At 65.9% G+C, this 56,302-nt stretch carries 52 protein-coding genes and 1 tRNA gene (2 of these 53 running past the window's edge); 32 read left to right on the top strand and 21 right to left on the bottom strand.

Annotated elements, in window-relative coordinates; translation table 11 throughout:
• The 7 genes from CFOUR_RS09545 to CFOUR_RS09515 all read left to right on the top strand — a co-directional run.
• On the top strand, positions 1 to 378 hold the 3' portion of the coding sequence (locus tag CFOUR_RS09545; protein ID WP_085957264.1) for a 6PGD fold domain-containing protein. The gene continues 324 nt to the left of window position 1, outside the view; 378 of the gene's 702 nt are visible here — the last part of the coding sequence; its start codon lies off the left edge, out of view; it ends in the stop codon at positions 376 to 378.
• On the top strand, positions 379 to 1,170 hold the full coding sequence (locus tag CFOUR_RS09540; RefSeq protein WP_290179308.1) for a pantoate--beta-alanine ligase: 792 nt from the start codon (positions 379 to 381) through the stop codon (positions 1,168 to 1,170). It begins immediately after the preceding gene.
• Positions 1,171 to 1,190: 20 nt separating this feature from the next.
• Positions 1,191 to 2,441, top strand: coding sequence for a hypothetical protein (locus CFOUR_RS09535; RefSeq protein WP_085957265.1), 1,251 nt, complete (start codon positions 1,191 to 1,193; stop codon positions 2,439 to 2,441).
• 16 nt (positions 2,442 to 2,457) lie between these two features.
• Positions 2,458 to 3,969 (top strand): lysine--tRNA ligase, encoded by a 1,512-nt coding sequence (lysS, locus tag CFOUR_RS09530; RefSeq protein WP_230471774.1) that lies wholly within the window; start codon positions 2,458 to 2,460, stop codon positions 3,967 to 3,969.
• Between the two features lie 92 nt (positions 3,970 to 4,061).
• The gene (locus CFOUR_RS09525; RefSeq protein WP_085957267.1) at positions 4,062 to 6,119 is read left to right on the top strand and encodes a glucose PTS transporter subunit IIA; all 2,058 of its coding nucleotides are present in this window, start codon (positions 4,062 to 4,064) and stop codon (positions 6,117 to 6,119) included.
• Entirely contained in the window at positions 6,112 to 7,803 is a 1,692-nt protein-coding gene (gene ptsP, locus CFOUR_RS09520; protein WP_085957268.1) for a phosphoenolpyruvate--protein phosphotransferase, read from the top strand. Before CFOUR_RS09525 ends, ptsP begins: the two co-directional genes overlap by 8 nt.
• A 328-nt stretch (positions 7,804 to 8,131) precedes the next feature.
• Positions 8,132 to 10,879 carry an ATP-dependent Clp protease ATP-binding subunit gene (locus tag CFOUR_RS09515; RefSeq protein ID WP_290179303.1) on the top strand — a complete coding sequence of 916 codons (2,748 nt, stop codon included), beginning with the start codon at positions 8,132 to 8,134 and terminating at the stop codon, positions 10,877 to 10,879.
• On the opposite strand, the gene CFOUR_RS09510 is transcribed toward CFOUR_RS09515, so the two are convergent.
• A complete protein-coding gene (locus CFOUR_RS09510) occupies positions 10,813 to 12,288 on the bottom strand; it encodes an alpha/beta fold hydrolase (RefSeq protein ID WP_085957269.1) in 1,476 nt (491 codons plus the stop codon). The two genes, CFOUR_RS09515 and CFOUR_RS09510, sit on opposite strands and share 67 nt — an antisense overlap.
• A 24-nt stretch (positions 12,289 to 12,312) precedes the next feature.
• Between CFOUR_RS09510 and CFOUR_RS09505 the strand changes: the two genes are divergently transcribed.
• Entirely contained in the window at positions 12,313 to 12,483 is a 171-nt protein-coding gene (locus CFOUR_RS09505; RefSeq protein ID WP_074432070.1) for a DUF4236 domain-containing protein, read from the top strand.
• Here CFOUR_RS09505 and CFOUR_RS09500 read toward each other — a convergent pair.
• Positions 12,462 to 13,319 (bottom strand): HhH-GPD family protein, encoded by an 858-nt coding sequence (locus tag CFOUR_RS09500; RefSeq protein ID WP_290179300.1) that lies wholly within the window; start codon positions 13,317 to 13,319, stop codon positions 12,462 to 12,464. The genes CFOUR_RS09505 and CFOUR_RS09500 overlap by 22 nt on opposite strands.
• A gap of 22 nt (positions 13,320 to 13,341) precedes the next feature.
• On the opposite strand from CFOUR_RS09500, the gene CFOUR_RS09495 reads away from it, so the two are divergent.
• Both CFOUR_RS09495 and CFOUR_RS09490 read left to right on the top strand, forming a co-directional pair.
• A complete protein-coding gene (locus CFOUR_RS09495; RefSeq protein WP_101706371.1) occupies positions 13,342 to 13,962 on the top strand; it encodes a carbonic anhydrase in 621 nt (206 codons plus the stop codon).
• Positions 13,963 to 13,971: 9 nt separating this feature from the next.
• Positions 13,972 to 14,694, top strand: coding sequence for a hypothetical protein (locus tag CFOUR_RS09490; protein WP_085957272.1), 723 nt, complete (start codon positions 13,972 to 13,974; stop codon positions 14,692 to 14,694).
• On the opposite strand, the gene CFOUR_RS09485 is transcribed toward CFOUR_RS09490, so the two are convergent.
• From CFOUR_RS09485 to CFOUR_RS09475, 3 genes are all read right to left on the bottom strand, one after another.
• The gene (locus CFOUR_RS09485) at positions 14,687 to 15,970 is read right to left on the bottom strand and encodes a hypothetical protein (RefSeq protein ID WP_143338985.1); all 1,284 of its coding nucleotides are present in this window, start codon (positions 15,968 to 15,970) and stop codon (positions 14,687 to 14,689) included. The two genes, CFOUR_RS09490 and CFOUR_RS09485, sit on opposite strands and share 8 nt — an antisense overlap.
• 59 nt (positions 15,971 to 16,029) lie before the next feature.
• Positions 16,030 to 17,382: a DNA repair protein RadA gene (gene radA / locus CFOUR_RS09480; protein WP_085957274.1), complete on the bottom strand. Its 1,353-nt coding sequence runs from the start codon at positions 17,380 to 17,382 to the stop codon at positions 16,030 to 16,032.
• Positions 17,383 to 17,468: 86 nt separating this feature from the next.
• Positions 17,469 to 18,047, bottom strand: coding sequence for a hypothetical protein (locus CFOUR_RS09475; protein WP_085958390.1), 579 nt, complete (start codon positions 18,045 to 18,047; stop codon positions 17,469 to 17,471).
• Positions 18,048 to 18,213: 166 nt separating this feature from the next.
• Here CFOUR_RS09475 and CFOUR_RS09470 point away from each other — a divergent pair, with 166 nt between their 5' ends.
• From CFOUR_RS09470 to rlmB, 8 genes are all read left to right on the top strand, one after another.
• Entirely contained in the window at positions 18,214 to 18,804 is a 591-nt protein-coding gene (locus CFOUR_RS09470; protein WP_085957275.1) for a CarD family transcriptional regulator, read from the top strand.
• 1 nt (position 18,805) lies between these two features.
• Entirely contained in the window at positions 18,806 to 19,483 is a 678-nt protein-coding gene (ispD, locus tag CFOUR_RS09465; RefSeq protein ID WP_085957276.1) for a 2-C-methyl-D-erythritol 4-phosphate cytidylyltransferase, read from the top strand.
• Between the two features lie 15 nt (positions 19,484 to 19,498).
• Positions 19,499 to 19,978: a 2-C-methyl-D-erythritol 2,4-cyclodiphosphate synthase gene (gene ispF / locus CFOUR_RS09460; protein ID WP_085957277.1), complete on the top strand. Its 480-nt coding sequence runs from the start codon at positions 19,499 to 19,501 to the stop codon at positions 19,976 to 19,978.
• A 90-nt stretch (positions 19,979 to 20,068) separates the two neighbouring features.
• Entirely contained in the window at positions 20,069 to 21,322 is a 1,254-nt protein-coding gene (locus tag CFOUR_RS09455) for a hypothetical protein (protein WP_085957278.1), read from the top strand.
• 30 nt (positions 21,323 to 21,352) lie between these two features.
• Positions 21,353 to 21,913: a hypothetical protein gene (locus tag CFOUR_RS09450; RefSeq protein ID WP_085957279.1), complete on the top strand. Its 561-nt coding sequence runs from the start codon at positions 21,353 to 21,355 to the stop codon at positions 21,911 to 21,913.
• Positions 21,914 to 22,471 (top strand): hypothetical protein, encoded by a 558-nt coding sequence (locus CFOUR_RS09445; RefSeq protein WP_085957280.1) that lies wholly within the window; start codon positions 21,914 to 21,916, stop codon positions 22,469 to 22,471. It begins immediately after the preceding gene.
• A gap of 11 nt (positions 22,472 to 22,482) precedes the next feature.
• On the top strand, positions 22,483 to 23,808 hold the full coding sequence (cysS, locus tag CFOUR_RS09440; protein WP_085957281.1) for a cysteine--tRNA ligase: 1,326 nt from the start codon (positions 22,483 to 22,485) through the stop codon (positions 23,806 to 23,808).
• 3 nt (positions 23,809 to 23,811) lie between these two features.
• The gene (gene rlmB / locus CFOUR_RS09435) at positions 23,812 to 24,741 is read left to right on the top strand and encodes a 23S rRNA (guanosine(2251)-2'-O)-methyltransferase RlmB (RefSeq protein WP_085957282.1); all 930 of its coding nucleotides are present in this window, start codon (positions 23,812 to 23,814) and stop codon (positions 24,739 to 24,741) included.
• Here the strand turns inward: rlmB and CFOUR_RS09430 are convergent.
• Genes CFOUR_RS09430 through thrE form a run of 6 tightly spaced genes read right to left on the bottom strand, consistent with a single transcriptional unit; the run spans position 24,707 to position 29,700 of the window.
• A complete protein-coding gene (locus CFOUR_RS09430; RefSeq protein WP_085957283.1) occupies positions 24,707 to 25,486 on the bottom strand; it encodes a CE1 family esterase in 780 nt (259 codons plus the stop codon). The two genes, rlmB and CFOUR_RS09430, sit on opposite strands and share 35 nt — an antisense overlap.
• Positions 25,468 to 26,163 (bottom strand): trehalose-phosphatase, encoded by a 696-nt coding sequence (locus CFOUR_RS09425; RefSeq protein ID WP_085957284.1) that lies wholly within the window; start codon positions 26,161 to 26,163, stop codon positions 25,468 to 25,470. The genes CFOUR_RS09430 and CFOUR_RS09425 overlap by 19 nt, the downstream gene beginning before the upstream one ends.
• On the bottom strand, positions 26,160 to 26,555 hold the full coding sequence (locus CFOUR_RS09420) for an META domain-containing protein (RefSeq protein ID WP_179154802.1): 396 nt from the start codon (positions 26,553 to 26,555) through the stop codon (positions 26,160 to 26,162). Before CFOUR_RS09420 ends, CFOUR_RS09425 begins: the two co-directional genes overlap by 4 nt.
• Positions 26,552 to 27,829: an alpha,alpha-trehalose-phosphate synthase (UDP-forming) gene (locus CFOUR_RS09415; RefSeq protein WP_085957286.1), complete on the bottom strand. Its 1,278-nt coding sequence runs from the start codon at positions 27,827 to 27,829 to the stop codon at positions 26,552 to 26,554. The genes CFOUR_RS09420 and CFOUR_RS09415 overlap by 4 nt, the downstream gene beginning before the upstream one ends.
• On the bottom strand, positions 27,830 to 28,192 hold the full coding sequence (locus CFOUR_RS09410) for a hypothetical protein (RefSeq protein ID WP_085957287.1): 363 nt from the start codon (positions 28,190 to 28,192) through the stop codon (positions 27,830 to 27,832).
• Between the two features lie 53 nt (positions 28,193 to 28,245).
• The gene (gene thrE, locus CFOUR_RS09405) at positions 28,246 to 29,700 is read right to left on the bottom strand and encodes a threonine/serine exporter ThrE (protein WP_085957288.1); all 1,455 of its coding nucleotides are present in this window, start codon (positions 29,698 to 29,700) and stop codon (positions 28,246 to 28,248) included.
• Positions 29,701 to 29,766: 66 nt separating this feature from the next.
• Between thrE and CFOUR_RS09400 the strand changes: the two genes are divergently transcribed.
• The 3 genes from CFOUR_RS09400 (at position 29,767) to CFOUR_RS09390 (ending at position 32,072) form a co-directional block, all read left to right on the top strand.
• A tRNA-Thr gene (locus CFOUR_RS09400) sits at positions 29,767 to 29,842 on the top strand.
• 136 nt (positions 29,843 to 29,978) lie between these two features.
• Positions 29,979 to 30,686: a response regulator transcription factor gene (locus CFOUR_RS09395; RefSeq protein ID WP_085957289.1), complete on the top strand. Its 708-nt coding sequence runs from the start codon at positions 29,979 to 29,981 to the stop codon at positions 30,684 to 30,686.
• Positions 30,687 to 30,695: 9 nt separating this feature from the next.
• The gene (locus tag CFOUR_RS09390) at positions 30,696 to 32,072 is read left to right on the top strand and encodes a sensor histidine kinase (protein WP_085957290.1); all 1,377 of its coding nucleotides are present in this window, start codon (positions 30,696 to 30,698) and stop codon (positions 32,070 to 32,072) included.
• On the opposite strand, the gene CFOUR_RS09385 is transcribed toward CFOUR_RS09390, so the two are convergent.
• Entirely contained in the window at positions 32,050 to 32,484 is a 435-nt protein-coding gene (locus CFOUR_RS09385; protein WP_101706372.1) for an HIT family protein, read from the bottom strand. The genes CFOUR_RS09390 and CFOUR_RS09385 overlap by 23 nt on opposite strands.
• A gap of 31 nt (positions 32,485 to 32,515) precedes the next feature.
• On the opposite strand from CFOUR_RS09385, the gene purD reads away from it, so the two are divergent.
• Together purD and purB are read left to right on the top strand one after the other, a co-directional pair.
• A complete protein-coding gene (gene purD / locus CFOUR_RS09380; RefSeq protein WP_085957292.1) occupies positions 32,516 to 33,763 on the top strand; it encodes a phosphoribosylamine--glycine ligase in 1,248 nt (415 codons plus the stop codon).
• Entirely contained in the window at positions 33,763 to 35,196 is a 1,434-nt protein-coding gene (purB, locus tag CFOUR_RS09375) for an adenylosuccinate lyase (RefSeq protein WP_085958391.1), read from the top strand. The genes purD and purB overlap by 1 nt, the downstream gene beginning before the upstream one ends.
• Here purB and CFOUR_RS09370 read toward each other — a convergent pair whose 3' ends face one another.
• Complete coding sequence (locus CFOUR_RS09370; protein WP_143338986.1) at positions 35,197 to 35,724, bottom strand: hypothetical protein; 528 nt, start codon at positions 35,722 to 35,724, stop codon at positions 35,197 to 35,199.
• Positions 35,725 to 35,743: 19 nt separating this feature from the next.
• On the opposite strand from CFOUR_RS09370, the gene CFOUR_RS09365 reads away from it, so the two are divergent.
• Together CFOUR_RS09365 and CFOUR_RS09360 are read left to right on the top strand one after the other, a co-directional pair.
• Positions 35,744 to 36,640 (top strand): phosphoribosylaminoimidazolesuccinocarboxamide synthase, encoded by an 897-nt coding sequence (locus CFOUR_RS09365; RefSeq protein WP_085957294.1) that lies wholly within the window; start codon positions 35,744 to 35,746, stop codon positions 36,638 to 36,640.
• The gene (locus CFOUR_RS09360) at positions 36,637 to 38,724 is read left to right on the top strand and encodes a S9 family peptidase (RefSeq protein ID WP_085957295.1); all 2,088 of its coding nucleotides are present in this window, start codon (positions 36,637 to 36,639) and stop codon (positions 38,722 to 38,724) included. Before CFOUR_RS09365 ends, CFOUR_RS09360 begins: the two co-directional genes overlap by 4 nt.
• On the opposite strand, the gene CFOUR_RS09355 is transcribed toward CFOUR_RS09360, so the two are convergent.
• On the bottom strand, positions 38,721 to 40,196 hold the full coding sequence (locus tag CFOUR_RS09355; protein ID WP_230471775.1) for a DUF222 domain-containing protein: 1,476 nt from the start codon (positions 40,194 to 40,196) through the stop codon (positions 38,721 to 38,723). The genes CFOUR_RS09360 and CFOUR_RS09355 overlap by 4 nt on opposite strands.
• Positions 40,197 to 40,336: 140 nt before the next feature.
• Here CFOUR_RS09355 and CFOUR_RS09350 point away from each other — a divergent pair, with 140 nt between their 5' ends.
• Positions 40,337 to 41,011: a DUF2334 domain-containing protein gene (locus CFOUR_RS09350; protein WP_085957296.1), complete on the top strand. Its 675-nt coding sequence runs from the start codon at positions 40,337 to 40,339 to the stop codon at positions 41,009 to 41,011.
• On the opposite strand, the gene CFOUR_RS09345 is transcribed toward CFOUR_RS09350, so the two are convergent.
• From CFOUR_RS09345 to CFOUR_RS09330, 4 genes are all read right to left on the bottom strand, one after another.
• On the bottom strand, positions 41,008 to 41,814 hold the full coding sequence (locus CFOUR_RS09345) for a metal ABC transporter permease (protein WP_179154803.1): 807 nt from the start codon (positions 41,812 to 41,814) through the stop codon (positions 41,008 to 41,010). The two genes, CFOUR_RS09350 and CFOUR_RS09345, sit on opposite strands and share 4 nt — an antisense overlap.
• 8 nt (positions 41,815 to 41,822) lie before the next feature.
• A complete protein-coding gene (locus CFOUR_RS09340; protein ID WP_085957298.1) occupies positions 41,823 to 42,494 on the bottom strand; it encodes a metal ABC transporter ATP-binding protein in 672 nt (223 codons plus the stop codon).
• A gap of 11 nt (positions 42,495 to 42,505) precedes the next feature.
• The gene (locus CFOUR_RS09335) at positions 42,506 to 43,495 is read right to left on the bottom strand and encodes a metal ABC transporter solute-binding protein, Zn/Mn family (RefSeq protein WP_085957299.1); all 990 of its coding nucleotides are present in this window, start codon (positions 43,493 to 43,495) and stop codon (positions 42,506 to 42,508) included.
• Positions 43,496 to 43,581: 86 nt separating this feature from the next.
• Positions 43,582 to 47,646: an ExeM/NucH family extracellular endonuclease gene (locus CFOUR_RS09330; RefSeq protein ID WP_085957300.1), complete on the bottom strand. Its 4,065-nt coding sequence runs from the start codon at positions 47,644 to 47,646 to the stop codon at positions 43,582 to 43,584.
• A 261-nt stretch (positions 47,647 to 47,907) separates the two neighbouring features.
• On the opposite strand from CFOUR_RS09330, the gene purS reads away from it, so the two are divergent.
• Genes purS through purL form a run of 3 tightly spaced genes read left to right on the top strand, consistent with a single transcriptional unit; the run spans position 47,908 to position 51,093 of the window.
• A complete protein-coding gene (gene purS, locus CFOUR_RS09325) occupies positions 47,908 to 48,138 on the top strand; it encodes a phosphoribosylformylglycinamidine synthase subunit PurS (RefSeq protein WP_085957301.1) in 231 nt (76 codons plus the stop codon).
• Positions 48,135 to 48,809 (top strand): phosphoribosylformylglycinamidine synthase subunit PurQ, encoded by a 675-nt coding sequence (gene purQ / locus CFOUR_RS09320; RefSeq protein WP_085957302.1) that lies wholly within the window; start codon positions 48,135 to 48,137, stop codon positions 48,807 to 48,809. The genes purS and purQ overlap by 4 nt, the downstream gene beginning before the upstream one ends.
• Positions 48,810 to 48,816: 7 nt before the next feature.
• Complete coding sequence (purL, locus tag CFOUR_RS09315) at positions 48,817 to 51,093, top strand: phosphoribosylformylglycinamidine synthase subunit PurL (RefSeq protein ID WP_290179264.1); 2,277 nt, start codon at positions 48,817 to 48,819, stop codon at positions 51,091 to 51,093.
• A gap of 84 nt (positions 51,094 to 51,177) precedes the next feature.
• Here the strand turns inward: purL and CFOUR_RS09310 are convergent, their stop codons facing one another.
• Positions 51,178 to 52,185 carry an acyl-CoA thioesterase gene (locus tag CFOUR_RS09310; protein WP_085957304.1) on the bottom strand — a complete coding sequence of 336 codons (1,008 nt, stop codon included), beginning with the start codon at positions 52,183 to 52,185 and terminating at the stop codon, positions 51,178 to 51,180.
• Positions 52,186 to 52,209: 24 nt separating this feature from the next.
• Here CFOUR_RS09310 and CFOUR_RS09305 point away from each other — a divergent pair, with 24 nt between their 5' ends.
• Genes CFOUR_RS09305 through purM form a run of 3 tightly spaced genes read left to right on the top strand, consistent with a single transcriptional unit; the run spans position 52,210 to position 55,215 of the window.
• A complete protein-coding gene (locus CFOUR_RS09305; RefSeq protein WP_085957305.1) occupies positions 52,210 to 52,590 on the top strand; it encodes a sterol carrier family protein in 381 nt (126 codons plus the stop codon).
• Positions 52,591 to 52,614: 24 nt separating this feature from the next.
• Positions 52,615 to 54,123 carry an amidophosphoribosyltransferase gene (gene purF / locus CFOUR_RS09300; RefSeq protein WP_290179261.1) on the top strand — a complete coding sequence of 503 codons (1,509 nt, stop codon included), beginning with the start codon at positions 52,615 to 52,617 and terminating at the stop codon, positions 54,121 to 54,123.
• Complete coding sequence (gene purM, locus CFOUR_RS09295; protein WP_290179259.1) at positions 54,124 to 55,215, top strand: phosphoribosylformylglycinamidine cyclo-ligase; 1,092 nt, start codon at positions 54,124 to 54,126, stop codon at positions 55,213 to 55,215.
• Positions 55,216 to 55,326: 111 nt separating this feature from the next.
• On the opposite strand, the gene CFOUR_RS09290 is transcribed toward purM, so the two are convergent.
• Positions 55,327 to 55,527 (bottom strand): DUF3073 domain-containing protein, encoded by a 201-nt coding sequence (locus CFOUR_RS09290; protein ID WP_085957307.1) that lies wholly within the window; start codon positions 55,525 to 55,527, stop codon positions 55,327 to 55,329.
• A 131-nt stretch (positions 55,528 to 55,658) separates the two neighbouring features.
• Positions 55,659 to 56,302: the 3' portion of a CAF17-like 4Fe-4S cluster assembly/insertion protein YgfZ gene (ygfZ, locus tag CFOUR_RS09285; RefSeq protein ID WP_085957308.1), read on the bottom strand. It continues 409 nt past the right edge of the window; 644 of the gene's 1,053 nt are visible here — the last part of the coding sequence; the start codon falls outside the window, past its right edge; its stop codon occupies positions 55,659 to 55,661.

Raw genomic sequence — 56,302 nt, 5'->3', positions numbered from 1 at the left:
GCCGACGAACTGGGCGAGACCGTGGTGGGATTACTCATCGCGGAGATCGGCGGGGTGAGCATGCGCATCAACGACACGGCCCGCCCCGCGATCGCGGCGGCGCAGGAGCTGCGGTCGCTGGAGACAGTGTTGAGAGACGACGCGCTGGGGCTGCTTACCCAGGCCGTCCCCGGTTTCGACGCGGTGGCGCAGCAATTCCTCGCCGCCGGGTCGGGCACCCGCGGGACGCGCACCACGCAGCAGCTGGACGCGCTCGTCGGCGCGCTGCCCGACCCCGGCGTGCGGCGGCTGTTTGTCGACGTCGTGCGCAGGCGCAGCGAAATCGAGCAGGACACCGACACAGAGCTGTGGGTGATCCAGAAATACGAGGGAGGATAAATGGCGTTCGAACCAGGCCAAGCGGTAGTGGTGACCGACGAGAAGTTGCTGGCCACCTACGGCAGGGCGTTTCGCAAGATCGGCAAGTCCGTGGTCGTGGTGCCGCTGGGAACGGACGTCCACGGCGGTCACGTGGAACTCATCCGCGCCGCGAAGTCGCTGCTGGGCTCGTATGTGGTGGTCACTTTCTCCGGCGAAGAGGTGCCCGAGGTCTTTGCCAGGGAGAAGGTGGACGTGGTCTTCCACGGGCAGTTGAACACCTCGGTGCGCGTGGATGCCGGGGTTGCGCCGCTGGAGGATGCGGAGGAGACGCAAAGCGCCGTCGCCAAGCATCTCGCCGCGATCAACGCCGCACACGCCACGGACGTGGTGCTGGGGGAGAAGGACTTCGAAGTGCTCGTGGCCACCCAGTACGCGGTGGCGGGGCTGCGCATGGAGTGCAAGCTGCACAGCGTGCCCACGGTGCGCACCCCCGACGGGCTGGCGCTGTCGAACAGGAACGCCCGCGTCGATGAAGACAAGCGCGAGGTTGCGCTGGCGTTGTCCGCCGCGCTGACGGCGGGCGCGCACGCTGCCGAGCACGGCAAGGCGAAGGTGCTTCAGACCGCGCGCGGCGTGCTGGAGGCTGCGGGTGTGCACCCTGCCTACCTGGAACTGCGCGACCTGGCTATGCGCGAGGCGCCGGAGGAAGGCGACGCGCGTCTGCTGGGCGCGGTGGATTTAGGTGAGGTGCGCTTGATCGACAACGTGGGCCTTCCCCTTGGGGTCGGCTTCAAGCACGTGGAGGCATGACACCCGGTAGACTCACGCGCATGTCCAACGCCAACATCGCCGGATTGCTCGCAGACCGTTTCGGGTTCACCTTTACCCCGGAGCAGGTTGAACAGACCGGGAGCACCGAGACGTCCAAGCTCTACACCGCTATCGACGACACGGGCCACGGTGTGGAATTGGAACTGTTTGATGCTCCGGTGGATGCTGCAATTGGCGACGAGGTAAATACGTTGAACTCCCGCCTCGCACTGGCGGCGCACCCCGGTGCGTTCCAGCCGCGCAGCGTGGGCACTACCGACGAGGGCAAGCTGTTTGTCCTCCGTGAGGCGCCCACCGGCACTCCGCTGTCCGAGCTGATTGCAAAGAAGGGCGCGACGTTTAGCAAGCAGGAGGTGCGCGACCTGCTCGCCCCCGTGGCGGAAGCGGTCGACGACTACGACTTGAAGGGCCTGTCTGGCTTCGTCTCCCGCTCGATCACACCGGAGCGCCTGCTGGTGCAGCCGCAGTGGTCTTCCACCCCGGTCAAGCTGACCCTCGTCGGCCCGAGCACGGATCCGGCGAAGAGCGACGAGGTGGCCGCGCAGAACAACGTGGAGAAGTTCGCTGCCGTGGTGGCGCTGATGACGGGCGAGCAGCCCCGCGCCGGGGCCCGCACCTGTGCAGGTGTGCTCGAGACCGCGCCGGCGGAGCACGTGGCCGCAGAGCGCCCGGACCAGTCGGTCGCTCCCCGTCCGCAGGACGGCTACCGCAAGCCGCCGGAGCCTTACGCCTACGGCACTGACGGCGTTTACTCCCGCCCGGCGGCGCCGAAGAAGAAGAGCCCGTGGCCGTGGGTGATTGCCATCCTGGCGCTTCTGCTGATCGCGCTGGCCGCACTGTGGTACTGGAGCACCCACCACGGCGAGGATTGGGTTGGTGCGGAGCAGCAGATCGCGGAGACCTACCCGAAGGTGGTCTCGGAGCGCTCCGGCCAGCAGGGGTGGAAGGAGTTGACCTGCGAGCCGGGCTCGCTGGATCTGGACCAGACCGGCAAGATCCGCTGCTCCAACGGGGACCTGGGCGTCTCGGCGGTGCAGTACGCGTCCCAGTCCGACCGCGACGATGCGGTGCCGGACCCGAGCGAGGCCGTGATCCTGGGCTCCGGTGAGTGCACGATCCACTCCTACGAGCTGCCGGACGCGACCCCGCCGGCGTTTGTGATGGTGCCGCAGGACAAGCCGGAATACCTGTTCATCGTCAACGGCTATGACGCGGAGAACCAGCGACTGGACCTTCCCGTGTGCGAATAAGCTACGATTATTCGCCGTGACTACGCAGGACTTTTCAGAGCAGCAGCAAATCCGCCGGGAGAAGAGGCAAAGGCTTATCGACGAAGGGCGGGACGCCTACCCCGTCGAAGTCGATCGCACGACGTCTCTGAAAGACCTGCGTGCCAAGTACGACGGCACGCTGGAAGCGGGCGAGGAAACCCAGGATGAGGTTGCCGTCGCCGGCCGCATTATGTTCCAGCGCAACACCGGCAAGCTGTGCTTTGCCACCCTGCAGGAGGGCGACGGCACCCAGCTGCAGGTGATGCTCTCGCTCGCAGAGGTCGGCGAAGAGGCCTTGGCGCAGTGGAAGGCGGATACGGACCTCGGCGACATCGTCTCCGTGCGCGGCCGCGTGATCGCGTCGAAGCGCGGCGAGCTGTCCGTGATGGCCAAGTCCTGGCACATGGCCTCCAAGGCGCTCAACCCGCTGCCGGTCGCGTTCGCGGACATGAACGAAGAACAGCGGGTGCGCCGCCGCTACACCGACCTGATCATGCGCGAGGACGCGCGCACCAACGCCTTGACCCGCATCAAGGTCATCGCCGCGGTGCGCAAGTACCTCACGGGCCAAGACTTCGTCGAGATTGAGACTCCGATGCTGCAGACGCTGCACGGCGGCGCCGCGGCACGTCCGTTTGTCACCCGCTCCAACGCGCTGGACATCGACCTGTACCTGCGTATCGCGCCCGAGCTCTACCTCAAGCGCGCCGTCGTCGGCGGCATCGAGCGCGTCTTCGAGATCAACAGGAACTTCCGCAATGAGGGCGTGGATTCTTCCCACTCCCCGGAGTTCACCATGCTGGAGACCTACCAGGCGTGGGGCACGTACAAAGACGGCGCGGCCACCATGAAGGGGCTTGTGCAGTTCTGCGCCGAAGAAGTCTTCGGTTCCCAGAAGGTCACGCTGGCGGACGGCACGGAGTACGACTTCGGCGGCGAGTGGAAGATCCTGGAGATGTACCCGAGCCTGAACGAGGCGCTGCAGCGCAAGTTCCCGGGCCAGCCAGAGGTCACCGTCGACACCGACGTGGACACGCTCAAGGGCATCGCGGAGGCCATCGGCCTGAAGGTGCCGGAAAATGCCGGTTGGCTGCACGGCAAGCTGGTGGAGGAGATTTGGGAGGAGCTGTGCTCCGACCAGCTCTACGAGCCGACCTTCGTGGTCAACTTCCCGGTGGAGACCTCGCCTCTGACCCGCGATCACCGCGACAAGCCTGGCGTGACCGAGAAGTGGGACCTGTACGTGCGCGGCTTCGAGCTGGCCACGGGCTACTCCGAGCTGGTTGATCCGGTGATCCAGCGCGAGCGCTTCGAGGACCAGGCCCGCCTGGCTGCCCACGGCGACGACGAGGCCATGGCGCTCGACGAGGACTTCCTCGCCGCCATGGAGCAGGGGATGCCCCCGACAGCGGGTACCGGCATGGGCGTGGACCGCTTGCTCATGGCCCTGACTGGCCTGGGCATTCGCGAAACTGTGCTGTTCCCGATGGTAAAGCCGGAGGCGTAGGGCACATCTGACTGCCTACCGGTTGGAGCTGGTGGTTATAACCAACTAATGTTTGGTGCGACCCAACCATTGTGGTTGAAAGGAGCACCAGCATGGCAACCACCAAGGCGAGCCTGCAAGACCAGGCCGCCGACATCCTCGCCGGCATCGGCGGGGCAGACAACATCGCGTCGATGACGCACTGCGCGACGCGTCTTCGTTTCGAGCTAAACGACACCTCCCTGGCGGACAAGGACCGCTTGGAAGCAAACCCCAAGGTCATGGGGGCCGTCCCGCAGGGCGGCAGCCATTACCAGGTCATCGTCGGTGGCGACGTGGCCAGCGTGTACAACGCGATGAACCGCCTGCCGGAACTAGCGAATCGCGACGTGTCCAACGAGGACCTCAAAGCCCAGCAGCGCGACAAAGCCAAGGGCAAGGTCCCGTGGCTGGACGCGTTCTTCGAGTACCTCTCCGATTCTTTCCGCCCGATCCTGGGCGTGCTGCTCGGCGCGTCGCTGATCATCGCGTTCGCCGCGGTGCTTGACGCATTCCACCTTGTGAACTTCCACGCGGAAGTGAAGAGCCCGGGCTGGCAGTTCGTGGATGCAATGTGGAACTCCGTGTTCTTCTTCCTGCCGGTGGCGGTGGCCTATAACGCGGGCAAGAAGCTGGACATCGACCCGTGGGTGCCGGCCGCGATCATGCTGGCGCTGTTCACCCCGAACTTCATGGAACTGGCCGACCACCCCGAAGCACGTGTGGTGGAGCTCTTCGGCGAGCCGACCGATGTTGTCGACGTCTTCGGCCTGCCCATGATCCATAACGGCTACGACGGCAACGTCTTCGTGCCGCTGATCATGGCCGCTGTTGCCGCGCTGCTGTACAAGGGCCTGCAGAAGATCATCCCCTCCGCCGTGCACATGGTCTTCGTGCCGTTCCTCACCATGCTGATCATGATCCCGGTGACCGCCTTCCTCATCGGCCCGTTCGGCTACCTGCTCGGCGCCTGGATCGGCACCGGCCTGGCGTGGATGAATGGCAATGCCCCGTTCATCTTCGCCCTGCTGATTCCGATGCTCTACCCGTTCCTCGTGCCGCTGGGGCTGCACTGGCCGCTCAACGCCCTGATGCTGGTCAACATTGACACCCTCGGATACGACTTCATCCAGGGCCCGATGGGCGCATGGAACTTCGCCTGCTTCGGCGCTACCGCCGCGGTGCTCGCGCTGTCCATCCGCGACCACGACCCGCTGATGCGCCAAACCTCCGGCTCTGCGCTCGCTGCCGGCCTGCTCGGCGGAATCTCTGAGCCGTCGCTCTACGGCATCCACCTGCGCTACAAGAAGATCTACCCGCGCATGCTCGTGGGCTGCTTCACCGGCGGCCTGACCATCGCGATCCTGGGTACCCCGTTCGGTGGCGTGAAGACGGGCGCGTTCGTGTTCACCTCCATCCCGACCATGTTCGTGTTCGACCCGAGGTGGGTGTACATGCTGGCCATCACGGTGGCGTTCTTCACCTCCTTCATCATCATCTTCATCACGGACTACCGCACCCCGGAGGAGAAGGCCGACGCGCTCGCCCGCGCCGCTGCCGCACGCAATGCCGACGAAGCTGAGGAGGCCGAGCTGGTTGAGGACGAAGTCACGGCCACGGATGACCCGGCGAAGCTGCCGTCGGAAAGCAATGCGGATGCCGCCGTGCTCGCACCCGTTGCCGGCGAGGTTGTTGCGATGGAAGCGCTTTCCGATGCCGCTTTCGCCTCCGGCGCCCTCGGCCAGGCAGTCGGCGTCACCCCCGAAAACACCACGCTCACCGTGGTTGCACCCGCGGCCGGCAAGGTGATTTCCGTGGCGAAGACGGGCCACGCCTACGGCATCAAGACCGACAACGGTGTGGAGCTGCTGGTGCACATCGGCATCGACACCGTCAAGCTCGGCGGCGAGGGATTTACCCCGCTGGTGGAGAAGAAACAGATGGTCAAGGCGGGCGACCCGCTGGCGGAGGTTGACTTCGCCGCAATCGCCGGTCACGGCGTGGACACGACGGTTATCACTACAGTGGTGAACTCGAAGAAGCTCGGCGGCGTCAATGACGTTGCAGACGGCACGGTCGTCGCTGGCGATCCGATTCTCGAGGTCACAACTGAGGTGAACACGAATGTCTAACCGCACCGTCCTGCACGGCATCGGCGTATCGGCCGGTACCGCATCCGGCCCCGTCGCTGTGGTCACGCCCGCAGTGGGTATCGACGAGCACGAGCCGGCCTCCGTCGACCCGGAGGCCGACGGCGAGCGGATTCGCTCTGTGCTTAACGACGTTGCAGCTTCGCTTTCCGCACGCGCCGAGCACGCCAACTCGGACTCGGCGAAAGCCGTGCTGGAAGCGACGGCCGCTTTGGCCACCGACAAGGGCCTGATCCGCGGCGTGGACAAGGAGCTGAAGAAGGGCACCGGCGCCACCAAGGCGATCCACGACGCGGTGGAGGTTTACGCCAACAAGCTGCGCAAGCTGGGCGGCTATATGGCCGAGCGCGTGACCGACCTCTACGACATCCGCGACCGCGCCACCGCGCGTCTGCGCGGCCTGCCGGAGCCGGGTGTGCCGGACTTGACCGAGCCGTCGATCCTGATCGCGCACGATTTGGCCCCGGCGGAGACCGCGACGCTGGACAAGCAGCTCGTGCGCGGCATCGTCACCGAGGCCGGCGGCGCGACCTCGCACACCGCGATCCTGGCCGCGCAGCTGGGTATCCCGTGCGCCGTGCAGGTCAAGGGCATCGCGGATGCGATTGTCGACGCACCTTCGGTCGCCCTCGACGGCGGCGTCGGCGAGGTCATCGTTACGCCGAACGAGTCGGACGTGGAGGAGCTCGAGGAGCGCTCGCGCCGCCGCGCGGCAGCGCTGGCCGGTTCCTCCGGCGAGGGTGCGACCCGCGACGGCCACAAGGTGAAGCTACTGGCCAACACGGGTACCGCCGACGATGCGCAAAGTGCCGCCGGCTACGACTTGGAAGGCTCCGGCCTGTTCCGCTCCGAGTTCCTCTTCTTGGACCGCGACTCCGCGCCGAGCGTGGCAGAGCAGACCGAGACCTACACGTCGGTGCTGCGCGCCTTCGGCAGCCGTCGCGTGGTGGTGCGCACCCTGGATGCGGGTGCTGACAAACCGTTGTCCTTCGCCAACCTCGGCGAGGAGGAAAACCCCGCCCTGGGCCGCCGCGGCCTGCGTCTGTCCCAGGCGCGGGAGGACCTGCTGGACGATCAGTTGGCCGCCCTCGCCGCGGCGGCAGGCAACGTGCCGGAGTCCGAGCTGTGGGTGATGGCCCCCATGGTCGCCACCGTGGAAGAGGCGAAGTGGTTCGCCGAGCGCGCCCGCGCAGCCGGACTGAGCAAGGTCGGCGTGATGGTGGAGACCCCGGCGGCGGCCATCCGCTCCGCGCACGTGCTCGAAGAAGTGGACTTCGCTTCCATCGGCACTAACGACCTGTCCCAGTACACGATGGCCGCAGACCGCATGCAGGGTGAACTGGCCGAGCTGCTCTCCCCGTGGCAGCCGGCGGTGCTGGCCATGATCCGCGAAACCTGCCGGGGCGGCGAAGCCACCGGCAAGCCCATCGGCGTATGCGGCGAGGCCGGCGGTGACCCGCTCATGGCGCTCGTGCTCGTGGGGCTGGGCGTGAAGTCGCTGTCCATGGCGCCGGGCAAGGTCAACGCGGTGCGCGCCGCGCTGCGCCTGCACGACTTCGACACCTGCCGCCAGATGGCCAACTTCGCTGTCGACGCGCGCACCGCCGCGGGCGCCCGCGAGGCCGTGCTGGCAATCGCCGATCCGGTGCTGAAGGACCTGCTCTGATCCACGGAATCGACGTCGACAAGCAGGGGCGCTGCGCCCACTGGCGCTCTGCACGCGACGTCGTGGCCAACACGTGTGGCGCGTGCGGGCACATGATGACCTACGCCGAGTACGGCGCGTCGTGCCCCGCGTGCCGCCACCCGTTCAACCCGGGGGTGCAAGCTGCACGAAAACACCTATTTCAGGCCCGTTCGCTAAGGGTGAACACCGGGCACTACCTGCGCTTATCGCCGTTTTCCTGGGAAGTGGACCCAAAACCAGGGAAGTGATGTCGGACCCCGGCGTTATGGTGGTGGACAACTGATTTAGGAAAGAAGGGGTCAGCCACATGTTCGAGCGGTTTACCGACCGGGCCCGTCGCGTCATCGTCCTTGCACAGGAGGAGGCGCGCGAGCTCAACCACAATTACATGGGCACCGAGCACATCCTGCTCGGCCTGATCAAGGAGGGCGAGGGCGTCGCAGCGAAGGCGCTCGAGTCCATGGGCATCAACCTCGACGACGTGCGCCGCGAGGTCATCGACATTATCGGCCACGGCACCCAGCCGGTGACCGGGCACATCCCGTTCACCCCGCGCGCGAAGAAGGTGCTGGAGCTATCCCTGCGCGAGGGACTGCAGATGGGCCACAAGTACATCGGCACCGAATTTCTGCTGCTGGGCCTCATCCGTGAGGGCGACGGCGTGGCAGCCCAGGTGCTGATCAAGCTGGGTGCGGACCTGCCGCGCGTGCGCCAGCAGGTGATCCAGCTTTTGTCCGGCTACGAGGGTGGCGAAGGCCAGAACCCGGAGTCCCCGCAGCAGGGCCAGCCGGGCTTCGCCGGCGCTGGCGCAGGCCCGCGCAGCGGCGGCGGCCCGCAGGGCGGCGAGCGCTCCAACTCCCTTGTGCTGGACCAGTTCGGCCGCAACCTCACCGCGGCCGCGAAGGAAGGCAAGCTCGACCCGGTTGTCGGCCGCGACCAGGAGATCGAGCGCGTCATGCAGGTGCTGTCGCGCCGCACCAAGAACAACCCGGTGCTCATCGGTGAGCCCGGCGTGGGCAAGACCGCCGTGGTGGAGGGCCTCGCCCTGGACATCGCCAACGGCAAGGTCCCCGAGACCCTGAAGGACAAGCAGGTCTACTCGCTCGACCTGGGTTCGCTGGTGGCCGGCTCGCGCTACCGCGGCGACTTCGAGGAGCGCCTGAAGAAGGTGCTCAAGGAGATTAACCAGCGCGGCGACATCATCCTGTTCATCGACGAGATTCACACTCTCGTCGGCGCAGGTGCCGCAGAGGGCGCAATTGACGCCGCTTCGTTGCTGAAGCCGAAGCTGGCCCGCGGCGAGCTCCAGACCATTGGCGCGACCACGCTGGACGAGTACCGCAAGCACATTGAGAAGGACGCCGCTCTGGAGCGCCGTTTCCAGCCGGTGCAGGTGGACGAGCCGTCTGTGGAGGACACCGTCCAGATTCTCAAGGGTCTGCGCGACCGTTACGAGGCGCACCACCGCGTGTCCTACACCGACGACGCGCTTAAGGCGGCAGCCACCTTGTCGGACCGCTACATCAACGACCGCTTCCTGCCGGATAAGGCCGTCGACCTGCTCGATGAGGCCGGCGCCCGCATGCGCATCAAGCGCATGACCGCCCCGGAGGACCTGCGCGAGGTGGACGACCGTATCGCTGAGGTGCGCAAGGAAAAGGAAGCGGCGATCGACGCCCAGGACTTTGAAAAGGCCGCCGGCCTGCGCGACACCGAGCGCAAGCTGGGGGAGGAGCGCTCGGCCAAGGAGCAGAAGTGGCGCTCCGACGACCTGGAGGACATCGCCGAGGTCGGCGAGGACCAGATCGCGGACGTGCTAGCCCACTGGACCGGCATCCCGGTGTTCAAGCTCACCGAGTCCGAGTCGTCTCGCCTGCTCAACATGGAAGACGAGCTGCACAAGCGCATCATCGGCCAGGACGAGGCAGTCAAGGCGGTCTCCCGCTCCATCCGCCGCACCCGTGCCGGCCTGAAGGATCCGAACCGCCCGTCCGGCTCCTTCATCTTCGCCGGCCCGTCCGGTGTGGGTAAAACTGAGCTGTCGAAGGCGCTGGCGGAGTTCCTCTTCGGCGACGACGACTCGCTGATCCAGGTGGACATGGGCGAGTTCCACGACCGCTTCACCGCCTCGCGCCTGTTCGGTGCCCCTCCGGGATACGTCGGCTACGAGGAGGGCGGCCAGCTCACCGAGAAGGTGCGCCGCAAGCCGTTTAGCGTCGTGCTCTTCGACGAGATTGAGAAGGCGCACAAGGAGATCTACAACACCCTGCTCCAGGTGCTGGAGGAAGGCCACGTCACCGACGGCCAGGGCCGCAACGTGGACTTCAAGAACACGGTGCTGATCTTCACCTCAAACCTGGGCACCTCCGACATCTCCAAGCCGGTGGGCCTGGGCTTCACCGGCGACAGCGCAGTGGATGCGGATGCGCAGTACGAGCGCATGAAGGGCAAGGTCAACGACGAGCTGAAGAAGCACTTCCGCCCGGAGTTCTTGAACCGCATTGACGACATCGTGGTGTTCAAGCAGCTCAGCCAGGACGAGATTGTCCAGATGGTCGACCTGCTGATCGGCCGCGTGGACAAGAACCTGGCCGCGCAGGACATGGGCATCGAGCTGACCGAGAACGCGAAGAACCTGCTTGCGGTCCGCGGCTTCGACCCGGTGCTGGGCGCGCGCCCGCTGCGTCGCACCATCCAGCGCGAGATCGAGGATGTCCTGTCCGAGAAGATCCTGTTCGGCGAGATCGGTGCTGGCGAGATCATCACCGTGGACGTCGAGGGCTGGGACGGCGACGCCGAGTCCGCCCGCAAGGACCGCGGCAAGGCCGCGCCGGACGCGACGTTCACCTTCACCCCGCGCCCGCGCCCGCTGCCGGCAGAAGCGTTCGACGTGGAGCCGGAGGAAGAGGTCCGCGACATCGAGCCGGAGCGCACCCAGCCGGAGTCGGAGGCGTCAGAGTTCCCGGATGAGCGCGACAACGCCGACGATCAGAAGGGCAGCGATGGCAAGGACGGCAAGGAAGGCGACGAGGGTAACGGCCCCGAGCCGGTGTAAAACCACCAGCCGAGCGCGCCAAGCGCGCCGAGGACAGCGGCAACGATCGCGGTGATTTCCACGGCGTTGAGCCCCTCCTCCACCTCGTAATCGGGGTGGTCGGAGGGGCATACCTGTGTCATGGGCTTGCCCTCGAAGCGGTCGGTCAACCAATCCACCACGTTGTTGGTCTGCAGAATCAGCGGCAGCGCGTGGCCCGAGCCTGGGGCGCGCGGTGTGAGCTCGAGGCGCCCGGATGACAGCGGTTGCGTCGGTGATCCCGGGACCGCCACGCGGCGGTACTCCACGTCGGCTCCCAGGGCGCAGTAATCTTCTGCGAGCTGGGTCGCCTGCGGCTCCGGGACGAGGTCGTCGTCTGGGTTCGTCAGCACCATAATCGGCGCGTCCGGCTTCACCTTGCCCAACTTGTTGCGTTCGAGGTACTTGCCAATCCGGTCGTCTTCCTCCGCGATTTCGGCGAAGGATTTGCCGTCGATAAAGAGGTCGTCGAAGGACTTTTGCGGGGCTGCGGAAGCATCCACTACGCAGGAGGTTTTCAATCCGTCGAGCCAGATCTTGCCGTCGTCGGTCAGGTGCTCGTCGAGCGCGTCGCTAAATTCCGGGTAGGACTCGGCGTAGCTGGCGGCGGCGAAGCCGGCCACGGCGGTCAGCATCGGGCCGGAGCCCTGCTGCAAAACAGCCAGCGGGTCCGCCGGGGGAGCACCGGCGAAGGTGCCCACCACGTTGAGCTCCGGGGCGTAATCGCCCGCCAACTCAGCCGCCGCTGCGGCCGCGCCCCCACCCTGGGAGTAGCCCCAGAACGCGACCTTCTCGCCTGGCTTGGCCACGGCGCGGGCGGCGTCGATGACGGCGTGGCCCTGCTCCACCCGGTTGAGGTAGGAGTGCACACCGTCGGTGCCTAGTCCGATGTAGTCGGTGACTACGACGCGGTAGCCGGCGTCCTGAAGCATCTGCACCATCGGCGCCTCGTAATTGACGTTGACTGTGCCGTCGGTGCCGATGGAGGACAGCATCGAGGACCCGGCAGATGGTGCACACTGGTCGCCCAACCCGCGCGTGCCCGGGGCGAGTACCACCAGTCCTTTGGAAAACGGGCGCTCGTACAGTGCGCCGGTGACGGGCACCTTCTCACCGCTTTCGTTGAGCGAGGTGTAGCGGATGCGTTTGCCCTCGGAGCCTCCGACTCGCTTCTTCGCGTCAAGCTCACCCGCGACGGGGCCCGCTTGCCCGTTGAGCGCGTGCGACGACATCTCCGGCAGGGACGACAGCGAGGACGCATCGCCGACAACCTCCGCGGTGGAGGAGCCGACAGAAGACAACGACGAGAGCGATTCCGCACTGAGATCCTCGGCCTGGGCGTAGGGGGCCAGAAGGATAGGTGCAGCGATAAGACACCAGCGTTTGCGCATGAGCAGCAGTGTAAGCTGCCCGCCATGGGAATTCAGTACCGCAAACGCCAGAAGATCAGCGACGGCAGCTGGCTCAACTACTCAAAGTCGGGCGTGTCTGCGTCGAAGAAGATCGGGCCGGTGACGTTCAACTCCCGCGGCGGCGTCTACGTCAAGCTGCCAGGTGGCCTGCACTACCGCGGCAGGTGGAAGTAACCCCGTTCGTTCTGGACCGCGAGGCCGTCGTCAAGCAGCGAAAATAGCGCGCGGGAAAGTTGCGCGGGGTCGTGCCAAAGATCATCGATGAGCTTTTGCTCCACGGGGCTGTCCGACTCGCGCAGCAGGCGCATGATCTTGCCGCGCACCTGGCGGTCGGTGCCAGCGAATTTCTGCGAGCGCTTCTTTACGGGGGATTCCGGTTTGCCCGCCGCAAGCCACGCGCATTCGGAGCTGAGGGGGCACACCTCGCAGCGGGGCGCTTTCGCGGTGCACACCAGCGCGCCGAGCTCCATCAGCCCGACAGAAAACTCGGGGCCGTTGTGCTCCGGTAGCAGCGCCGCAACCTGATCGATCTCTTTCTTGCCGGGCGCCCCAAACGCCTCGCCGCGCTCTACGCGAGCCACCACGCGCCGCACGTTCGTGTCCACCACCGGCACGTTCTTGCCGTACGCGAAGCACGCCACAGCCCGCGCGGTGTAGTCGCCGATGCCAGGCAGAGCGAGTAGCTTATCGACGTCCTCCGGCACCACCCCGCCATATTCGCGCACAATCACCTGCGCGCATTCCTTCAGCCTAAGCGCCCGCCGCGGATAGCCGAGGTTGCCCCACGCACGCAGGACCTCGTCCGAGCCGGCCTGCGCAAACGCTTCCGGGGTGGGCCAGCGCTCAACCCACTTCTGCCAGATGGGCGCGACGCGCTCCACCTGGGTCTGGTGGCTCATTACCTCGCTGAGCAGCACTGCCCACGCGGATACCGAAGGCGAACGCCACGGCAGGTCGCGGGCGTTGGCGCGGTACCAATTGATGATCCGGTCCGGGCGAATTTTGGTCACAATGCGTGCAACAATAGTGGCTATGACTGAAGTAACAGAACTCCAAGCCGCCACCTCCCCTCGCGAGGTGTGGGAGCTGCTCAAAGAGGGCAACGAGCGTTTCGCCACCGGCAACACCGCGGACCCGCGCCGCGACCCCGTCACCCGCCAGCAGCTCACCTCCGGGCAGAACCCCGCCGTCGCCGTGGTGGGCTGCTCCGACTCCCGTGTCCCCGTGGAGCTGTTGTTCGACGCCGGCTTCGGCGACATCTTTGTCATCCGCACCGCCGGCGGCTGCGTGGACTCTGCAGTGTCCGCGTCCGTGGAATTCGCCGTGGACGGGCTCGGCGTGGACCTCGTGCTCTTCTTAGCGCATGAGAAGTGCGGAGCCGTGGGCGCGGCCGTGGAAGCGCTGGAGTCAGGCCACGTCCCGGCCGGTCTGACCCGAGTGTTCGTGGAAAAGATTTCCCCGGCCTTCGCTGAGGCCAGAACCCGTGGTGAGCAGGTGGAGCACGCGCACGCCCGCAACGGTGCGGAGCACCTGGCGGCGCGCATCCCGTCCGTGATGGCCGGGCTTGAGGCGAAGACGGTCGGCGTTGTCGGTGCGCGATACCGACTCTCCGACGGCCGTGTCGAGACCCTTTACGAAAACTTCGGTGATTAAGTTATAGGCATGTCGAACCAGCGCCCGCTTCCTCCAGAGATCTATATGCGCCGTCGTGTGGCGGCCCTCGTCATCCTGTTGGTCGTAGTGGCGCTGCTGGTGTGGGGGCTGTCCGCCTTCGCGCGCAGCGGCAAGACCGACGAGCCCGCAGAGGCGCCTGAGACCACTGCTGAGGCGCCGTCGACCACTCTGGCCACCGAGCCGACGGTGCAGCTTTCCGGCGAGAGCGAGACCACTGCTCCGATGAGCAGCACCGCCGCCACTTCCGCTGCGCCGGCAACCGAGCAGACCGCCGCCGCGCCGGCAACCGAGCAGACCGCCGCAGCGCCGGCGAAGAAGGGCTCGTGCGAGCTGTCGGATCTGCGCATCCAAGCGTCGAGCAACCAGCCTTCCTACGCCAAGGGCGTCCAGCCGGTGTTCTACATGGAGGTGGAAAACCCCACCGACACCGACTGCGTGATCAACCTGGACGACAATCTGCTGCGCTTCGAGGTCTACGACATGGCCACCAACGACCGGATCTGGTCCGACACCGACTGCTACCCGCCGGTGGCAGCCGGCACCGTCGAGTTCGCGCCGGGGGAGAAGCGCCGTTGGGAGGCGCGCTGGTCCGCCACCGCCTCCCAGCCGGGGCAGTGCGACAGTCGCCCGGAAGTTAAGGAAGGCTCCTACTTCCTGCACGGCGTGATCGGGGAGAACGCCTCGGACGCCAGCCCCTTCAACATCACGTAGCAATTCGGTCTAGCGCCTGCGCGTAGGTCGGCGACCCGGAAAGGGTTCCGAAGTCGCGCAGGTAGGCGGTGGCCCACCCCTGGGCTTCACGGTCGTACGTCTCGGTGGCTCGTTGGTGCACGGATTCGAGCACCAGCGCGGATTCGGCGAAGCGATCGCAACAAAACAGCGACACCGCGTTGTCGCACAGCGCGAACAGGGTCTCGCGTGGGTTGCCCGTTTGCGCGGTCAACGGCAGCGACCAGGAGGACAGGTCCACCGCCTCAGCGGCACGCTGGGTGTGCTGCAGCGCTCTGACTACGTTGCCGATGTGCTCCGCGGCCAAGCCGTCAGTCGCCCCAGCCTCCACATACTCAGTAAACGTCCGCTCGAGCCTCGCGCGCGCAGACGGCCAGAGCATTCCGAAACCTGGGTCAGCGGCGGACGCCGCGAACTGTGCCACCGCGGACGCCGCCTGGAGCCTGAAAAACGGGGCACCGTCTCCGGCATCCACGATGTCCTGCGCGGGGGAGACCAAATGCATTGCGGCGTCGAAGGCGTCTTTGAGCAGCAGGGAGCGCAGCGCCGTCGAGTACCTGCGCAGGGCGGTGTCGGCGTTCTCGTCTGCAGTGTCCAGCAGCAGGCACGCCGCGGCGTCGCGCATCGCGCCGATATCCATATAGCTCTGGGCCTTGATCAGGGCGAGATCCACCTCCTCCATGCCCGGCTGGACTACGGAAGGGTCCGCGCGACGCAGTCGCTCCGCCGCGTCCAGAAACGCCAGGGTATCCAGGGGCCGGCGAGCCTCGTACGCCAGCAGCGCGAGCTGGAATACCGTCACGTAGTGCAGCGACGGGTGGAAGGCCACCGCCCCTGCAGCATCGAAGATCTCCTGGGCGAGTTGGGTGTGCAGGTCCAGATCCTGCAGTGTCATCACCCGCTCCAGCAGATCCTCCGGGGCGATTATTCGCTTGCCAACGGGTGCGGGCAGTGAGAACAACACCGTGTCCGCGTAGTCCGCCAGTTCCAGCGGCGGCACCTCGGCGCGGCTTGGCGCACCACCAAACGCCTCTGCCAACGCCGCCACGCGCGGGTCCGTCCCAGGCCACCGCGGAGAGGTGAACCGCACCAGCGGAAACTCGCCCAAACCAGCCTCTGCGGCTGTCGCGAAAAACTCTCCCAGTGGGCTGAGCGCCTCCGCCGGGTGCTCGATAAACGGCTCTGTGCCTGAGACCAAGCCCAGCGCTTGGTCGTGCAGCCCTCCCCGCACAAGCCTCGTGGCTGTCTCGATTACCAAAACAACGTGGTCCGGATATGCCGTATGTTCCCGAAGAATGTCCCCCATATTCATGGCGCTTACCTTAGCAACGCCAAAGCCTCGGCGAGGGTCGAAACTGGGCGGACTGAAAGGCCGTCGATACGCAGCTGCTCTCCTGCGGGAACGATCGCCCCCGTATACCCCATGCGCGCGGCTTCTTGGAGGCGGCGGCCGAGGTTGGGCACCCGGCGGATCTCTCCAGCCAGGCCGACCTCGCCCACCACGACCGTCTTTTCCGGCAGCGGCTTGTCGTGCAAGCTGGACCACGTGGCTAAGGCGACCGCCAAGTCCGTCGCCGTTTCGGTGATTTTCACGCCGCCGACGGTGGCCACGTACGCGTCTTTGTCGTTCGTGCGCTCGCCGCAGCGGGCCTGCAGCACCGCCAGCACCATGGGCACGCGGTTGAAATCTAAGCCGGTGACCACGCGGCGTGGACTCTTGTTCACCGGATCCACGGTCAGCGCCTGCACCTCGGCGAGGATGGGGCGCACCCCGTCCATCGCCACCGTCACTGCGGAGCCGTCCGGGGTCTTGCCGCGGTGGGAGAGGAACAGGCCCGACGGGTCGCGCACCTCACGGATGCCGCCCGCTGTCTGCTCGAAGCAGCCGACCTCGTCCGTCGCGCCGAAGCGGTTCTTGATGCCGCGCAGCATGCGCAGCGACGACTGCCGGTCTCCCTCGAAACTCAGCACCACATCCACCAGGTGCTCCAGCACTCGCGGGCCGGCGACGTTGCCGTCCTTGGTCACGTGCCCCACCAACAACACCGGGATGTTGGTGGTCTTCGCCAGCGAGGTCAGCGCCGCCGTGACGGCGCGGGACTGCGCCACGCCTCCCGCGACTCCCTCGACGCCGGCCGCGTGCATCGTTTGCACCGAGTCCACGATCAAAAGCGACGGCTTGAGCTGATCCACATGGCCGAACACCACGTCCAGGTTGGACTCCGCAGCAAGATAAAGCGTGTCTTTGAGCGCGTCCGTGCGCTCTGCGCGGGCGCGGACCTGCCCCGCAGACTCCTCAGCCGTGACGTAGAGCGCCTTGCGGCCCTGGGCCGCCCAGCGGGAGGCGACCTCCAACAGAAGAGTGGACTTGCCCACGCCCGGCTCGCCCGCCATCAGCACGACGGAACCGGGCACCACGCCGGAGCCGAGGACGCGGTCCAGCTCCCCGATGCCGGACTTCACCGTCTTGGTCGCCGCCGCCTCGACCTTGGTGATCGGGCTCGCGGGCGCGGACGGGGTCAACGCCGACGTCTTGGCCGGCCCCGCCGCCACCGGCGCTTCCTCTTGAAGCGTGCCCCACGACCCGCACTCCGGGCAGCGGCCCAGCCACTTGGGGGAGGAGTAGCCACACTCCGTGCAGGTGTGGATTACGCGTGGTTTCTTCGCCATGCGCCACACCGTATAACACGGCCTCGACACGGTGTTTGAACATGAAAAAACCGCTGGTCAAGCCAGCGGTTTCGGGGTTGAGGTGACTAGTGCTTCTGCTCGTGCGTCTGCTCGTTTTCGCCGACCTGGCGGTCGACCTGGCCGGAGGCCAGCGTCGGAGCGGAAACGGTGGCCACGACGTCCAGGGAGCCGGTGTCGAAGTTGAAGGTCACCGGGACGTTGCCGCCGTAAGCGAAATCGTCGTTTGCCAGTGCGGTGGCGGTGTACTCGATGCAGTTGCCGTTGTTGTCCTGCGGCATGCGCTCCAGGCCGTCAGCGGAATCGGCGACGAGTGCGCAGTTGTAGGCGATGGTGGAATTGCCGGTGATGTTCACCTTCTGGCCGTTAACGTCCACGGACTTCAGGGCGTGGTCCTTCATGGAGGTGTCCTGGTTGGTGGCGGTGAACTTCAGGGCAGCCTGACCGTCCTCCGCGAGCACCACGGTCACGTCGCGCACAGCGACGGCACCGTCCTCGGTGGAGGCGCTTGCGCCGTCAACGGCCGCGACCTGGTTCGACGTCTGGGTGATCTGGCCGGCGGAGCAGCCAGCGAGGGCCAGGGTTGCGCAGCCAGCGACTGCGACGACAGCGGCGCGCTTCAGGGACTTCACGGGGGTGTCCTCCATCATCAACTCATTCGAGGGTTTTCTCCGCAATACTCTAGCGTCTGCACAGCAAGTTTTCCCACTTGCTCCCCCTATTGGGCGAGGGGACCTTTGGTCGTCGATAAGCAAAATGCTTGGTGGTAAGGTGTTGGGGTCTGAACTTCGCCTATCGACGCAAGGAGCCGCAATGGAATTCAAGGTCGGAGAAGTGGTTGTGTACCCGCACCACGGAGCGGCCCGCATCGCCGACATCGAGCAGCGCGAAATGCGCGGGGAGACTCTCGATTACCTGGTGCTGCAGATTCTCCATTCGGACCTTGAGGTACGCGTGCCGGTGAAGAATTCCGAGCTTGTCGGTGTGCGCGACGTGGTCAATAAGGAAGGCCTGCAGAAGGTCTTCTCCGTGCTGCGTGAGACCGACGTCGAGGAAGCCGGCAACTGGTCCCGCCGCTACAAGGCGAACCAGGAGCGCCTCGCTTCCGGCGACATCAACAAGGTCGCCGAAGTTGTGCGCGACCTCTGGCGCCGCGATCAGGGCAAGGGCCTTTCCGCTGGTGAGAAGCGCATGCTGGGCAAGGCGCGCCAGATTCTCGTGGGCGAACTCGCGCTGGCGGAGCCGGTGGACGAGAAAAAGGTCGAGGAGATGGACAAGGAAATTCAGTCCATCATCGACGCGCAGGTCAAGGCCGGCATCTCCGAGGATCCGGGTCAGGTTGACGACGATGACGAGGTAGACCTGGACGACCTCTCCTTCGACGACGAGGACGACGACAAATAAATTGCGCCGCGAAACGGTAGCGGTCGTCGCAGCGGCGGGGCAGGGCACTCGGCTCGGCGCTGCCGTGCCCAAGGCATACGTGGAGCTTGGAGGCCGCACGCTGCTCGAGCGTTCCGTTGCCACCATGGCGAGCGTGGTCGACCGGGTCGTCGTGGTGGTCAGTCCCGAGATGGAGGCCGAGGCGCGGGGGATTCTGTCCGGCTACGCGGTGCAGTTCGTCCACGGGGGTGCGGAGCGCGCCGACTCCATCTATGCGGCCCTGAATGCGGTGCCGCTTGACGACGCCTGCATTCTGGTCCACGACGCCGCCCGCGCACTGACCCCGCCGGAAATGGTCTCGCGCGTGGTCGATGCCGTGCTGGGCGGCGCTGCCGCTGTTGTTCCCGTGGTGCCGGTGGCGGACACCGTGAAGCGGGTTGCGGGGGATGCGGTGGAGGAGACGCTGGACCGGTCTGTGCTGCGCGCCGCTCAGACACCGCAGGGGTTCGACCTGCGCCAGCTGCGGGAGGCGAACGAGAAGTACCTGGCAGAAGATCCGTCCTTCGTGGCGACCGACGACGCTTCGCTCATGGAGTGGTTCGGTGCGCCGGTGACCACCGTGGAGGGGGACCCCATGGCGTTCAAGATCACCACGCCGCTGGACCTCCGGTTGGCGGAAAGCCTTGTCGGCACACTCTGAAGTACGGTCGTAGCCATGACAAACCTTCGCGTAGGCACCGCATTTGACGCCCACCAGATCCAAGCCGGGAAAGACTGCTGGATTGCCGGCATTCTCCACGAAGGTCAGGACGGCTGCGAGGGCCACTCCGACGGCGACGTGGTCAGCCACGCCGTCGTCGATGCAGTGCTCTCGGCCGCCGGGCTCGGCGACCTTGGCTCCTTTGTCGGTGTGGGCCGACCGGAGTATGACGGGGTGAAAGGCACCCAACTGCTCCAAGAGCTCAAAGAGCTTCTGGACGACCACGGGCACACCGTGGTCAACGTATCCGCCCAACTGATCGGCCAGACCCCGAAAATGGGGCCAGTGCGCGAGGAAGCGGAGCGTGTGCTCTCGGAGGCGCTCGGCGCCCCGGTGTCCGTGTCCGCGACCACCACGGACCACATGGGCTTTACCGGAAGCGGTCAAGGCCGGGCGGCGATTGCCACAGCGCTAGTGGAGCTGAAGGCGCTCTAACAGGGAACGAAAGTACCTATTTCAGGTACTTAAGTTCTCTTCCTGCGGTTTTAACTTTCTTCCAGTGTTTTGCTGGGTTACGCTAACCGCATGCAAAAAGTATGGACAGCGTTTGCTGCGGCGCTTACCACTGTGGCGGTAGCGCACGCCCCCGTCGCCGGCGCGATCCCGGCGATGCCGCAGGGCTACCCGATTGAGAACTACGGCTCCACGTGCGACGCCGGTGTCACCCCGGAGTGGCGCTACGGTGAGACGGCCCGCCGCTACCTGGCGGACGGCACCCTCCAGTTCACCAACCGCACCGACCAGACTGTGCCGTACACGGCAACGGTCGAGACCGGTACCAACCGCAAGATCGAGGCGAACTCGAAGGCGGAGCTGCCCAGCGGCTGGGACACCACCGCCAAGACGGACATTGGGCTGAAGGAATCCAATGGCTGGATCGAGGGCGAGACGTTCGGCCCCATCGAGCTCGGCCCGGGCGAATCCTTCCGCGTCGATTACGGCGTGCTGGAAAAGGACTTCATCTCCATGTTCATGACCTGCGATAACGGGGTGCTGCGCAATGCGCCGGGCGCCAACGTCATCCGCGGCACCGGCCCGGCGGAGCGCTACGCGTTCGCCTACATCATCAAGGCGGACGGATCCGTCTCCAACCTGGCCATGGAGATCCCCTCGCGCGCTGAGGGCGCGAATTCCAAGCCGGCGGGCGACACCTACAACGCAGTTTCCGGGCCGAGCCTGGAAAAGGTGGCAAGCGAGCGCGACACCGTGGTCAAGCCCGATGAGAACTTCCGCCGCGATGCAGAGTGGCCGGAGCTCGACGAAGCTGCGCGCAAGGGTGACAAGTCGTACTACCCGTACGACATTGAGGCGGTCGCGCCGACCTTCCGCAAGCCGGGCTACTCGCAGGACTTCCTCAACTGGTCCAAGGGCGACTACACCTTCCGCCCCGTGACGGACTACGTCGTCGGTGCGGAAAACGCCCAGTACGTCAACTGGATGGGCGCAGAAGGTCAGCTGCCCGAGGGCTGGCTCACCTCCGTCGGCGCGGTCAAGCGCGCCTACATGCCGGTGAACACCCCGCTCAAGCCGATCGACCTGAAGCCGGGCGACCGGGTGCGCGTCGAGTACGGCACCACGATGACGCGCATCAACTACCGCGAAATCTCCGCGGGCCGCGACGGCAAGTACTCGCGCGTGACGTCCCACCCGCAGTCGACCGCCCCGTCCGGATTCTGGGCTGAGGCCACCGTGACCAGCAAGGACGGCACCGAACGGAAGATCGACGTCACCCCGGACGAGTACCGCAACCTGCCGGTGCCCACCCAGTCCTACCTCTAAAACCACATCTCAAGCACAAAGGAACACATCATGATCAAGCGCTCCCTCGCCCTGCTGACCACCGCAGCTCTCGCCCTCGCTCCGGCCGCCAACGCCCTGCCGCAGCGCACCTACGACGAAACCAACCCGACCACCATCGGCGAGCACTGCGCCGTGCCGGGTGACCGCGGCCAGACCGTGGAGATCGTCCGCAGCTACTTCGACGGCTCCGCCGGCACCTGGACGGTGTCCAACTACAACGACGAGCCGCTGCCGGTCACCCGCTCCGTGACCGAGACCAAGACGAAGACCTGGAACGTCACCGCAGGTTTGAGCTTCGACGTGGCCAAGCTGATCCAGTTCACCTTCTCCACCAGCTACACCGACCAGCAGTCCTACGAGGTCGGCGAGAAGATCGGCCCGTACAACGTTGCGCCGGGCAAGACTGCCGTGCTGCAGGCCGGCTGGATCGTCTCCGACTTCAAGGGCCAGGAGACCGTGTGCGGCACCGACGGCACCTGGCAGGCTGCCGGCAACACCTTCACTGCGACCATGCCGAAGGAGCGCCACGTCCGCGTCAGCACCCGCGACAACATCGACTGGGGCGCATAAATGAAAAAGGCGATCCTCGCAGTGACAGCGGCGTTCGCGCTAGCGCCGGCTGCCAATGCGGCACCCTACGACTTTGAGCTCCCGCAGCGCTGGAACACGGATCTTGCTCCGGGCAGCCACTGCGCCACCCCGGGCATGACCGACACGTACGTGGATGCCACCCGCCGCTGGTTCAAGCAGACCGACGCGGCGAGCGTGGGCAACGACACCGAAGGTCCCGTGCCGGTGGAGCAGACGGTGAAGGAAAAGCGCGTGCAGACCCTGGAGGTCTCCGGCACCTTCACCCCGAAGGGGGACTTGGTCAAAAACGTCTCCCGCGCGTACGGCTGGAACTACGTGCACGAGGTCAGCTGGTCGCTGAACCAGGTGGTTGGCCCGTACACGCTCGATGCCGGCAAGCAGGGCCGTCTCGTGTGGGGCTTCACCATGCTCGACGGCGACGCCCAGGACGTCAAGTGCAGCGCGGACCAGGTGTGGCAGCCGGTTGGCAACCCCTACCAGTTCAGCATTCCTGAGGCGCGCTACTCGGAGCTGAAGGTGGACACGTCGTCTCTGTAGACTGCGGTGTTGTGAACCAACGCATCTTCGACACCAAAACCCGCACGCTTCGCGACTTTGAGCCGATTACCCCCGGCCACGTCTCGATTTACTTGTGCGGCGCCACCCCGCAAGCCAAACCCCACATCGGGCACTTGCGCTCCGGGGTCGCGTTCGACATCGTGCGCCGCTGGTTTCTCGCCAACGGCAACGATGTCGCCTTCGTGCGAAACGTCACGGATATCGACGACAAAATCCTGACCAAGGCGGCTGAGCACGACCGCCCCTGGTGGGAATGGGTGTCCACCTACGAGCGCGAGTTCACCCGCGCGTACGACACCCTCGGAGTGCTCCCCCCGTCCGTCGAGCCGCGCGCGACCGGGCACGTGACCCAGATGGTCGACTACATGCAGCGGCTTATCGACGCCGGCTTCGCCTACCCCCGCGAAGGTTCCGTCTACTTCGACGTGAACGCGTGGGTGAAAGCGGGCGGGGACTACGGTTCGATCTCCGGCAACCGCCTCGAGGACATGACCGGGGAGGACCCGGACTTCGCCCTGTGGAAGGCAGCGAAGCCCGGCGAGCCGTCTTGGCCCACCCCGTGGGGCCCGGGCCGGCCCGGCTGGCACCTGGAGTGCTCGGCGATGTCCACCTGGTACCTCGGCTCCGAGTTCGACATCCACGGCGGCGGGCTCGACCTGCAGTTCCCGCACCACGAAAACGAGCAGGCGCAGTCCCACGCCGCGGGCGACGGGTTCGCGCACTTCTGGATGCATAACCACTGGGTGACCATGGCGGGCGAAAAGATGTCCAAATCGCTGGGCAACGTGTTGTCCATCGACGCGATGCTGGAGCAGGTCCGCCCCGTCGAGCTGCGCTACTACCTCGGCTCCGCGCACTACCGCAGCGTGCTGGAGTACTCGCCGGAGGCGCTGCAGGAAGCGGCGGCGGGCTATCGGCGCATCGAGGAATTTGTCAAGCGCGCCGGCATGCCAGAGCCCACCACCTGGACCGAGGGGTTCGAGCAGGCGCTCAACGACGATTTCTCAGTGCCCAAGGCCCTGGCCGAAATCCACAACATGGTGCGCGAGGGCAACAAGGCTGCCGACCCGAAGCCGATCGCCGCGCAGGTGCGCGCGATGGCGGCGGTGTTGGGTGTGGACCCGGGGGCGTGGCCGTCGTCGTCAAGCAACAGCTCCGCACTCGACGTGCTGGTGCGCGCGGAGCTGGAGCGCAGGGCGACCGCCCGCGCGGAGAAGGACTGGGCGACCGCCGACGAGGTGCGCGACAGGCTGGCCGCGGCCGGCATCGAGGTGACCGACACGGCCGAGGGGCCGCAGTGGCAGGTGAAGGAGTAGATCATGGGCAAACCGTACGAGCGGCCTGACAAGCAGAAGAAGAACAAGAAGGGCCCCACGAAGGGCTCGGGCGGCCAACGCCGCCGCGGCCTGCGCGGCAAGGGCGCGACCCCGAAGGCGGAGGACCGCGTCTACCACGCAGCCCACAAGCGCAAGCTAGAGCAGAAGCGTCGCGCGCAGGGTCGCCACGACCGCGAGGTCGCCGACATGGTGGTCGGCCGCAACCCGGTAGTGGAGTGCCTGAAGGCGAAGGTGCCGGCGGAAGCGATGTACGTTGCGGCTGGCACCGGCCACGACGAGCGCCTCAGCGAGGCGGTGGGCCTGGCCAACTCCAAGAGCATCCCGGTGCACGAGGTGCCGCGCCAGCAGCTCGACGCGATGACCGGCAACGGCATGCACCAGGGCATCGGGTTGAAGATCCAGCCGTACAAGTACGCGGACTTCGACGACCTGCTCGAGTCCGTGGACGGGCCCGGCATGTTCGTGGTGCTGGACAACATCACGGACCCGCGCAACCTCGGCGCGGTGATCCGCTCCACCGCGGCGTTCGGCGGCAACGGCGTGATCATCCCGGAGCGTCGCTCCGCGCAGGTCACGGGTGTTGCATGGCGCACCTCCGCTGGCACGGCCGCGCGCCTGCCGGTCGCTCGGGTGACCAACGTGACGCGCACGGTGAAGCAGTTCCAGGACAACGGCTACACGGTTGTCGGCCTGGATGCGGGCGGGGAACACACCCTCGACACCTTCGACCAGGCCACCGACCCCGTGGTCATCGTTGTCGGTTCCGAGGGCAAGGGCATCTCGCGCCTGGTGCGCGAAAACTGCGACGTGATCATGTCGGTGCCCATGGAGGACTGGGTGGAATCCCTCAACGCCTCCGTCGCGGCCGGGGTGGTGCTCAGCGAGTTTGCCCGGCAAAGAAGAATTCGCTGAGCAGCTGCCCGCCCGTCGGGGTTTTCGGGTTGTGCCCGAGGCGCGGGTCGAGGTCGCGCTCGACCGGCACCATGTGCCCGGCGCCCTCGAGGGTGACTAGCCGGACCGGGTGGTCGCCGCTGAAATCGTCGACCCGGAGCTTGTCGCCTGTCGACGTCACGTGACCGTCGCACCCGTTCAACTCAGCGAAAAACGCCGCCGAGTCCTGCGCGGAGCGGGTCTCGCCCCGGTTGTTGCCGCCGATGCCGGACATGCCGCCTGCATAGGGCACGAGCTTGTCCTCGGTGCCTTGGACGGACAGCAGTTTCGTCGGCTGGTAGTTGTCGGTGGTGGTGAGGGTGTTTTCGGGCGTTGGCATGGAGGCGCCGAAAGTGGCGGCGCCGGAGAGCAGCCCTGGGGCGTCGAAGAGCAGGCGCAGGATCATCTGCCCGCCGTTGGAGAAGCCGCAGCCGATGGTGGGCACGTTGTAGTGCGCGACAATCTTGGTGAGGAAACCGACGTCGTCGATGCGCATGCGGCGCGCGTCCTCGTTGAAGCCGGCGCGCAGGTCGTTGAAGTGGTGCTTGACGCCGTCCGGGTAGACCACGGTGGGACCCAGCCCTTCGAAGGTGTGGTCCGTAAAGTTGCGCATCACGTTGCTGGATTGCAGCGAGCCGTGCAGGACCAGCAGCAGGGCGTCGGTGGTGCCCTCAATCTCGATCCAGCGGCGTTCCTGGCCCTGGTGGACTAGCGTGTGGCGCTCCATGCCTCCCTTTCTTCGGCGAGTTGGGTGAGAAATTGTGCCATGGCACCAACATCCGGCACCCGGCGGGTGGCCCGGGTGGGTTTGTGCCCCACCTTGATGCCGATGTCGTTCGGGCCGAGCACTGCGATGGCGTGCTCGTCTGTGTCGTCGTCGCCTGCGAAAATGGTGGTGTCGAAGCGGCGCTTGTAGGCGGAAAGCCAGGTGCCCTTGGTGATGTCGATCGCGGAAAACTCCACCACGTTGTGCCCCTGGGTCTTCGGCCGCCCGCGGGTGTCGATCGTGTTCGCCTCGGCGAGGATGGCCGTTGCGCGCGCCTCGTTATCGACCTGTGCGACGTGCAGCACGCGCTGGAACGGCTTGACCTCCACGTACGCGCCGTCGGTGGCGATGCGGCGGAGCTGCGCTTCGATATCGTCCAGGTAGGCGCGGTCGGCCGAGGTGAGCTCCGGGCCCGGTTCCGCCCCGTGGGAGCCGACGACGGTGACGGGAAAATCCGCCGGCAGCACTTTTGCAATGCCTTCGATGTGGCGGCCGGTGAGGATGACCACCTCGGTGTCCGGCAGCGCAGCGAGGCGCCTGATCGCGCGTTCTGCGCCCGGGTGGATGCGCACGCTATACGGGTCCGGGTTCAGCTCCGCGAGGGTGCCGTCGAAGTCCAAGCAGACAAGCAGGCTCATTGCATCAGCCTCAAGGTCTGCCCGTGCTCGCCGACGAGGACGAGCTCGAAATCGGCGGGGCTGGAGATGCTGAACGACGCACCGTCCGTCAACAGGGGAGCGAGCTGGTCGTGCGTGTGGCGGGCCCAGCCCGAGCACTCGCCTGGGTCTGACAGCTCGACCTCATTCAGGCTGACGGTGTCTTGCTCTTCTTCGTATTCTTCGAAGGTGCCGGTGACATCCGCGCAGCCGGTGGTGCCGGTGAACCTGTGGTCGTCGATACGCACACGCGCAACGGACGTCTCTGTGGCGGGCTGGTCCTCGGCCGTGCGTACCGAGACCACTTGCCACGTAGGGCCGGACGTGCACGCCGCGAGCGCGAATAGCGGCACCAGTGCGAGGGCGCGCCTCACAGCTCCTCCAAAAACGACTGCGCCCACGCGGCCACATCGTGCTCCATGACCCAATCATGCATGTGGCGCATCCGGGCAGCATCCGGTTCGGTGGCGCCGACGATGGCGGCCTTAACGGACTCCAAATCGAACGGGTTGCACAGGTACGCCTGGTTCAACTCCACGGCCGCCCCCGCAAACTCGGAGAGCACCAACGCGCCGTCTGCATTCGGGTGGGCGGCCACGTACTCCTTGGCCACCAGGTTCATCCCGTCCTTGAACGGAGTGACCAGCATGATGTCCGCGGCCGCGTAGAAGGTGCCCAGCTTCTCCTTGGGCACGCTGCGGTGGATGTAGTGCACGATCGGCCGGCCCACATCGCCGAAACGGCCGTTGATGCGGCCGATGGCTTCCTCCACGTCCTTGCGCGTCGTGCGGTAGTGCTCGATGCGCTCGCGGGAGGGGGTGGCGAGCTGGATGAACGCGACGTCGTCGAGCGCGCCTTCTTCCAGCAGCGACTCAATCGCGAGCAGGCGCTGCAGGATGCCCTTCGTGTAATCCATGCGGTCCACGCCCAACAGCAGGTGCTTGGGGTTGCCCACTGCCGCCCGCAGCTTCGCGACGTCTTCCTCCGGCGCCACCGCAATCTCACTTGCGTCGATGGAGATGGGGAAGGTGCCCGTGCGGATGTCCTGCGTAAGCAGGCGGAAATTGTCCTCGTCCGTGTTGCGCTGGAAGCCGATGAGGTCGCAGCCTTTGAGGCCTTCCAGAATCTCGTTTCTCCACGGCAGCTGCTGGAACAGCGCCGGGGCGGGGAAGGGGATGTGCAGGAAAAACCCGACAGTGACATCGGGCCGCAGCTCTTTGAGCATGCCCGGCACCAACTGCAGCTGGTAGTCCTGCACCCACACCGTGGCACCGTCGGCGGCTGCGCGTGCGGCAGCCTCCGCAAACTTGCGGTTGACCTCCACGTAGCTGTCCCACCACTCCTGGTTGTACTCCGGCTGGACAATCAGGTCGTGGTAGAGCGGCCACAGGGTGGAGTTTGAAAACCCCTCGTAAAACCGCTCGAAATCGTTCTGGTCGAGCGTGACCGGCACGAGGGAAATGCCGCCGAATTCGAACGGCTCGAGAGTTTCGCCGATGTTGCCGGGCCACCCCACCCAGCAGCCTTCGCGGGCGCGCAAAACTGGGGCGAGGGCGGCGACGAGGCCGCCCGGGGAGACCTCGTAGTGGTCGCCGACCTTGTCCACCGGCAGGCGATTCGCCACGACGACGAACTCGTTGTCCCCCATTTACGCCTTCTTCGCGGCCTTCTTGGTGGTCTTCTTCTTGGTGGCCTTCTTGGTCGACTTCTTCTTGGTGGCCTTCTTCGCCGACTTCTTGGTCGACTTCTTCTTCGAAGCTTTCTTCTTCGTCGCCTTCTTCTTGGTGGCCTTCTTCGGAGCCTCCTCCTCGGCCTCCTTTTCCAGCTCCTCGACGTAGCGCTTGTACACGAAGCCCTTCGGAGCCACGCCCAGCATGGACATCAGCGTCACACCGTCCAGGAAGTCCTCGGCGTAGGTAGCCACGATCCGACGGGCACCCGAAGCCGTTTGCTCCTCAACGGCATGCATCGCCTCGGCGGTCGGGCGCGAATCGGTGATCTTGGGTGGCACTACGGTCTCCTCCTTGCATCAGGCGTCAAGCGGTTCAATCCTACGCGATCAGCTTATCGACGGCGCCGTACCCTTCGCAGCTGCTCGAAGGTGAAGCGACCCGCACGCTTGAACGCCCGGTACGGAACGTACAGCTGCGGCGCACGGATCCGGCGGGCGACCCACTCGCCGAACACCACGCCGGCCGCCAAGGCCATGCAGGTGCCGATGGCGGTAAACAGGTTCATCATGCCCAGCAGCATCTGCTCGTTCATCAGCGCGTACATGCCGCGGTAGATCCAGGAACCGGGCAAAAAGGGCGTCACGCCTGCAACTGCGGTGATCACCGGGTTGATCAGGAACCGGCGGGAAATTAGGCCGCCGACCAAGCCGACCACGATGGCGCAGGCCGCCGTGGCGGAGAGCCTGCCCAGGTTCAGCGGGGCGAGCAGGATGTAGTAGCAGGCAGATCCGAGCGCGGCGGTGAAAAACGACAAGATGATCGCGGCGCGCTCCGCAAAACACGACACCGCGAAGGCCGCGGCCGCCATCCCGCCGCCGATGACTGTGAGCCCCGCGCTGGAATACGCCGCGCTGCCCGGGAGCAGCTCCACCGGGGGAAGCGGCATTCCCACCATTTCGGAGACTGACACGCCGGTAGCCACACCGGCGACGATGCCGCCGGTGTTGAGCATGGCGGAAAAGAAGCGGGCGGAGGCGTTTAAGGGGGAGCCGGTCACGCCGTCGAGAAGCGATTGCACCAACGTCAGCCCCGCAAGCAGGACGATGATGCCCGTCGCAATCAGCTGGCTGGGCACGATGGTGTGGCCGATGGACGCCGAGAAATCGTAGGTGATCGCCGCTGGCACAGTGGCGAGGAAACCGCCGATGACGTTATGGAAAAACCCGGGCAGCCCGCCGCGGGAAAGCAGCTTGCTAAACCCCATGATGAGAAAGGCGGTCAGCCCGCCCACCAGCATCATGAGCAAGTCTCCGCCCAGCAGCATGGCCACGAAGAAACCCATCACCGTCCAGCCCGCGAGATTTCTCGTGTTGCGGTGCGGGATCGGGGAGGTGTCGATGTCGTTGAGGATCTTCTCCGCCATCTCCGGTGGTGTCGCGCCCGAGCGGATGGAGCGGATCAAGCGATCCACCTCCTGGAGCTTGTGGTAGTTCTCGCTGATCATGGTGACCACGCGGAACACGTTGACCGGGGTGCGCTGGCCCACGCCGATGATGGTGTTGAGCGTGATGGTGTTCACCGTGATGGAAACGTGAACGTAGTGCAGGCCGTAGGAGGAGCAGACCGTGTGGATCTGCTTCGCCGCGTCCGCAGACGTCGTCGCGTTGGCGATGAGGATCTCGCCGATGCGCGCGGCGATGTTCATCACCGCCGCCACCTCGGCGGGATCTGCCAAGTTGATGGGCGCGAGGACGGACGGCGGCGGGGAAGTGCGGGCCTCGTCGATGGTTGCCACACGCTGCCGCGAGCCGGAAATCCTCTCCCAAAGTGAGTTACCTTCAGCCACAAGCTCACACTATCGGTTGGCCGGTTATGCCGCAGGTGCGGGGCGTGTGTAAGATTTTGCAGCACTGCTGGAGTGGCGCAATTGGTAGCGCAACGGTCTTGTAAACCGTAGGTTGCGGGTTCAAGTCCCGTCTCCAGCTCCATTTCTTTTCGGGGGAAGTCCGCGAGGGGCGCTCAGCGGACGTACAGGAAACGTGCAGAATGGTCCTGTTTAATCGCTCTATGTTGTAAAGCGGGCTTGTGTCTAGCCCGAAACAAAGTTGAAACGGAGTGCAAGTCATGGCTGAAAACGCGCAAAACCTCAAGGTGCTTGTCGTTGACGACGAACCGAACATCGTGGAGCTGTTAACCGTCTCCCTGAAGTTCCAAGGATTCGAGGTGGAGACTGCCAACTCCGGCCCGGCAGCCATCGAGCTCGCCCGCACCTGGAGGCCCGACGCATACATCCTCGACGTGATGATGCCGGAGATGGACGGCTTCGAGCTGCTGAGCAAGCTGCGCGGCGAAGGTCTGGACGCCCCGGTGCTGTTCCTCACCGCCAAGGACGCGGTGGAAGACCGCATCCACGGCCTGACCATCGGTGCGGACGACTACGTGACCAAGCCGTTCTCCCTTGAGGAGGTGATCACCCGCCTGCGCGTGATCTTGCGCCGCGGAAACGTCACGGAAGACTCCAACGAGGACACCACGCTGCGCTACGCCGACCTCACTCTCAACGACGACACTCACGAGGTGACCAAGGCCGGCGAGATCGTGGAACTGTCGCCCACCGAGTTCAATCTCCTGCGCTACCTCATGCTCAACGCGGAGGTTGTGGTGTCCAAGGCGAAGATCTTGGACAACGTGTGGCACTACGACTTCGGCGGCGACGGCAACGTGGTCGAGTCCTACATCTCCTACCTGCGCCGCAAGGTAGACACTGGCGACGTGCAGCTCATCCACACCGTCCGTGGCGTGGGCTACGTGCTGCGCACCCCACGCCAGTAGGGCGGTTGCATGCCGTATTCGGTTCTCGGTGCGCCGTCGAAAAAGCCGCTCAAGCGCCAGCTTGTCGCGGTGGTGATGATGGTATCCACCCTCGGCATCGCCTTAAGCTCGGTGCTGATCTTTTTTGTCATGCGCTACTTCCTGTTCGACCGCGCGGACGACCAGCTCCGCGAGGGCCTGCACACGTGGGCGCAGCAAACTCCCGCCTGGCAATTCAACGTGTTCAGCCTGCCTAGCGAGTTCAACCAGGCCACGCTCTACCCCGGCCAGGACCAGCTGGTTCCGCGCCGGGGCTCGGTGAATCCGCCGGACTACTCGCAGGTAAAACGGCTGGACCAGCCGACCACGATCACCTCCGTGGAAACGAAAAGCTCCGGCACGAAGTGGCGCGCCATGGCGCACCAGCAGTCCGACGGCACTGTCCAGTACGTGGCCAAGTCGCTGGAGGCTGAGGCGAAGATGCTCCGCGCGCTCGCATGGGTCGAGTCCGCAGTCGGTGTGCTCGCCCTGTTCGGCATCGGCGTGGCCGTGAATTACATGGTCGCCCGGGCGCTTGCGCCGCTGAAGATCGTGGAGAACACCGCACTGGCTATCGCGAACGGCGATACCGACCGGCGTGTGCCCGCATGGTCGCGCGAGACGGAAGTGGGCAGTCTCTCCTACGCCATGAACACCATGGTGTCCAAACTGCAAGACTCCCTGGAAAATGCCCGCACCCAGGAAGAACAGATGCGCCGCTTCGTCGGCGACGCGTCACACGAGTTGCGCACGCCGCTGACCAGCGTGCGCGGCTACACGGAGCTTTACCGCAAGGGCATGGCCGACGACCCGGACATGGTCCTGAGCAAGATCGACGAAGAATCCGCCCGCATGCAGCTCCTCGTCGAGGACCTGCTGGCGCTGACCCGCGCGGAGGGCGCTCGCCTGAACAAGAAGCCGGTAGACGTGCTCGAGTGGGTCCTGTCCGCCAAGAGCAGCGTGGACGCGGCCTTCCCGGACCGCACCGTGGACGTGATCACCGACACCCCGGAGGTGGCTCAGGTGCAAGGCGACCCGGACCGGCTCCACCAAGTGCTGGTGAACCTCATCACCAACGCCTACAAGCACGCCGGCCCGGACGCGGAGGTGACCGTGACCATCCGGCACAACCTCGACCGCGTGGTCATCGACGTCGCCGACGACGGCTGCGGCATGGAGCCCAAGGACGCGGAGCACATCTTCGAGCGGTTCTACCGCGCAGATTCTTCCCGCAACCGCGCCACCGGTGGCTCGGGGCTGGGCTTGGCCATCACCAAATCCCTCATCGAAGCCCACGGCGGCACCGTGAAGGTAGCTACCGCCCCGGGCGAGGGGTCGACGTTTACTATTTCCCTTCCGTCGCTGTAGGCGCTGTAAGCGCTGTAAGTCCGGCGCGGATCTTCTCCGCGGCGGCGTCCATCTTCTCCGGGTCGGTCTCGTCGTGGCGCATCGCGCTGGAGAGGGTGTAGCCGGACATGTCGTTGGCAGGGAAGACGTGGATGTGGGCGTGCGGCACCTCGAAGCCGGCGATGAGGTAGCCGGCGCGCTCCGCGTCGAACTCGTCCACGATGATCTTGCCGATGTTCTGGGCGACCTCGTTCATGTGCGACCACAGCTCAGCCGGGATGTCGGTCCACTTGTCAATCTCTTCCACCGGCACGACCAGGGTGTGGCCGTAGGCGACGGGTTCGATTGTGAGAAACGCGGCGACGGTGTCGTCCTGGTAGACGATGCGGCCCGGGATCTCGCCGGCGATGATCTTGCTGAATACGGTGCTCATGCTCTCCGACGCTACCGGTAAATTGGGGCGCATGCGCATCCTTGTCATCGGTTCGGGCGGCCGCGAACACGCCCTTTTGAATGCAATGCAAGGCCACGAACTCACCGTCGCGCCGGGTAACGCGGGCATGTCCCGCTTGGCGACGGTACGTTCCGTCGACGTCGCCTCCCCGGACGAGATTGTGGTGCTGGCCCGCGACACCGAAGCGGAGCTCGTCGTCATCGGCCCCGAGGTGCCTTTGGTGGCGGGCGCGGCCGACGCGCTGGTTGAGGCGGGTATCCCGGTGTTCGGGCCGACTAAGGCGGCGGCCCAGCTGGAAGGCTCCAAGGCGTTTGCGAAGGACGTCATGGCTGCGGCGGATGTTCTGACCGCTTCCGCGACCCGGGTGGAGGCCGCTGACGCGGTCGACGAAGCGCTGGACGCGTACGGCCCGCGCTACGTGGTCAAGGACGACGGGCTCGCCGGCGGCAAGGGCGTGGTGGTCACCGAGGACCGCGCAGAAGCGAAGGCGCACGCGGAAGCGGTGCTGGCGGCCGGCAACCCCGTGCTGTTCGAATCCTTCTTGGAAGGCCCCGAGGTGTCGTTGTTCTGCCTGGTGGACGGCGAAACGGTCGTGCCGCTGCTGCCGGCGCAGGACCACAAGCGCGCGTACGACAACGACCAGGGGCCGAACACCGGCGGCATGGGCGCCTACGCACCGTTGCCGTGGCTGCCGCAAGACGGCGTGGACCGCATCGTGGACGAGATCGCTCGCCCGGTCGCTGCCGAGATGGTGCGCCGCGGGATCCCGTACCAGGGGCTGCTCTACATCGGTGCCGCGTGGGGGCCGCAGGGGCCGGCCGTCGTGGAGTTCAACGCCCGCTTCGGCGACCCGGAGACGCAAGCGGTGCTTTCTCTGCTGGAAACCCCGCTGGCGGACGTGCTGCTCGCCGTGGCGCAAGGCCACCTGGACTCGGTGGAGCCGCTGCGCTGGCGCGATGGCTTCGCGGCGATGGTGGTGCTGGCGGCGGAGGGTTACCCGCAGGCCGCGAAAACCGGCGGCGTGATCAGCGGCGAGGCGTTGGATGATCCGGCCAAGGTCCTGCACGCGGGCACCGCGTTGGAAGACGGGCAGTACGTCGCTTCCGGCGGCCGCGTGCTCGGCGTGGTGGGCCGCGGCGCGACGCTTGAAGAGGCGGTGGACAACGCCTACGCCGTCATGGACGGCATCGAGCTGCCGGGCGGGTTCTACCGCAAGGACATTGCCCGTCCCGCAATCGAGGGGGCCATCTCCTTATGATGAGTGCCGTGAAGCCGAATAACGCCAACGTTCTCAGTAACCGCTACGCCTCTCCGGAAATGGCCACTCTGTGGGCCCCGGAGCACAAGATCATCCTGGAGCGCCAGCTCTGGATCGCCGTTTTGAAGGCGCAGAAAGAACTCGGTGTCGAGGTGGCCGACGGGGCTATCGAAGACTACGAGAAGGTCATCGACCAGGTGGACCTGGACTCCATCGCAGCCCGGGAGAAGGTCACCCGCCACGACGTGAAGGCGCGCATTGAGGAATTCAACGCGCAGGCGGGCCACGAGGAGATCCACAAGGGGATGACCTCGCGCGACCTCACCGAAAACGTGGAGCAGCTGCAGGTGCGCAAGGCGCTCGAGCTGACCCGCGACAAGGCCGTCGCGCTGCTGAAGGCGGTGGGCAACCGCGCCGGGGAGTACAAGTCGCTGGTGATGGCGGGCCGTTCCCACAACGTGGCTGCGCAGGCGACCACGCTGGGCAAGCGCTTCGCTTCCGCCGCGGACGAAATCCTGGTGGCCGTCGAGCGCATCGAACAGCTGATGTCGCGCTACCCGCTGCGCGGCATCAAGGGCCCGATGGGTACCGCCCAGGACATGCTGGACTTAATGGGCGGCGACGAGGAGAAGCTGACCCGCCTTGAGCGAGGCATCGCGGAAGGCCTCGGCTTCGACCGCGTCTTCGACTCCGTGGGCCAGGTCTACCCGCGCTCCCTCGACTTCGATGTGGTGTCCGCGCTGGTGCAGCTGGGGGCGGGCCCGTCCTCCCTGGCCACCACGATTCGTCTCATGGCGGGCAACGAGACCGTCACCGAGGGCTTCAAGGAAGGACAGGTGGGCTCGTCGGCCATGCCGCACAAGATGAACGCCCGCTCCTGCGAGCGTGTCGGCGGCTTCCAGGTCATCCTCCGCGGCTACCTCACCATGGTGGGGGACCTGGCCGGCCAGCAGTGGAACGAGGGCGACGTGTTCTGTTCCGTGGTGCGCCGCGTGGCGCTGCCGGACGCGTTTTTCGCCATCGACGGCCAGCTGGAGACCATGCTCACCGTGCTGGACGAGTTCGGGGCGTTCCCGGCCATGATCAACCGCGAACTGGATCGCTACCTGCCGTTCTTGGCCACCACGCGCATCCTCATGGCGTCGGTGCGCGCCGGCGTCGGGCGCGAAACCGCGCACGAGGTGATCAAGGAAAACGCTGTCTCCATGGCGTTGGACATGCGCGAGCGCGGCGCGGAGCAGAACCTGGTGGAGCGCTTGGCCGCCGACGAGCGTCTGCCGCTGGACCAGGCCCAGCTGGACGCGGCGCTGGAGGACAAGCACGCCTTCATCGGTGCGGCTGAGTCCCAGGTGGACCGGGTTCTCGTGCGCGTGCAGCAGCTTGTCGACGCGTACCCGGAGGCCGCCGCCTACACCCCGGGCGACATCCTCTAACTACCGCCAGGTCAGGGTGGTGTCGCGGCTCTTCAGCTCGACACCTCTGCCCACGATCCCCGGGTCGGCGCTGCCGGCCCAGGAGGCCACGTAGCCGGTGTAGGTTTTGTTGGCCTTGAGTTCTCCGGTGTAGCCGGTGATGTTCCATTCGCCGCAGTAGTTCGGGTCGGCGACATTGGCCGCGAGGTCGCCGTCGATAGGCGAAAGCTCGGGGAGGGCGACGGTGACGTCGGCGTCGAACTTGCCGATGGCCACGGGGGTGAAGCTGACCGGGAAGCAGACGATGGATTTCGCATGCTCCGCGCTGCGGGGCGCGCGGTTGGTGGTGGGCTTATCCACCGTGACCTCCCATTGCACCGGCACGTGGTAGCGGACATCCTCGGTGACAACTTTGGCGGTCTGCCCGAATTGGAACGAGGCGCCGTTGCGCGAAGGGGTGAAATCCGGCATATCGCCGTCGAACTCCGTAGGTGCAGCGCAGGCGGCCAAAAGGAGGGGCAGGAGGACTGCGGTCGCGCGGTTTTTCACGACGAATATACTAGCGCGCATGCGTCCAGAGCTTTCAGATTACTCGCACATCTCCGGCGGCAAGGTTCGCGAAATTTACGAGGTGGATGAGCAGACCCTACTCATGGTCGCGACCGACCGTATCTCCGCGTTCGACTTCTCGCTCGAGCCGGAGATTCCGGACAAAGGCCGCATCCTCACCGCCACCTCCATGTTCTTCTTCGACCTGCTGTCGGATGTGCCCAACCACCTGGCGGGGCCCATCGACGACGAGCGCATCCCCGAGGACGTCCTCGGCCGCGCCATGGTGGTGAAGAAGCTGGACATGGTGCCCTTCGAGTGCGTCGCCCGCGGTTACCTCACCGGCTCCGGGAAGAAGGAGTACGACGCCACCGGCCGGGTGTGCGGCGTAAGGCTTCCCGAGGGTCTGACCGAGGCGTCCAAGCTGGACGAGCCGATCTTCACCCCCGCCACCAAAGCGGAGCAGGGCGACCACGACATCAACGTCACCTACGAGTACATGGCGGGCAAACTCGGGGCTGACCTGGCGCAGCGCCTGCGTGAAGCGACCCTGACCGTGTACCGTCGCGCCGCCGACTACGCGGAGAGCAAAGGCATCATCCTCGCCGACACGAAGCTCGAGTTCGGGCTCGACGAGCACGGCGAGCTTGTGCTTGCCGACGAAGTGCTCACGCCGGATTCCTCCCGCTACTGGCCCGCAGAGGGCTACGAGGAGGGCCGCAACCAACCCAGCTTTGACAAGCAGTACGTGCGCAACTGGCTCACCAGCCCGAAGTCCGGCTGGGACCAGGAGGAGGGCACCCCGCCGCCGGAGCTGCCGGGTTCTGTCGTGGAAGCGACGCGCGACCGCTACATCGAGGCCTACGAGCGCCTGTCCGGCAAGCGTTTCTCGGAGTGGCCGGGGGAGCACGCATGATCCCACCGGTAGCGGAAAAGCGACCTATTACCCGCTCGTTCCACGGCCGTGAGTTCGTGGACGACTACGAGTGGCTGCGCGACAAAGAAAACCCTGAGGTCATCGCGCACCTCGAGGCGGAAAACGCTTACACGGAGTCGAAGACGGCCGGGTGGTCCGGCCTCGTCGACGACGTCTACGGCGAGATCAAGTCCCGCGTCAAAGAGACCGACATGTCCGTGCCCCAGCGCCAGGGCGACTGGTGGTACTACGCCCGCACCGTAGAGGGCAAGGACTACGCCATCTCCTGCCGCGTGCCCACCGCCGACGAGCCGTGGAGCCCACCTGAGATCGCCGACGAGATGCCTGGTGAGCAGGTGCTCCTCGATGTCAACGAGCTGGCGCAGGGCCACGAGTTCTTCTCTCTCGGCGCGTCTTCCGTGTCCACCTCCGGCCGGTTGCTCGCCTACTCCTTCGACACCGCCGGCGACGAGCGCTTCACCATGCGCATCAAGAACTTGGACACAGGTGAGCTGCTCGACGACCAGCTCGACGAGGTCTTCTACGGCGCGCTTTGGGCCGGCGAGGATTACGTGTTCTACCTCCGCGTCGACGATGCGTGGCGCCCCCACCAGGTGTGGCGCCACAAGGTGGGCACCGACGCCGCCGAGGACGTGCTGGTCTACGAGGAAGCGGATGAGAAGTTCGGCATCGGCATCGGCGCGGACCGCGCGGAGCGCTACCTGTTCATCTTGTCGTCGTCTTCTCTGACATCCGAGTACCGCGTGGTGCCGCTGGCAGAGCCCACCCGCGAACCGCAGGTGATGTGGGAGCGCGAGGCCGGGCTGGAATACAGCGTCAACCTTGCGGTCGTCGGCGGCGAAGAGCAGTGGGTGGTCACGCACAACGCCCACGGGCCGAACTTCTGCTTGGCGACGGTTCCTGTCGGCACCTACCCGCCCCTGAAGCAACTCGACGTGCTGGTGGAGCATTCTGACACAGTGCGCATCGAGGGGGTGGACACCTACCGCGATTTCGCTTTCATGGCGTACCGGCGCGGCGGCATCTCCCGCCTCGCGGTCGCGCCGCTGGGCGAGCGCTTCGGCGAGTTCACCGAGCTGGAGTTCTCGGAGGAGCTCTACACCGTCGGCCTCGGCGGCAATCCCGAGTGGGATGCGCCGGTCGTGCGCGTGGTCTACTCCTCCTACACCCAACCCACGCAGGTGCTGGACTACGAGGTAGCAACCGGTGAGATGACCCTGCTGAAGGAGCAGGAGGTCGAGGGCGGCTACGACGCGGCCGAGTATGAGGCGTTCCGTGTGTGGGCCACTGCCCCGGACGGTGAGCAGGTGCCGGTTTCGGTGGTGCGCCGCAAGGACGCGCAAATGCCTGCGCCAGCGCTGTTGTACGGCTACGGCTCCTACGAGGCATCCATGGATCCCGGGTTCTCCGTGGCGCGGTTGAGCTTGCTTGACCGCGGCATGGTGTGGGCGTGCGCGCATGTTCGCGGCGGCGGCGAGATGGGCCGCGGGTGGTACGACAACGGCAAGATGCTGCACAAGACGAACACGTTCACCGACTTTGTGGCGTGCGCGGACCGCATTGTGGAGCTCGGGCTGACCACCCATGAGCAGTTGGTCGCAGAGGGCGGTTCCGCCGGTGGCCTGCTGATGGGCGCGGTGGCGAACATGGCGCCGGAGAAGTTTGCCGGTATCCAAGCGATTGTGCCGTTTGTGGACCCGTTGACGTCCATTTTGAAGCCGGAGCTGCCGTTGACGGTCGGGGAGTGGGAGGAATGGGGCGACCCGTACCACGACCCGCAGGTGTACGACTACATGGCCAAGTACGCCCCTTACGAGAATGTCACGGCGCAGAAGTATCCGGACATTTTGGCAGTGACGAGCTTGAACGACACGCGCGTGCTGTACGTCGAGCCCGCAAAGTGGGTGGCGAAGTTGCGCGAGGTGGCGACCGGCGGCGAGATCTTGCTGAAAACTGAGATGTCCGCGGGGCATGGCGGCGTGTCCGGCCGCTACGCGAGGTGGAAGCAGACGGCGTTCGAGTACGCGTGGACGCTGGTGAAATCCGGCGCGGTAGAGGCCTAGCCGTCCGGGTCGAATAGTGCGGGGTCCTGCGGCCGGTTGCGGTCGCCGCCGTGGCGTGAGCGCGCCTTGTGCGCGACCCTTTGGCCGGGGGAGTTCCTGTACTGGTAGGTACTGGTGTGCCGCGGCGGGTCCCCGTTTGCGGGGTAGTAGTGCACGTCCCCGTTGGCGGGGTCGCGGTCGAAGTACCCCTTGTTTCCTGCCCCGTCTTTGTGGTCGTTGTTGCACATGTGGTGCTCGCGGCACAGCAGCACGAGGTTTTCGATGCTTGTGAGGCCGCCGCTGAGGTAGGACTCGAGGTGGTGGGCCTCAAGCTCCACACCGGGTTTGGTGCAGCCGTTCCAGGCGCACACGCTCTGCATGGCAAGCAGCACCATTTTTTGTTCCACAGATGCGAGTCGGGTGCGGCCGAGCGACAGGGGAACACCCGTGGCCGAGTCGAGCTGGAGGACGAAGCTGTCCCCGGCGAGACCCAGACGCACGACGTCTAAGGGGGTGAGCGAGACCGAGGTGTTGGTGGTGAACTCGGTGTATTCGTCCGCGCCCATGAGGTCCTCGAGCGTGAGGGTGAGCACTACCGTGCCCGCGCCTCCACGGGCCTTGGCCGTAGCGTCGCCGTAGCGGTCCAGCACGTTCATCAGCTGGTCGAACCGGCGCTGGTGTTTCAGGCGCTTGTCCCGATCCGCGGCGTCGTCGCCCTCCATGTTGGAGCCGCGGTGGTCGCCGGCGGCGAGGCAGGCCTCCAGCTTCGCGCGCGAGGCCGCATCGAGGTAGACCTTGGCGTGGGAGCCACCGTCTGCGTCCGGCTCGCCGAGCCAGATGCCGCGCTTTTTCCACGCGGCGAGGGGGTCTTTCTTCCCGTTGTAGTCGCGTCCTCGTTTGTTGGCGCGCTTGACCAGGTCGCGCACGAATTTCCGGAGCTCTTCGGCGGTGTGTTGTTCGGCTGCTTCCAGCGCTTGGGCGAGGAGCTCTTCGTATCCGGGGTCGGCGTGCTCGTTGAGGTGTTTGAGCTCGTTGGTGATGATGCGCTTCTTTTCAGCGTTTGCCTGTTGCGCCGCCTTGCGTGCGCGTTCCTGGGCCTCGCGTGCTGCTTTGCGGCGCGCTTGCGCTTCCCGCTCCTTGCACTCCCGTTCGGCTTCATCTTCGCTGTCGTCCGGCTGCGGTACTTCGGGTTCGCCGAAGAGACGCTTTCCCTGCTCCAGCAGCGAAAACGCTTCACGCCGTGAAAGGCCCAGGCTGCGGGTGAGGTATTCGACAGGGTGGTTTGCTCCGACGAGAGCGCCGGCGCCGTCGCGGTCGCACAGGAACGCGAATGCGGTGTCCGCGTTGGACAGCAGCGGCAGGCAGGCATGGAGGCGCTCCATGGGGATGTGGGTGGATGCGAAGTGGAGCGAGTCCGGATCCTGCATGACCTCGGCCAGGCTTCGGAGCCCGGCGACGATTTGGTTGACCGCCTGGTCAAGTGTCGCACTCATGTGGAGCACCTCCCTTCTTTTTCATACACCTCCGGACAATAGAACCCGCTCCGACACGAGCCGCTACAAAATAGAACGCATGTGCGAACAGGTGAAACTTCACCCGGCACGCCCCTGCGCTCTGTGCGATAATTTCCCTCATGCCAGGGCGCGTGCTTGTTTCAATCTCCTCGATCTTCGACGCGACGCTGGGGGACGTCACAGCCATGGTGCGCCAACTCGATCGCGAGGGGCTTCCGGTGTCCCTGCTGGTCGCCCCGCACATCGACAAGAAGTGGCACCTGGCGAAGGACGAAGGTACCCGCGCCTGGCTCACCGATCAGGCCGGTCAGCGCGCGCTGATGCTCAACGGTTTCGACCAGCCGGTGCAGGGTCGCCGCAGCGAGTTTGCGAGCCTGGGCGCCCATGAAGCCCGGTTGCGGCTGAAAGGGGCGACCCGCCAGATGTCGGCGCTGGGGTTCGAGCTGGACATGTTCGCGCCCCCGCGGTGGCGCATGTCGGACGGCACGCTCGAAGTGTTGGATGAGTTCGGCTTCACCGTCGCCGCGTCGACCAAGGGCATCTACCGCTTGAGCAAGGGTGAGTTTGCGCAGGCCCGCAACCTCTCTGTGGGTGAGGGCTACGGTGCGGCGAAATGGTGGCGCCGCAACGTGATCAAGGCAGCGCAGCGCGGTGCGGAGAAGGGCAACACGATCCGCTTGTCCGTCTCCGGGCGCGAGCTGGGGCAGAAGAAGGTGCGCCGGGACTTTCTCGCCGCGGCGGCCGCGGCGGTGGAGGCAGGGGCAACGCCGACGGACTACCGGGAGTACCGCTAGCCGCGCACCCGGCCAATTATCCGGCACACCAGGTAGATCCCGAACGAGAGAAAGGCGACGAACACGCTCACCGGCAGTCCCGGGGCGAGGGATAACACCATGCCGCCTACCGCGGCGACCTCCGCGAACACGATGGACAGCACCACGGCGAGTCGGGGGTTCGCCGTCACCTGCGCCGCGGCCGCACCCGGGGTGATCAAAAGCGACATCACCAGTAGCGCGCCGACGATCTGCACGGACTGGGCTGAGGCAATACCTACGAGCACCGCGAACACCAGCGCCATGCTGCGCACCGGCACCCCGCACGCGGCGGCCATCACCGGGTCCGCGGAGGAAAACAGCAGTGGCCGCCACAAAACCAGCACCGCGCTGGCTACGAGCACGGTTGTGCCTGCCAGCAGCGCGACGTTTTGCGCGGACACACCCACGATCTGCCCTGTCAGCAGTGACAGTGCCCGGTTGGAATTGCCCGGATAGAGGTGAATGAACAGCACGGACAGCGCCATGCCAAAGCTCATGGCCACACCCACGGCGGAGTCTTGCTGTCCTTTCAACCCCAGCGCCGCCAGCACGAGTGCGGCGACCACGGCCCCGGCCACCGCGCCGAAGCCGACGTTGAGCCCGAACAACAGGGCGGCGGAGGCGCCCATGAGCGCGAGTTCCGAGGTTGCGTGGACGGAAAAGGACATTTGGCGCAGCACGATCAGTGGCGCCATCACGCCGGACAGGATGCCGAGCAGCGCGCACGCTACCAGCGTCGTCTGCACGAAGCCTTGGCTGAGCAGGTACGACGTGTCTGCCATAAATGTGCTCACAGGACCACCATCCGCCCGTCTACTTCGACTACGTCCACACGTGTGCCGTAGAGCTCGCTGAGCACCTCAGAGCGCATCACTTCGTGCACTGGGCCCACCACGTGCCCCTCCGGGCCGAGGTAGAGCACCCGGTCAACCACCGCGAGCACCGGGTTGATCGAGTGCGTCACGCACACCACCGCAGCCGGGTGCTCGTGCAAGCGCTGCACGGTATCGCGCGCTCGGGCGGGGTCGAGGGAGAGCAGGGGCTCGTCGCAAAGCAAAAGCTCAGGCGACTGCGCGAAGGCCTGTGCCTGGCGGATCAGCTGCTGCTGGCCGCCGGAGAGTACCCCCACGCGGCGCTCGGAAAACGGTTGTGCGCCCACGGCAGCGAGTTGCTTGTCGACGTCCTCCGGTCTCGCCCCCTTTCCCATCGCCAACGCAACGAGGTCGCGGCCCCGCACTGGCAAATCTTTCGGGAACATGTGCTGCTGCGGAATGAACCCGATCGGTCCGTGGACTTTCGCCGTGCCGGAGGTGAGCTTGCGCGTGCCCATCAGCGTGCCGAGCAGGGTGGATTTGCCCACCCCGTTCGGGCCGAGAATAGCGATGAACTCGCCGGGCTCGACGGTGAGGTTGAGGTCGCTCCAAAGGGGTGCGACGGCGGCGCCGCGAAGCTCAGCGATCAAATTGACGTGTCCTAGTGCTCGTGGGTGTCCTCGTGGCCGTGCTCACTCGGCTCGGTGTGGGCCGCGATGTCTGCGATCTGGTCCACGATCTGCTCGAAGTAGTCCAGGAAGTCCTGGCCGGCCGGGGGAGTCTCCCGGATTTCAACAATGGGAACATTATGCGCCTTCGCCGCATCCGCCAACCGCTGCGTTGCGCTGTTGGTGCTTTGGGGGTTGACAAAGAGCATGTCCAGCTCGCCGTTTTCAATCTGCTCCAAGAACGCGGCGACCGCAGCCGCCGACGGCTCCTGGCGGTTCAAGCTGGCCTTGACGTACTCCTCCGGCGTGATGTCGTGAATCTCGGTACCCCACACCAGTCCCGCCGCAATCGTCTCAGTCATGCCGATGTGAACGTGCGGCACCGCGCCGAGCTTGTCTTCGATAGCGCTGATTCGCTTATCGACGCCTTCGGCACTGCCCCCAGTCTTTTCCGCAACATCGTCGGCCACCTGGCGCACCTTCGCCGGCGCGAACCAGGCGTGCTCGAGCTCGTCGAGCGAGTTCGGCAGGTGAGCGTGCTCGTGGCTGTGCTCATGGTCGTGCTCACCGTGCTCGTGGGCGTGGCTGTGTTCCTCCGCCTCTTCAGCGTCGATCAACGGGATGGCGTGGATGATGCGGTCCTGCTCCGCGACGGTGTACAGCGCCGCGTCGTACGCACCACCGTTGGCTACGACCGTGTCGGCGTCTGTGACGCGCGCAAGGTCCTTGGCGCTGGGCTCGTAGTGGTGCGGGTCCACGGCATCGCCAGTGATGATCGCGTCCACGTCTTCGCCCGTGACCGCGGAGGCCACGTCCGCCCACACGCCCGTGGTGGCGATGATCTTGGCAGCATCGGCGCTGACCGTGGCCTCCGTGTTCTCCGCATTTTCTGCAGTCTCGGAAGAGCAGGCGGTCAACGATGCGCCGACCAGAGTCGTTGCCGCAATTGCGGCGATAGGGGTGAAGTGAAAACGATTTCGCATAAGGGATATAAAACCATTACCGGAAACTGTTTTCAATGTGTGAAGCCCCGCCTCGGATGTCTGAGACGGGGCTGCGCAGGTGGGGGTTACTTGGACGAACCGCCCTCAGAGGAGCACACGCTCGCCAGGGTTGCGATGGCTGCGAGGGCCAGTGCGACTCCGGCCGCGCCGCCCGCTACCTCAGCGGGGACCGGCAGCTGGGTAGCAACCTTGTCGATCTGCTCCTTCGCCGGAGCCAGCGCCGGGATGTCCATGGTCGCGGCCAGGCCAAGCGGCACCAGGGCTAGCAGCGGCAGGGCCATGAGGCCCGCAGCCGGCAGGCAGCGGTCGCTGACGCTGGAGCCCTCGCCGGCCGGCGCGTTGGCGCCGTCTGCGCCCTTCTCGCCGTCCTTGCCCGGCTTGCCGTCTTGGCCATCCTTGCCGTCAGCGCCCACGACACGGCCCAGGTTCTGGGTCTCGCCGTCGGTGTAGGTGGCAATCAGCTCGCCGTCCTCGTTGACCTCCAGGTTCGCGATGCCGCGGCCGTTCTCGCCGTCGGTTGCGTCACCGGTGACCTTGCCCAGGTCCACAGTCTCGCCGTCGGAGTAGGTGACCATCAGGTGGCCTTCGTCGTTGACCTCAAAGGCCTTCACGCCACGGCCGTTCTTGCCGTCGACGCCGTTCTTGCCTGCGGCGCCGGTGTCGCCCTTGTCGCCCTTCGGGCCTTGCTCGCCGTCCTTGCCGTCAACGCCGTTCTTGCCGTCGACGCCGTTCTTGCCTGCGGCGCCGGTGTCGCCCTTGTCGCCCTTCGGGCCTTGCTCGCCGTCCTTGCCGTCAACGCCGTTCTTGCCGTCAACGCCGTTCTTGCCGTCGACGCCGTTCTTGCCTGCGGCGCCGGTGTCGCCCTTGTCGCCCTTCGGGCCCTGCTCGCCGTCCTTGCCGTCAACGCCGTTCTTGCCGTCGATACCGTTCTTGCCTGCGGCGCCGGTGTCGCCCTTGTCGCCCTTGTCGCCCTTCGGGCCCTGCTCGCCGTCCTTGCCGGCGGCGCCGGTGTCACCCTTGTCGCCCTTGTCGCCCTTCGGGCCCTGCTCGCCGTCCTTGCCGGCGGCGCCGTCTTTGCCGTCAACGCCGTTCTTGCCGTCCTTGCCGGCGGCGCCGGTGTCACCCTTGTCGCCCTTGTCGCCCTTGTCGCCCTTGTCGCCCTTGTCGCCCTTCGGGCCCTGCTCGCCGTCTTTGCCGGCGGCGCCGTTCTTGCCGTCCTTGCCTGCGGCGCCGTCTTTGCCGTCCTTGCCGTCCTTGCCGTCTTGGCCGTCGGCCCCCTTGACCTCGCCGAGGTTTTCAGTGTCACCGTTGTCGTAGGTGACGACGAGTTCACCAGCGTCGTTGATTTCTGCCTTAACGATGTAGCGCGGCTTCTCCTCTTCAGCCTTCGGCTTCACGTTCACGACGACCTTTACGTGGTCCACGGATTCGTCCGGGTAGGTGACGGTGATCTCACCTTCCTGGGCGTCGCCAACGGTGTCGGTCTTCGTAGGCTTGGTCCACTCGAACTTCGTGCCTTCCGGCAGCTGGTCGGCGTCCTTCACCGTGGTCTTTGCGTCTGGTAGAGCATCGCCTTGGGTGACTGTGACGGCCTCACTTGCCTCCGGAGCGAACTTGTCGGCGTCCTTCTCCTGCGACGTGGTGGCGAATCCGACCTTCACAGGGTCGTGGTCGGAGGAGCGGAACGGGTTGCCGTAGCCGTAAAGCCGATCTGCGCCCTCGCCGAAGAAGTCCTGGACGTTGTAGTTACGTCGCGAGTATTCGAAAGCCGCCGACTCATCGCCGTTGATGTTCCAAACAACAGAGTCCTGCACCAACTCCATCGCCGCTGCATTTGCGAGCACGTGGTCGAGGGTGCCCAACTGGCCGCCGAACTGGTACGACGCCTGGTCGAAATCCTTCTCAGATTCGACAATGTTGAAGCCACCGTTGACCAGTGCGGTAATTGCGTCTTCCTTGGTGTACGCGTTGAAGTCGCCAACGAGGAAGGTTGGAAGATCGGCCCACTGGGACTGGGAACCGAGGTGCTTGAGCAGCGCCTCGGACTGTGCATTGCGCAGGTTGGCATTGTTGCCCTGGCCGTCACCGGTGTCTTTGTCGTCCTTCGCCACCGAGCCCTTGGACTTGTAGTGGTTGACCACTGCGACGAAGTTCTTGTCCTGATCGTTGCCAACGGTGTCGAACTCCTGCGCCAGCGGCTGGCGTGCAGTGCCGGTGAATGCGTCGTCGTCGAAGATAATCGACTCGCCAACCGGCTTTACCTTTGCAGGCTGGTAGATGAAGCCGACGCGGATGACATCCTCGTCTGAGCCAAGCTTCTGCGGGGACTTGACCAGATCCCACTTACCCGGCTCCTTTGCATTGAGGGCATCCACCAGGTTCTGCAGGGCTTCATCGCGCCGTTTAACGTCGCCGGACACGGAGGCGGTGTTCTCAATCTCGGACAGGCCCAGAACATTCGCATCCAGCTTGTTAATGGCGGTGACGATTTTGGCCTGCTGGTCCTGGAAAGCATCCTGCGAGAAAGCACCGCGCACCGTGCACTTGTTCGCTGCAACCGGGGCGCCGTAAATGTCGTTGAACGCCTTACAGCCAGAGACGTCCTTGCCGAGCGTGGAGAAGTAGTTCAGGACATTGAAGAAGCCGATCGAGTAGTCGCCGGCGACGTTGTCGATGTCGTCGTACGCGCCAGCGCGCGAGTCTTCCCAGGAGATGGGCAGTTCTTCCTCTGCATTCTTGCCGGTGATCGGCTGCAGCGGCTGGAAACGCCACTGGTCGAAGGAGTAGTCGACCACAACGTCAGTCTGGAACTGCACCTGGTCACCGGTGCGGATGGACTTGATGCCCTTATCCGAGGTGACGAGGTACGGCAGCGGCGTGTTCTTGTCGGTGCGGAAGTAGTTGGCGGTGCGGCCGTCGTCCAGGTAGACAACCTCAGCGTCCTGCTCCGCCTGCAGCTGGTTCGCCGGCGCGCCGGGAGCAACCACGTCGGTCGGGGTGCGGTGCGCGCGGGTGCCCGGTGCCAGGCCCAGGTCGCCGGTGTTGTTCAGGGTGTAGTTGTTGGTCACCGTGTACGGACCCTTCGGGCGCACCAGCATGCCCTCGTACGGCTCGCGGGCCTCATCGCCGGAGGGGAGGGTGTCGATCTCCACGGCCTTCGGGGCCGCAAGTGCTTCCGTGAGTCTCTCAATGGCGGATGCGGTGATCTGCGTCTGGCTGTAGTACTCGCTCACTTTGCCGCTCACGCGGATCGAATCGCCGCGCATCGGGTAATCGGTGCGCGTACCCATGTAGATGAAGATGCCGTCGGACGCGTCGCCCGGCTTCTTCACGGTGCCGGTGCCGGCGGCCTGCAGGAAGAAGCCCTTCTTGCCTCCCTCGTCATACACCGCCGTGACGACGCCTTCGGTGGTTACCGTCTGGCCCTCCAACGGCGAAGTTGCGCCGGTGCCCTGGATGTCGGCGATCGGGGTAGTTGCATCGGGCTGCGGCTGTTCGGGCTGGGGGGTGCCCGGCTGCTCGGTCGGTGCCGGCTCGGTCGAGTCGTTGCCGGAGTTCTGCGGTGTCGGTGCAGCAGCTTCGAAATCCTTGGCGTTGTTGTCGGTGTCGACGCCGGCTGTCTTGCGCTGGATCGACGTGGAGTTAGAGGTGGCGGCGGCGGCGCTGCCCTCGGGCTTGGCCGCGGAGCCCCAGCCGACGCGGTCGACCTCGGCATCGCCGTTGAGCAGCACTGCGATAGCGCTCTTAGCGCCGAAGTCCATTCCGTCGTTTGTGACGTCCGGGGCGGGCAGGTCTCCCGTCGTGTTGCCGCCTGCCTGCCCCTGGATGAGGTAGTACCCGCCAGCGGGAACGATGCCCGACAGTGTGGTTCGCGATCCGGAGTTGCCGGATTTTGACTGCTGGTCGAGCACCCAGCCGGTGATGTCAATGTCCTTGTCGGTCGGGTTGTACAGCTCCACGAAGTCGTTGGAAAAGACAGAGCCGGAGTTGCCTCCGCCGCCGTAGACCTCATTGATGACGACGTTGGTGCCGTCAATGGCTGCAGATGCAGTCGGTGCGACGACCGAAACGGTGCCTGCGGCCAACGCGATTGCGAACGCGGCGCCGAGGCTCTTGCGAGAAGTTGCCATGGGGGACCTCTTGAAAAACTGAAAGGGAAAAGCTGGAAAGCAGTAAGAAACTAACCCTGCTTTTCAGGTCGCGCATGGCGAGATGACAGGTTTTCCCAAGATTTAAGGTGTTGTTCACCTGCTGGTCCCGAAGGTGACGTCGTCAAGCAAAGAATGCCAATTGTGCTGGCTAGTAAGGGTTTCGAGCCGTGTCGGGGCGTCCGATATACTGGCGCGCGTACCGTAAAGGTCCATCAACCTCCCGAAACGTGAAGGATTCTCATGGCACGAGTCGTCGTTAATGTCATGCCCAAGGCCGAAATTCTTGATCCGCAGGGTCAGGCGGTGCTCCGCGCACTGGGCCGGATCGGGGTCGAGGGGGTGACTGACGTCCGCCAGGGCAAGCGCTTTGAAATCGAGGTGGATGATTCGGTCTCCGACTCCGAGCTGAAGCGCATGGCTGAGACGCTTTTGACCAACACTGTTATCGAGGACTTCGAGGTTGTGCGATGAGCGCAACTATCGGAGTCATCACTTTTCCAGGCACGCTTGACGACGTTGACGCGCTCCGCGCCGTCCGCCTCGCCGGTGCCGAGCCGCGCCAGCTGTGGCACGCGGACAACGATCTCACCGGTGTGGACGCGGTTGTCGTCCCGGGCGGCTTCTCTTACGGCGACTACCTGCGCTCGGGCGCGATCGCCGCGCAGGCGCCGATGATGGCGGCTGTGGTGGAGGCAGCGAAGAAGGGCATGCCGGTACTGGGCATCTGCAACGGTTTTCAGATCCTCACCGAGGCTGGCCTGCTGCCGGGCGCACTCACCCGCAACCAGGGCCTGAACTTCCACTGCGTGGACACCTACCTTGAGGTGGCCAACAACACCACCGCGTGGACCACCCAGCTCGGCGAGCGGATCTACGTGCCGGCCAAGCACGGCGAGGGCCGCTTCCAGGCCGCCCCGGAAACCATCGAGGCGCTGGAGAAGGAGGGCCGCGTGGTCTTCCGCTACACGGACAACTTCAACGGCTCCGTCAACGCGATCGCCGGCGTGACCAACGAGACCGGCCGCGTGGTCGGCCTGATGCCGCACCCGGAGCACGCCATCGAGACGCTGACCGGCCCGTCCATGGACGGTCTCGGCCTGTTCACGTCCGCCATCGACGCTATCTCGAAGATCGGAGCGTAAACCTCAAATGACCGTGCACAACGACACTGTCCAAAACGCCTTCGACACCCCAGAGCTGGAGCAGCCGTACATCGAGCTGGGCCTGAAGGACGACGAGTACGCCAAGATCAAGGGCATCCTCGGCCGCAGGCCCACCGACGCGGAGCTGACCCTGTACTCCGTGATGTGGTCGGAGCACTGCTCCTACAAGTCCTCCAAGACTCACCTGCGCTACTTCGGCCAGACCATGACGGAGGAGATGGCCTCGAAGATCCTCGCCGGCATCGGCGAGAACGCTGGCGTGGTCGACATCGGCGACGGCGACGCGGTGACCTTCCGCGTGGAAAGCCACAACCACCCCTCCTTCGTGGAGCCGTACCAGGGCGCGGCCACCGGCGTGGGCGGCATCGTCCGCGACATCATGGCCATGGGCGCACGCCCGATCGCCGTGATGGACCAGCTCCGCTTCGGCGCGATGCACGCGGACGACACCAAGCGCGTCCTGCCGGGCGTGGTCCACGGCATCGGCGGCTACGGCAATTGCCTGGGCCTGCCCAACATCGGCGGCGAGACCGTCTTCGACCCCGCATACGCCGGCAACCCGCTGGTCAACGCGCTGTGCGTGGGCACGCTGAAGGTGGAGGACCTCCACCTCGCGTTCGCTTCCGGCACCGGCAACAAGGTCATCCTCTTCGGCTCCCGCACCGGCCTGGACGGCATCGGTGGCGTGTCCGTGCTCGGCTCCGCCACCTTCGAAGAAGGCGAAGAGCGCAAGCTGCCGGCCGTGCAGGTGGGCGACCCGTTCGCGGAGAAGGTCCTGATCGAGTGCTGCCTCGAGCTGTATGCCGCCGGCGTGGTCGAAGGCATCCAGGATCTCGGCGGCGGCGGCCTGTCGTGCGCCACCTCTGAGCTTGCGGCCTCTGGCGACGGCGGCATGACCGTCAACCTGGACAACGTGCCGCTGCGCGCGGAGAACATGTCCGCAGCCGAGATCCTCGCTTCCGAGTCGCAGGAGCGCATGTGCGCTGTTGTGGCGCCGGAGGACGTGGACAAGTTCATGGAGATCTGCGCCAAGTGGGACGTCGGCGCAGCGGTGATCGGCGAGGTCACCTCGGACCAGGACCGCCTGCAGGTCTTCCACAACGGCGAACTCGTCGTGGACGCCCCGCCGTCAACCATCGACGAGGGCCCGGTCTACGAGCGCCCCTACGCGCGCCCGGATTGGCAGGACGGTGTGCAGGCCGGAGGTGACGTCGAGAAGCACAGCGACATCAAGGACGCATGGCTGAAGATGGTCGCATCGCCCGCGCTGTGCTCGCGCGACTTCATCACTGAGCAGTACGACCGCTACGTGCGCGGCAACACCGTGCAGGCCAAGTACGCCAACTCCGGCGTGCTGCGCATCAACGAGGAGACCAACCGCGGCGTGGCTGTCTCTGCGGACGCGTCCGGCCGCTACACCTACCTCGACCCGAACATGGGTGCGCGCCTCGCGCTCGCGGAGGCCTACCGCAACGTCGCCGTCACCGGCGCAACCCCGGTCGCGGTGACCAACTGCCTGAACTTCGGTTCCCCGGAGAACCCCGATGTGATGTGGCAGTTCCGCGAGGCGGTGCATGGGCTTGCCGACGGCTCCGCTGAGCTCGCCATCCCGGTGTCCGGCGGCAACGTCTCCTTCTACAACCAGACGGGCGAGACGCCGATTCTGCCCACCCCGGTGGTCGGTGTGCTGGGCGTGATGGCGAACGTCGAGCAGGCGATCCCGCACGCGCTGCCGTCCGCGGACGAGCAGTACACCCTACTGCTGCTGGGCGAGACCAAGGATGAGTTCGGCGGTTCCGTGTGGCAGGACATCTCCGGTGCGGGCCTGTCGGGTCTGCCGCCGCAGGTGGACCTGGCCAACGAGGCGCGCCTGGCGCAGTTCTTCGCGGGCAACGCCGCAGGCATCGCGGCGGCGCACGACCTGTCTGAGGGCGGTCTGTCCCAGGCCGTCTTCGAGCTGCTGCTCGGCTCCGACAAGGGCGCGCAGCTTAACCTTGAGGGCGTGCACGAGGACGCGTTTACCGCGCTGTTCTCCGAGTCCGCCTCCCGCGTGCTGGTCGCCGTGACCAGCGACCGTGCAGAGGCCGCCGTGGAGCAGGCCACCGCCGCCGGCATCCCGGTCGCGGTGCTCGGCGAGACCACCGATGACGGCGTGCTGCAGGTGGCCGGCCATCAGATCGCGATGACGGAGCTCGCCGGCGCGTGGGCTGCGACCATGCCGTCGCACTTCGCCGCCGCGACAGCGCCGAACGCCGCGGTCTAAGGAGCGCAACTAAAAGCGGTTGGGGTGTGCGGCAAGGAATTGCCGCACACCCCAACCGCTTTCTTCAGTCCGGGAAACCGGAGGTTAGAGCGTGCGCTGCACCGCCGGCATGGGCTCGACCAGGGGCACCGGCTCGTATTCGCCGCGCAGGTCCTTCAAGGTTTGCGTGTGCTCCCAGAGACGCTTGTCCTCCTCCGTCACCGGCGTGAACTTCCGCGCCGGCAGCGGGTTGCCGTCGATGTCGATGCCGATGTAGGTGAACGTGGCGTGGATGGCGTCGACGAGGTTGTCGCGCCCGCCACGCGGATCGCCCGCGCGCAGGTGCACAGAGGTGTGGATGGAGCGCGAGTCCGTGCGAGTGATGCGCGCGTCCACCTCGATCAGGTCGCCGATGTGCACGGGGCGGTAAAAGCGGATGCCGCCGGCGTAGACCGCGACGGTGCGCTCGCCCGACCATTCCATGGTGCACGCCAAGCCGGCCTCGTCGATCCACTCCATGGCGGTGCCGCCGTGCACGTTGCCGCCCCAGTTCACGTCCGTGGGCTTGGCCAAGAAGCGGTGCACGATGCGCTGCGCGGTGGTGTCGTCCGTGTAAGTTTGCGCCTCCATCTCCGTCTCGATGGCCTGGCGCAGCGCGATGCGGGACTTCGCGGCTTCGGCCACGCGCCGCTCCTCGTCGTTCGTGGGCACGAACGTGGGCACGGGCATGGACTTGCCGGTGTCCGGGTCCTTGGCCACGAAGACCACCAGGCAGTCGCAGGCGCGGGTGAACACGCCCTCGCGCGGGTCCGCGGAGAGGACCTCGTTGACGATGTGCATGGACGACCTGCCCGTCATGGCGATGCGGGAGCGCACCTCCACGATGTGCCCGGAGGGGATGGGGCGGGTGAAGTGGATGTGGCCCACGTACGCGGTGACGCAGTAGGTGGCGGACCACTGCGCGGCGCAGGCGTAGGCGGCCTTGTCGATCCATTCGAGCACGCGCCCGCCGGAGACACCCTGCGCGCCGTGGTGCAGCACGTCGGTGGGCGAGGCCATGAAACGCAGGGTCACGGACGGGGAACGTTCAGCGGCAACGGGGGTATTCGGCATGCCGCCACAATAATATGGGCGACCATGGTGCAGAAACAGGACCCGGTTCTCACGCGCGAGGCAATCCAGCAGGTCGCTGGGTGGTTGGAGGGTGGGGCAGCGGAGCCGTCGAGAAGCGAGCTCGCAAACGCCTGCCGCCGCACCGCCCGCACCCTGGCGGAGGAGTTGCCCGGGCATTCAGTGGAGCTGCGCGTGCCGCCGTTTGTGGCGGTGCAGTGCGTGGAGGGGCCGCGGCATACCCGCGGCACTCCGCCGAACGTGGTGGAGATGAAACCGGAGACGTGGCTGCGGCTAGCCACCGGCCTGACCACCTTCGACGCGGAGCTGGAGCGCGGGACTATCGACGCCTCCGGTTCTCGCGCGCACGAGATCGCCGCCGGGCTTCCCGTGATTGCGCTGCGCTGAGCCGACTCGGATACAGTAAGTGGCGTGTTTACGGAGAGCCCTAAACCAAGTCAGGACTTCGATATCGACAGCGACACCCCGCGCGATGAGTGCGGCGTCTTCGGCGTATGGGCGCCGGGCGAGGACGTGGCCAAGCTGAGCTACTTCGGCCTCTTCGCGCTGCAGCACCGCGGCCAGGAAGGCGCGGGCATTGCGGTGGGGGACCCGGACAAACTCGTGGTGTTCAAGGACACCGGTTTGGTCAGCCAGGTCTTCGACGAGCCCGCGCTGGAGGCGCTGCAGGGCGACGTAGCCATCGGACATACCCGTTACTCCACGGCAGGGGGCAACTCGTGGGAGAACGTCCAGCCAATGTTCCGCACCTCGCCCAACGGTACGGACATCGCCCTGGCCCACAACGGCAACCTGGTCAACTACCTGGAGCTGCAGAACGAGGCCATTGAAAAGAAGCTCATCCCGGCCTCTGGCGTGAAGGGCCAGGGGTCGTCGTCCGACACCGCGGTGGTCTCCGCGCTGCTGGCGGATTTGGTCACCGACGGCCGCACGCTGGCGGACGCCGCGCACGAGCTGCTGCCGCGCGTCAAGGGCGCCTTCTGCTTCATGGTCACCGACGGCCACACCCTGTACGCCGCCCGCGATCCGCACGGCGTGCGCCCGCTGTCGCTGGGCCGCCTGGATGGGGGCTGGGTGGTCGCCTCGGAGACGTGCGCCCTGGACATCGTGGGCGCCTCCTTCGTGCGCGACATCGAGCCGGGCGAGTTGGTGGCCATCGACGAGTCCGGCGTGCACTCCGAGCGCTTCGCCGAGACCCCGAAGGCGCACTGCGTGTTCGAGTACGTCTACGTGGCGCGGCCGGACTCCGTCATCGACGGCCAGACCGTCAACTCCGCCCGCGTCGAGATCGGCCGCCGCCTGTCCAAGGTCAACCCCGTTGAGGCCGACTTGGTCATGCCCGTGCCGGAGTCCGGCACCCCGGCGGCCATCGGTTATGCGGAGGCGTCCGGCATCCCGTTCAAGCAGGGGATGATGAAAAACGCGTACGTGGGCCGCACCTTCATCCAGCCCTCGGACACGCTGCGCCAGCTCGGCCTGCGCCTGAAGCTCAACCCGGTGCGCGAAGTCATCGAGGGCAAAAAGCTCGTGGTGGTGGACGATTCCATCGTGCGCGGCAACACGCAGCGCAAGCTCATCCGCATGCTGCGTGAGGCGGGGGCGGCCGAAGTGCACGTGCGCATCGCCTCCCCGCCGGTGAAGTGGCCGTGCTTCTACGGCATCGACTTTGCCAGCCCCGGCGAGCTCATTGCCAACCACGGCCGCACGGACAACGACGAGGCGGTTGCCGAGTCCATCCGTACGATGATCGGGGCGGATTCGCTCGCGTTCGTGCCTATCGACGACATGATCGCCGCCTCGAACCAACCCAAAGAAAACCTCTGCGCGGCGTGCTTTACCGGCAATTACCCGCTGGGGCTGCCGGAGGGCAACCCCAACGCCGACCTTGTCCGACGCATCCAGAAAGGTGCAGAAGCCTAAATGAGTACTGATCAGAACCCGGCGCAGGACCTCTCGCAGGACCCTGTGTCCTACGAAGCTGCCGGCGTGTCCATCGAGGCCGGCGACAAGGCCGTGGAGTTGTTCGCCCCGCACGCCAAGCGCGCCACCCGCCCGGAGGTCCGCGGCGGCCTGGGCGGGTTTGCCGGCCTGTTCGCCCTGGGCAAGTACAAGGAGCCGCTGCTTGCGGCCGGCTCCGATGGCGTGGGCACGAAACTTGCGGTGGCGCAGGCCATGGACAAGCACGACACCATCGGCATCGACTTGGTGGCGATGTGCGTGGACGACCTGGTCGTCTGCGGCGCCGAGCCGCTGTTCCTCCAGGACTACATCGCCATCGGCAAGGTCGTGCCCGAGAAGGTCGCGGAGATCGTCTCCGGCATCGCTGAGGGCTGCGTCCAGGCTGGCTGCGCGCTGCTCGGCGGCGAGACTGCGGAGCACCCCGGCGTGATGGGCCCGGACGAGTACGACGTCTCCGCCACCGCCGTCGGCGTGGTGGAGGCCGGAGAGCTGCTCGGCCCGGACAAGGTGCGCGAGGGCGACGCCATCATCGCCATGGCGTCTTCGGGCCTGCACTCCAACGGCTACTCCCTGGCGCGCCACGTGCTGCTGGAGCGCGCCGGGTTGCCGCTGGACGCGGAGATGGAGGAGCTCGGCCGCACGCTCGGCGAAGAACTGCTCGAGCCCACCCGCATCTACGCCCTGGACTGCCTGGCGCTGGCCGCGGAGTGCGACGTGCGCACCTTCTGCCACGTCACCGGCGGCGGGTTGGCCGGCAACATGGAGCGCATCATTCCGGAGGGCCTGGTGGCGGACATGCGCCGCACCACCTGGACCCCGGGCCCGATCTTCCGCACCATCAAGTCCGTGGGCCAGGTGCCGGATGAGGAGATGGAGAAGACCTTCAACATGGGCGTGGGCATGATTGCCGTTGTCAGCCCGGAGGACCGCGACCGCGCCCTGGCTATCTTGGCGGCGCGCCACATCGACGCGTGGGACCTCGGCGAGGTCCGTGCAGCGGGCGAGGGCGAGACCGCCCGCGCCGTGCTGAGCGGCTCCCACCCGCAGTACTAGGCGAGAAGATCGGCTGGCCCCAAGCCCCGTCGCGGGCTTGGGGCCGCACCTGTATCCGCGCATAGCGAAAAGCACCCCGGCATGCGGGGTGCTGTGTGCAGGTGAGGTGGACTAGCGGTCGTTGTCCTCGTCGTCCCAATCCGCGTAGTCGGCGTATTGGTCGTCCACCTCGGTCTCGTCGTCGTCCCAGCTGCGTCGCGGTGCCTTGCCTGCAAGCTCTCGCTGCAGGGAATCCAGGTCCATTTCAGGAGTGTTGTACTTCAGCTGGCGAGCAACCTTGGTCTGCTTGGCTTTTGCGCGTCCGCGGCCCATGGCGTGACCCCCTTGAGGTGGTTCTTGGGCGGCCTTCTAAAGAGGCGGCCTCATACTTATTTACGATATTTTCCTGTAGGACACTATAGCTTGCGCTCAGGAAAAATGCGCTTTGGGGTCCTGTGCTGCAGTTATCGCTGGTTTTCCGGCCCGCGCTTGAGCCTATCGACGGCCCGACGTCCCGCGTGCTCACCTTCATCCGCGGGCAGCGAGGACTGGTCCACCGACGCCGCGGTGCCGCCGATCTCCAACGGCGCCTCCAGTGCGGAACGCTTCACTAACGCGAGCGCGACCGGCCCCTCGTCCGCGTCGTGGACCACGGTGCCGAGCCTGCCAACCTTGCGCCCGCCCGCGGTGATCTCCGCTCCGGGCTCCGGTTCGGTGGGGGCGGAGCCGTCGAGCTGCAGCTTGACCAGAAGACGCGGGGAGCGGCCCAAGTTTTCCACTCGGGCGACGGTCTCCTGGCCGCGGTAGCACCCCTTGGACAGGTGGACGGCACGGATGTGCTCGCCGCGGTTGATCAAGGAAGGTGCCTCGTGCGGGATGGATTTTTCGTCGAGGTCCGCGCGCGCTTCCGGCTCGCCGGCGGCCACGCGGTACGCGGTAAAGGCCATCAACCCGGCCAGCGGGAACTGCTCGGCCACCTCGCCAATCCGGGCGCGCGGCACCGCGATGTCCGTGCGGCCGACACCGCCCCAGCCGTCCAGGCGGCGGGTGAAGGCCTGGCCGAATTCCACCGGCCCGACGGGGCCGAGGATGCTCAGCACCCCCAGGT

Origin of the sequence: Corynebacterium fournieri (genome assembly GCF_030408775.1) — a bacterium.
Taxonomy (GTDB): Bacteria; Actinomycetota; Actinomycetes; order Mycobacteriales; family Mycobacteriaceae; genus Corynebacterium; species Corynebacterium fournieri.
Note: the sequence above shows the minus strand (reverse complement) of the source record. Positions and strands in the feature narration are given on the sequence as shown.

Excerpts from the sequence above, each read along its gene's own strand:
- CFOUR_RS09365 (WP_085957294.1), top strand. The coding sequence starts at position 35,744 with ATGCGTCCAGAGCTTTCAGATTACTCGCACATCTCCGGCGGCAAGGTT.
- CFOUR_RS09455 (WP_085957278.1), top strand. The coding sequence starts at position 20,069 with ATGCAAAAAGTATGGACAGCGTTTGCTGCGGCGCTTACCACTGTGGCG.
- purM (WP_290179259.1), top strand. The coding sequence starts at position 54,124 with ATGAGTACTGATCAGAACCCGGCGCAGGACCTCTCGCAGGACCCTGTG.
- CFOUR_RS09495 (WP_101706371.1), top strand. The coding sequence starts at position 13,342 with ATGACTGAAGTAACAGAACTCCAAGCCGCCACCTCCCCTCGCGAGGTG.
- CFOUR_RS09445 (WP_085957280.1), top strand. The coding sequence starts at position 21,914 with ATGAAAAAGGCGATCCTCGCAGTGACAGCGGCGTTCGCGCTAGCGCCG.
- ispF (WP_085957277.1), top strand. The coding sequence starts at position 19,499 with ATGACAAACCTTCGCGTAGGCACCGCATTTGACGCCCACCAGATCCAA.
- CFOUR_RS09505 (WP_074432070.1), top strand. The coding sequence starts at position 12,313 with ATGGGAATTCAGTACCGCAAACGCCAGAAGATCAGCGACGGCAGCTGG.
- CFOUR_RS09515 (WP_290179303.1), top strand. The coding sequence starts at position 8,132 with ATGTTCGAGCGGTTTACCGACCGGGCCCGTCGCGTCATCGTCCTTGCA.
- CFOUR_RS09395 (WP_085957289.1), top strand. The coding sequence starts at position 29,979 with ATGGCTGAAAACGCGCAAAACCTCAAGGTGCTTGTCGTTGACGACGAA.
- radA (WP_085957274.1), bottom strand. The coding sequence starts at position 17,382 with ATGGCGAAGAAACCACGCGTAATCCACACCTGCACGGAGTGTGGCTAC.
- CFOUR_RS09425 (WP_085957284.1), bottom strand. The coding sequence starts at position 26,163 with ATGAGCCTGCTTGTCTGCTTGGACTTCGACGGCACCCTCGCGGAGCTG.
- CFOUR_RS09305 (WP_085957305.1), top strand. The coding sequence starts at position 52,210 with ATGGTGCAGAAACAGGACCCGGTTCTCACGCGCGAGGCAATCCAGCAG.
- purL (WP_290179264.1), top strand. The coding sequence starts at position 48,817 with ATGACCGTGCACAACGACACTGTCCAAAACGCCTTCGACACCCCAGAG.
- purD (WP_085957292.1), top strand. The coding sequence starts at position 32,516 with ATGCGCATCCTTGTCATCGGTTCGGGCGGCCGCGAACACGCCCTTTTG.
- CFOUR_RS09355 (WP_230471775.1), bottom strand. The coding sequence starts at position 40,196 with ATGAGTGCGACACTTGACCAGGCGGTCAACCAAATCGTCGCCGGGCTC.
- purB (WP_085958391.1), top strand. The coding sequence starts at position 33,763 with ATGAGTGCCGTGAAGCCGAATAACGCCAACGTTCTCAGTAACCGCTAC.
- CFOUR_RS09350 (WP_085957296.1), top strand. The coding sequence starts at position 40,337 with ATGCCAGGGCGCGTGCTTGTTTCAATCTCCTCGATCTTCGACGCGACG.
- CFOUR_RS09310 (WP_085957304.1), bottom strand. The coding sequence starts at position 52,185 with ATGCCGAATACCCCCGTTGCCGCTGAACGTTCCCCGTCCGTGACCCTG.
- purQ (WP_085957302.1), top strand. The coding sequence starts at position 48,135 with ATGAGCGCAACTATCGGAGTCATCACTTTTCCAGGCACGCTTGACGAC.
- CFOUR_RS09390 (WP_085957290.1), top strand. The coding sequence starts at position 30,696 with ATGCCGTATTCGGTTCTCGGTGCGCCGTCGAAAAAGCCGCTCAAGCGC.
- CFOUR_RS09330 (WP_085957300.1), bottom strand. The coding sequence starts at position 47,646 with ATGGCAACTTCTCGCAAGAGCCTCGGCGCCGCGTTCGCAATCGCGTTG.
- CFOUR_RS09415 (WP_085957286.1), bottom strand. The coding sequence starts at position 27,829 with ATGGGGGACAACGAGTTCGTCGTCGTGGCGAATCGCCTGCCGGTGGAC.
- CFOUR_RS09360 (WP_085957295.1), top strand. The coding sequence starts at position 36,637 with ATGATCCCACCGGTAGCGGAAAAGCGACCTATTACCCGCTCGTTCCAC.
- CFOUR_RS09385 (WP_101706372.1), bottom strand. The coding sequence starts at position 32,484 with ATGAGCACCGTATTCAGCAAGATCATCGCCGGCGAGATCCCGGGCCGC.
- CFOUR_RS09535 (WP_085957265.1), top strand. The coding sequence starts at position 1,191 with ATGTCCAACGCCAACATCGCCGGATTGCTCGCAGACCGTTTCGGGTTC.
- CFOUR_RS09475 (WP_085958390.1), bottom strand. The coding sequence starts at position 18,047 with ATGGAGGACACCCCCGTGAAGTCCCTGAAGCGCGCCGCTGTCGTCGCA.
- CFOUR_RS09470 (WP_085957275.1), top strand. The coding sequence starts at position 18,214 with ATGGAATTCAAGGTCGGAGAAGTGGTTGTGTACCCGCACCACGGAGCG.
- CFOUR_RS09430 (WP_085957283.1), bottom strand. The coding sequence starts at position 25,486 with ATGGAGCGCCACACGCTAGTCCACCAGGGCCAGGAACGCCGCTGGATC.
- CFOUR_RS09335 (WP_085957299.1), bottom strand. The coding sequence starts at position 43,495 with ATGCGAAATCGTTTTCACTTCACCCCTATCGCCGCAATTGCGGCAACG.
- ptsP (WP_085957268.1), top strand. The coding sequence starts at position 6,112 with ATGTCTAACCGCACCGTCCTGCACGGCATCGGCGTATCGGCCGGTACC.
- CFOUR_RS09540 (WP_290179308.1), top strand. The coding sequence starts at position 379 with ATGGCGTTCGAACCAGGCCAAGCGGTAGTGGTGACCGACGAGAAGTTG.
- CFOUR_RS09510 (WP_085957269.1), bottom strand. The coding sequence starts at position 12,288 with ATGCGCAAACGCTGGTGTCTTATCGCTGCACCTATCCTTCTGGCCCCC.
- CFOUR_RS09450 (WP_085957279.1), top strand. The coding sequence starts at position 21,353 with ATGATCAAGCGCTCCCTCGCCCTGCTGACCACCGCAGCTCTCGCCCTC.
- CFOUR_RS09345 (WP_179154803.1), bottom strand. The coding sequence starts at position 41,814 with ATGGCAGACACGTCGTACCTGCTCAGCCAAGGCTTCGTGCAGACGACG.
- purS (WP_085957301.1), top strand. The coding sequence starts at position 47,908 with ATGGCACGAGTCGTCGTTAATGTCATGCCCAAGGCCGAAATTCTTGAT.
- rlmB (WP_085957282.1), top strand. The coding sequence starts at position 23,812 with ATGGGCAAACCGTACGAGCGGCCTGACAAGCAGAAGAAGAACAAGAAG.
- CFOUR_RS09290 (WP_085957307.1), bottom strand. The coding sequence starts at position 55,527 with ATGGGCCGCGGACGCGCAAAAGCCAAGCAGACCAAGGTTGCTCGCCAG.
- CFOUR_RS09525 (WP_085957267.1), top strand. The coding sequence starts at position 4,062 with ATGGCAACCACCAAGGCGAGCCTGCAAGACCAGGCCGCCGACATCCTC.
- CFOUR_RS09490 (WP_085957272.1), top strand. The coding sequence starts at position 13,972 with ATGTCGAACCAGCGCCCGCTTCCTCCAGAGATCTATATGCGCCGTCGT.